Annotated in this window: 51 protein-coding genes and 2 pseudogenes; 19 read left to right on the top strand and 34 right to left on the bottom strand. The window is 66.0% G+C overall.

Annotated features, from left to right (window positions below; translation table 11 throughout):
- Positions 1-285, top strand: a pseudogene (locus M3A49_RS09720) (DDE transposase); the annotation flags it as partial.
- Between the two features lie 45 nt (positions 286-330).
- On the opposite strand, the gene M3A49_RS09725 reads toward M3A49_RS09720, so the two are convergent.
- Positions 331-1485 (bottom strand): anhydro-N-acetylmuramic acid kinase, encoded by a 1155-nt coding sequence (locus tag M3A49_RS09725; RefSeq protein ID WP_266228513.1) that lies wholly within the window; start codon positions 1483-1485, stop codon positions 331-333.
- Positions 1486-1844: 359 nt separating this feature from the next.
- On the opposite strand from M3A49_RS09725, the gene tyrS reads away from it, so the two are divergent.
- From tyrS to M3A49_RS09745, 4 genes are all read left to right on the top strand, one after another.
- Positions 1845-3110 carry a tyrosine--tRNA ligase gene (gene tyrS, locus M3A49_RS09730; RefSeq protein ID WP_266228514.1) on the top strand — a complete coding sequence of 422 codons (1266 nt, stop codon included), beginning with the start codon at positions 1845-1847 and terminating at the stop codon, positions 3108-3110.
- Positions 3107-3577 (top strand): D-aminoacyl-tRNA deacylase, encoded by a 471-nt coding sequence (gene dtd / locus M3A49_RS09735; protein ID WP_266228515.1) that lies wholly within the window; start codon positions 3107-3109, stop codon positions 3575-3577. Before tyrS ends, dtd begins: the two co-directional genes overlap by 4 nt.
- Before the next feature lie 31 nt (positions 3578-3608).
- Positions 3609-4292, top strand: a complete 684-nt coding sequence (locus tag M3A49_RS09740; RefSeq protein WP_254352443.1) for a histidine phosphatase family protein — start codon at positions 3609-3611, stop codon at positions 4290-4292.
- A gap of 320 nt (positions 4293-4612) precedes the next feature.
- Positions 4613-5764, top strand: coding sequence for a branched-chain amino acid ABC transporter substrate-binding protein (locus tag M3A49_RS09745; RefSeq protein WP_266228516.1), 1152 nt, complete (start codon positions 4613-4615; stop codon positions 5762-5764).
- A gap of 90 nt (positions 5765-5854) precedes the next feature.
- On the opposite strand, the gene M3A49_RS09750 is transcribed toward M3A49_RS09745, so the two are convergent.
- From M3A49_RS09750 to M3A49_RS09800, 11 genes are all read right to left on the bottom strand, one after another.
- On the bottom strand, positions 5855-6721 hold the full coding sequence (locus M3A49_RS09750; RefSeq protein WP_266228668.1) for an oxygenase MpaB family protein: 867 nt from the start codon (positions 6719-6721) through the stop codon (positions 5855-5857).
- A gap of 115 nt (positions 6722-6836) precedes the next feature.
- Positions 6837-7913, bottom strand: coding sequence for a Holliday junction branch migration DNA helicase RuvB (gene ruvB / locus M3A49_RS09755; RefSeq protein WP_254352441.1), 1077 nt, complete (start codon positions 7911-7913; stop codon positions 6837-6839).
- Between the two features lie 99 nt (positions 7914-8012).
- Positions 8013-8594: a Holliday junction branch migration protein RuvA gene (ruvA, locus tag M3A49_RS09760; RefSeq protein WP_266228517.1), complete on the bottom strand. Its 582-nt coding sequence runs from the start codon at positions 8592-8594 to the stop codon at positions 8013-8015.
- A gap of 107 nt (positions 8595-8701) precedes the next feature.
- Entirely contained in the window at positions 8702-9244 is a 543-nt protein-coding gene (ruvC, locus tag M3A49_RS09765) for a crossover junction endodeoxyribonuclease RuvC (protein WP_028201962.1), read from the bottom strand.
- A 189-nt stretch (positions 9245-9433) separates the two neighbouring features.
- Entirely contained in the window at positions 9434-11014 is a 1581-nt protein-coding gene (gene purH / locus M3A49_RS09770; protein ID WP_266228518.1) for a bifunctional phosphoribosylaminoimidazolecarboxamide formyltransferase/IMP cyclohydrolase, read from the bottom strand.
- Positions 11015-11084: 70 nt separating this feature from the next.
- On the bottom strand, positions 11085-11318 hold the full coding sequence (locus M3A49_RS09775; protein WP_028201964.1) for a Fis family transcriptional regulator: 234 nt from the start codon (positions 11316-11318) through the stop codon (positions 11085-11087).
- Positions 11315-12382, bottom strand: coding sequence for a tRNA dihydrouridine synthase DusB (gene dusB, locus M3A49_RS09780; protein WP_133182406.1), 1068 nt, complete (start codon positions 12380-12382; stop codon positions 11315-11317). The genes M3A49_RS09775 and dusB overlap by 4 nt, the downstream gene beginning before the upstream one ends.
- Before the next feature lie 252 nt (positions 12383-12634).
- The gene (locus tag M3A49_RS09785; protein WP_254352437.1) at positions 12635-13033 is read right to left on the bottom strand and encodes a type II toxin-antitoxin system VapC family toxin; all 399 of its coding nucleotides are present in this window, start codon (positions 13031-13033) and stop codon (positions 12635-12637) included.
- The gene (locus M3A49_RS09790; RefSeq protein ID WP_266228519.1) at positions 13030-13272 is read right to left on the bottom strand and encodes an antitoxin; all 243 of its coding nucleotides are present in this window, start codon (positions 13270-13272) and stop codon (positions 13030-13032) included. The genes M3A49_RS09785 and M3A49_RS09790 overlap by 4 nt, the downstream gene beginning before the upstream one ends.
- An 89-nt stretch (positions 13273-13361) precedes the next feature.
- Positions 13362-14651 (bottom strand): UbiH/UbiF/VisC/COQ6 family ubiquinone biosynthesis hydroxylase, encoded by a 1290-nt coding sequence (locus tag M3A49_RS09795; protein ID WP_266228520.1) that lies wholly within the window; start codon positions 14649-14651, stop codon positions 13362-13364.
- A 52-nt stretch (positions 14652-14703) separates the two neighbouring features.
- On the bottom strand, positions 14704-16110 hold the full coding sequence (locus M3A49_RS09800; protein ID WP_266228669.1) for an aminopeptidase P N-terminal domain-containing protein: 1407 nt from the start codon (positions 16108-16110) through the stop codon (positions 14704-14706).
- 271 nt (positions 16111-16381) lie between these two features.
- Here M3A49_RS09800 and M3A49_RS09805 point away from each other — a divergent pair, with 271 nt between their 5' ends.
- Positions 16382-16993: a glutathione S-transferase C-terminal domain-containing protein gene (locus M3A49_RS09805; RefSeq protein WP_028201968.1), complete on the top strand. Its 612-nt coding sequence runs from the start codon at positions 16382-16384 to the stop codon at positions 16991-16993.
- A 95-nt stretch (positions 16994-17088) separates the two neighbouring features.
- Here the strand turns inward: M3A49_RS09805 and M3A49_RS09810 are convergent, their stop codons facing one another.
- From M3A49_RS09810 to M3A49_RS09820, 3 genes are all read right to left on the bottom strand, one after another.
- Positions 17089-18696: an FMN-binding glutamate synthase family protein gene (locus M3A49_RS09810; RefSeq protein ID WP_254352434.1), complete on the bottom strand. Its 1608-nt coding sequence runs from the start codon at positions 18694-18696 to the stop codon at positions 17089-17091.
- Positions 18697-18943: 247 nt separating this feature from the next.
- Positions 18944-20140 (bottom strand): tRNA 2-thiouridine(34) synthase MnmA, encoded by a 1197-nt coding sequence (mnmA, locus tag M3A49_RS09815; protein WP_266228521.1) that lies wholly within the window; start codon positions 20138-20140, stop codon positions 18944-18946.
- Positions 20141-20152: 12 nt separating this feature from the next.
- Positions 20153-20659, bottom strand: a complete 507-nt coding sequence (locus tag M3A49_RS09820) for an NUDIX hydrolase (protein WP_266228522.1) — start codon at positions 20657-20659, stop codon at positions 20153-20155.
- Positions 20660-20953: 294 nt separating this feature from the next.
- Between M3A49_RS09820 and M3A49_RS09825 the strand changes: the two genes are divergently transcribed.
- The 3 genes from M3A49_RS09825 to M3A49_RS09835 are packed head-to-tail and all read left to right on the top strand — an operon-like array spanning position 20954 to position 23921.
- Positions 20954-22105 carry a Re/Si-specific NAD(P)(+) transhydrogenase subunit alpha gene (locus M3A49_RS09825; protein ID WP_254352431.1) on the top strand — a complete coding sequence of 384 codons (1152 nt, stop codon included), beginning with the start codon at positions 20954-20956 and terminating at the stop codon, positions 22103-22105.
- 17 nt (positions 22106-22122) lie between these two features.
- Complete coding sequence (locus tag M3A49_RS09830) at positions 22123-22452, top strand: NAD(P) transhydrogenase subunit alpha (protein WP_028201972.1); 330 nt, start codon at positions 22123-22125, stop codon at positions 22450-22452.
- Between the two features lie 14 nt (positions 22453-22466).
- Positions 22467-23921: an NAD(P)(+) transhydrogenase (Re/Si-specific) subunit beta gene (locus M3A49_RS09835; RefSeq protein ID WP_266228670.1), complete on the top strand. Its 1455-nt coding sequence runs from the start codon at positions 22467-22469 to the stop codon at positions 23919-23921.
- Between the two features lie 75 nt (positions 23922-23996).
- Here the strand turns inward: M3A49_RS09835 and M3A49_RS09840 are convergent.
- From M3A49_RS09840 to M3A49_RS09870, 7 genes and pseudogenes are all read right to left on the bottom strand, one after another.
- Positions 23997-24728 (bottom strand): annotated as a pseudogene (locus tag M3A49_RS09840) (helix-turn-helix transcriptional regulator); the annotation flags it as partial.
- Positions 24729-24766: 38 nt separating this feature from the next.
- Positions 24767-25156, bottom strand: coding sequence for a VOC family protein (locus tag M3A49_RS09845; protein WP_254335551.1), 390 nt, complete (start codon positions 25154-25156; stop codon positions 24767-24769).
- Positions 25157-25342: 186 nt separating this feature from the next.
- Positions 25343-26659 (bottom strand): THUMP domain-containing class I SAM-dependent RNA methyltransferase, encoded by a 1317-nt coding sequence (locus M3A49_RS09850; RefSeq protein WP_266228523.1) that lies wholly within the window; start codon positions 26657-26659, stop codon positions 25343-25345.
- A 235-nt stretch (positions 26660-26894) separates the two neighbouring features.
- Positions 26895-27599 (bottom strand): PqiC family protein, encoded by a 705-nt coding sequence (locus M3A49_RS09855; protein ID WP_266228524.1) that lies wholly within the window; start codon positions 27597-27599, stop codon positions 26895-26897.
- Positions 27596-29209 (bottom strand): intermembrane transport protein PqiB, encoded by a 1614-nt coding sequence (locus tag M3A49_RS09860; protein ID WP_266228525.1) that lies wholly within the window; start codon positions 29207-29209, stop codon positions 27596-27598. The genes M3A49_RS09855 and M3A49_RS09860 overlap by 4 nt, the downstream gene beginning before the upstream one ends.
- Complete coding sequence (locus M3A49_RS09865; RefSeq protein WP_266228526.1) at positions 29202-29864, bottom strand: paraquat-inducible protein A; 663 nt, start codon at positions 29862-29864, stop codon at positions 29202-29204. Before M3A49_RS09865 ends, M3A49_RS09860 begins: the two co-directional genes overlap by 8 nt.
- Positions 29861-30676, bottom strand: a complete 816-nt coding sequence (locus M3A49_RS09870; RefSeq protein ID WP_266228527.1) for a paraquat-inducible protein A — start codon at positions 30674-30676, stop codon at positions 29861-29863. The genes M3A49_RS09865 and M3A49_RS09870 overlap by 4 nt, the downstream gene beginning before the upstream one ends.
- 409 nt (positions 30677-31085) lie before the next feature.
- On the opposite strand from M3A49_RS09870, the gene M3A49_RS09875 reads away from it, so the two are divergent.
- Entirely contained in the window at positions 31086-31685 is a 600-nt protein-coding gene (locus M3A49_RS09875) for a YceI family protein (RefSeq protein WP_266228528.1), read from the top strand.
- A 42-nt stretch (positions 31686-31727) separates the two neighbouring features.
- A complete protein-coding gene (locus M3A49_RS09880; protein ID WP_266228671.1) occupies positions 31728-32297 on the top strand; it encodes a YceI family protein in 570 nt (189 codons plus the stop codon).
- Positions 32298-32384: 87 nt separating this feature from the next.
- Here M3A49_RS09880 and secF read toward each other — a convergent pair whose 3' ends face one another.
- The 5 genes from secF to queA all read right to left on the bottom strand — a co-directional run bounded on the left by secF (position 32385) and on the right by queA (position 38513).
- Positions 32385-33335 (bottom strand): protein translocase subunit SecF, encoded by a 951-nt coding sequence (gene secF, locus M3A49_RS09885; RefSeq protein WP_266228529.1) that lies wholly within the window; start codon positions 33333-33335, stop codon positions 32385-32387.
- A gap of 15 nt (positions 33336-33350) precedes the next feature.
- Positions 33351-35408 carry a protein translocase subunit SecD gene (gene secD, locus M3A49_RS09890; RefSeq protein ID WP_266228530.1) on the bottom strand — a complete coding sequence of 686 codons (2058 nt, stop codon included), beginning with the start codon at positions 35406-35408 and terminating at the stop codon, positions 33351-33353.
- Between the two features lie 167 nt (positions 35409-35575).
- A complete protein-coding gene (yajC, locus tag M3A49_RS09895) occupies positions 35576-35905 on the bottom strand; it encodes a preprotein translocase subunit YajC (RefSeq protein WP_028201984.1) in 330 nt (109 codons plus the stop codon).
- Between the two features lie 248 nt (positions 35906-36153).
- Complete coding sequence (tgt, locus tag M3A49_RS09900; protein ID WP_266228531.1) at positions 36154-37353, bottom strand: tRNA guanosine(34) transglycosylase Tgt; 1200 nt, start codon at positions 37351-37353, stop codon at positions 36154-36156.
- A 98-nt stretch (positions 37354-37451) separates the two neighbouring features.
- Positions 37452-38513: a tRNA preQ1(34) S-adenosylmethionine ribosyltransferase-isomerase QueA gene (queA, locus tag M3A49_RS09905; protein WP_266228532.1), complete on the bottom strand. Its 1062-nt coding sequence runs from the start codon at positions 38511-38513 to the stop codon at positions 37452-37454.
- Between the two features lie 315 nt (positions 38514-38828).
- Here queA and recG point away from each other — a divergent pair, with 315 nt between their 5' ends.
- The 6 genes from recG to ubiA all read left to right on the top strand — a co-directional run bounded on the left by recG (position 38829) and on the right by ubiA (position 45968).
- Positions 38829-41096, top strand: coding sequence for an ATP-dependent DNA helicase RecG (recG, locus tag M3A49_RS09910; RefSeq protein ID WP_323183130.1), 2268 nt, complete (start codon positions 38829-38831; stop codon positions 41094-41096).
- A gap of 150 nt (positions 41097-41246) precedes the next feature.
- Positions 41247-42206: a hydrogen peroxide-inducible genes activator gene (locus tag M3A49_RS09915; protein ID WP_028201988.1), complete on the top strand. Its 960-nt coding sequence runs from the start codon at positions 41247-41249 to the stop codon at positions 42204-42206.
- 386 nt (positions 42207-42592) lie between these two features.
- The gene (locus tag M3A49_RS09920; RefSeq protein ID WP_266228534.1) at positions 42593-44032 is read left to right on the top strand and encodes a catalase; all 1440 of its coding nucleotides are present in this window, start codon (positions 42593-42595) and stop codon (positions 44030-44032) included.
- A gap of 88 nt (positions 44033-44120) precedes the next feature.
- Positions 44121-44297 carry a hypothetical protein gene (locus tag M3A49_RS09925; RefSeq protein ID WP_266228535.1) on the top strand — a complete coding sequence of 59 codons (177 nt, stop codon included), beginning with the start codon at positions 44121-44123 and terminating at the stop codon, positions 44295-44297.
- 165 nt (positions 44298-44462) lie between these two features.
- On the top strand, positions 44463-44951 hold the full coding sequence (locus tag M3A49_RS09930; protein ID WP_266228536.1) for a Dps family protein: 489 nt from the start codon (positions 44463-44465) through the stop codon (positions 44949-44951).
- A 153-nt stretch (positions 44952-45104) separates the two neighbouring features.
- Positions 45105-45968, top strand: a complete 864-nt coding sequence (gene ubiA, locus M3A49_RS09935; RefSeq protein WP_266228537.1) for a 4-hydroxybenzoate octaprenyltransferase — start codon at positions 45105-45107, stop codon at positions 45966-45968.
- A 72-nt stretch (positions 45969-46040) separates the two neighbouring features.
- Here ubiA and proC read toward each other — a convergent pair whose 3' ends face one another.
- The 6 genes from proC to M3A49_RS09965 all read right to left on the bottom strand — a co-directional run bounded on the left by proC (position 46041) and on the right by M3A49_RS09965 (position 53203).
- Positions 46041-46856: a pyrroline-5-carboxylate reductase gene (proC, locus tag M3A49_RS09940; protein WP_266228538.1), complete on the bottom strand. Its 816-nt coding sequence runs from the start codon at positions 46854-46856 to the stop codon at positions 46041-46043.
- A gap of 22 nt (positions 46857-46878) precedes the next feature.
- Positions 46879-47577, bottom strand: coding sequence for a YggS family pyridoxal phosphate-dependent enzyme (locus M3A49_RS09945; protein WP_254352414.1), 699 nt, complete (start codon positions 47575-47577; stop codon positions 46879-46881).
- A gap of 178 nt (positions 47578-47755) precedes the next feature.
- Positions 47756-48985, bottom strand: coding sequence for a glycolate oxidase subunit GlcF (glcF, locus tag M3A49_RS09950; protein WP_266228539.1), 1230 nt, complete (start codon positions 48983-48985; stop codon positions 47756-47758).
- 18 nt (positions 48986-49003) lie between these two features.
- A complete protein-coding gene (glcE, locus tag M3A49_RS09955; protein WP_254352412.1) occupies positions 49004-50092 on the bottom strand; it encodes a glycolate oxidase subunit GlcE in 1089 nt (362 codons plus the stop codon).
- 141 nt (positions 50093-50233) lie between these two features.
- Positions 50234-51739, bottom strand: a complete 1506-nt coding sequence (locus M3A49_RS09960; protein ID WP_028201996.1) for an FAD-linked oxidase C-terminal domain-containing protein — start codon at positions 51737-51739, stop codon at positions 50234-50236.
- Between the two features lie 48 nt (positions 51740-51787).
- Entirely contained in the window at positions 51788-53203 is a 1416-nt protein-coding gene (locus M3A49_RS09965; protein WP_266228540.1) for an FAD-binding oxidoreductase, read from the bottom strand.
- Between the two features lie 192 nt (positions 53204-53395).
- Between M3A49_RS09965 and M3A49_RS09970 the strand changes: the two genes are divergently transcribed.
- Positions 53396-53977 carry a cob(I)yrinic acid a,c-diamide adenosyltransferase gene (locus M3A49_RS09970; RefSeq protein WP_266228541.1) on the top strand — a complete coding sequence of 194 codons (582 nt, stop codon included), beginning with the start codon at positions 53396-53398 and terminating at the stop codon, positions 53975-53977.
- A gap of 259 nt (positions 53978-54236) precedes the next feature.
- Positions 54237-55439, top strand: a complete 1203-nt coding sequence (gene hmpA / locus M3A49_RS09975) for an NO-inducible flavohemoprotein (protein WP_266228542.1) — start codon at positions 54237-54239, stop codon at positions 55437-55439.
- Positions 55440-55558: 119 nt separating this feature from the next.
- Here the strand turns inward: hmpA and M3A49_RS09980 are convergent, their stop codons facing one another.
- Positions 55559-56563 (bottom strand): GlxA family transcriptional regulator, encoded by a 1005-nt coding sequence (locus tag M3A49_RS09980; protein WP_266228543.1) that lies wholly within the window; start codon positions 56561-56563, stop codon positions 55559-55561.
- Positions 56564-56585: the final 22 nt, after the last annotated feature.

Raw genomic sequence — 56585 nt, forward strand, 5'->3', positions numbered from 1 at the left:
ATTGCCTACAACCTGATCCGGCTGGAGGTGGCGAAGGCCGCGCTTGAGGCCGGACGCGCCCCCGAGGACCTGAGCTTCATCCGCGCGTTTCACACGATTCAGTATGAGATGTCATGGGCAGCCGTGACCCGCTCGTACGGCAAACTTCCTGCGCTGCTCGTGCGCCTGCGCGAGCGGCTCAAGCAGCTTGCCAACGAAAAACGGCCCGGGCGCTCTTGCGCACGGGCCGTCAAGTCCAGACCTTTCCGCTACACCGTTCGGTACCTGAAACGGGACCTTAACTGAACGGCATTAGGGCTTCGGCCCCGTTTTTTATTGGTGCGCGCTCGCTCAGCGCGGATAAATCGCGCCCAGCACGCGCTCGCCGGCAGCCCCGGTCACCGTCGCGAGGTTGCCTGGCTCGCGTGCCACGCAGCGCATGGCGAGCCACGCGAAGGCAAGCGGCTCCACTTGATGGGGCGGAACGCCGAGCGCTTCGGTGGTCATGACCGGTACGCCCGCCACACCGCCCGTTTCGAGCGCCTTGTGCAGCGCCGCCATCAATGCGGCATTGCGCGCGCCGCCGCCGCAGACATATACGGCGCGGCAATCACTCGCGTGACGCTCGATCTCGCGCGCCACGCTCACCGCGGTCAGTGCGACTAGCGTGGCCTGCACGTCGGCGGGCGTGAGCGACTCGAAGCCCTTGAGCTTGTCGTCGAGCCACCCGGCGTTGAAAAGATCGCGGCCTGTGCTCTTGGGCGGCTGCTGCTCAAAGAACGGTTCGTCCAACAGGGCATTCAGTAGCGGCTGATGCAGATTGCCGCTCGTGGCGAACTTCCCGTTCTCGTCGTAGGGCTTGCCAAGGTGCCGTTCGGCCCACAGGTCGAGCAGGGCGTTGGCCGGGCCGCAGTCGAAGCCGCGCACGGCGCCCGTCGCCGAAAGCACTGTGATGTTGCTGATGCCACCGAGGTTGCAGACCACGCGCGTTTCTTCCTGCGAGCCGAACAGCGTCGCGTGGAACGCGGGCACGAGCGGCGCACCCTGGCCGCCCGAGGCGACGTCGCGGCTGCGAAAGTCGGCGATCACGTCGATATGCGTGAGTTCCGCAAGCAGCGCCGCGTTCTGGATCTGCACGGTGTAGCCCTTCTCCGGTCGATGCCGCACGGTTTGGCCGTGCGCGCCGATTGCGCGCACCTCGGCGGGGGGCACGTTGCTCCCGCGCAGCAACTCGTGGCAGCACACCGCATAGCGGGCAGCCAGCGCGTTGCCGGCGAGCGCTTCGCGCTCGATCTCGTTCTCGCCTGGCTGCTGCAACGAAAAGAGCGCTTCGCGCAGCCCCTGCGCGAAGCCGACGAACGCCTCGGCCAGCACCACTGGCCGCTGGCCCGCCTCGAAGCGCACGGCAATGCCGTCCACGCCATCCATGCTCGTGCCCGACATCAGGCCGAAATACACGCCGTCGGCGGCGTGTGCGCTCTCGTTTCGTGCGTCGCGTGGCGCCACGTTGTGCTCCTTGATCAATGCAATTCAGTGCCCTGCGAAGGAATTATCGGCGCAATGCCGTTCGAGCGTAAGCCGAAGGGCTGACTGTTGCGCATCGGCGCAACGTGGGTGATTCTGGCACCTGATTCCGGTTCAGGGTCTGCGCGCGTCAACTTTAAAGCGTATAGGCTCAATGCGGACGGCGCGTCGCTGCGTCGACGGGCTTACCGTGACCGAGGCCGCTGCGCAGCCTGACTTGACGAGCGACGCGAGCAAACGCCGCGCGCGCGACCCGTAACAGCTCCAAATCTCGGCCTGGCGAGTCGAATCACGTAAAATTGCGGCCTAGACCCAGACTTAATGACAGAACCGATCGAAGCATGAGCAACGAGTCCACCTCCAGCAACGGCGCCAGCACCGGCGCAAAAGACGCCTTTCCGGTCACCGACGAAGTCCGTCACGCGCTCGCCGTCACAAAGCGCGGCGTGGACGAACTGCTGATCGAAGAAGAATTCGAGCAGAAGCTCGCCCGCAGCGCGGCCACCGGCAAACCGCTGCGCATCAAGCTCGGCCTCGACCCGACCGCGCCCGACATCCACATCGGCCATACGGTCGTGCTCAACAAGATGCGCCAACTGCAGGATCTCGGCCACAACGTGATCTTCCTGATCGGCGACTTCACTTCGCTCATCGGCGACCCGTCTGGCCGCAACGCCACGCGCCCGCCGCTCACGCGCGAGCAGATCGAATCGAACGCGAAAACGTACTTCGATCAGGCCGCGCTCGTGCTCGACCGCGAAAAGACCGAAATTCGCTACAACAGCGAATGGTCGATGCCGCTCGGCGCCGACGGCATGATCAAGCTCGCGTCGCGTTACACGGTTGCGCGTATTCTCGAACGCGAGGACTTCACCAAGCGCTTCCAGAGCGGCGTGCCCATTTCGATCCACGAATTCCTGTATCCGCTCATGCAGGGCTACGATTCGGTCGCGCTCAATGCGGACCTCGAGCTCGGCGGCACGGACCAGAAGTTCAACCTGCTCGTTGGCCGCGAACTGCAAAAGCAGTACGGCCAGGAGCAGCAGTGCATTCTCACGATGCCGCTGCTCGAAGGCCTCGACGGCGTCGAGAAGATGTCGAAGTCGAAGAACAACTACATTGGCATCAGCGAGAAGCCGAACGACATGTTCGGCAAGCTCATGAGCATTTCCGACGTGCTGATGTGGCGTTACTTCACGCTGCTCTCGTTCCGGCAGATGGACGAAATCGAAGGATTCAAGCGCGAAATCGAAGCGGGCCGCAACCCGCGCGACTTCAAGGTGCTGCTCGCGCAGGAAATCGTCGCGCGCTTTCACTCGCAGGCCGACGCCGAACGCGCGCTCGAAGACTTCAACCATCGCGCCAAGGGCGGCGTGCCGGACGACATTGCGTCGATCACGCTCGCGGGCGCGCCCCTCGCCATCGGCCAGTTGCTCAAGCAGGCGGGGCTCGTGCCGTCCACGAGCGAAGCGCTACGCAACATCGAGCAGGGCGGCGTGAAGATCGACGGCGCCACCGTTTCCGACAAGGGCCTCAAGGTCGAAGCGGGCGAGTTCGTCGTGCAGGTGGGCAAGCGCCGCTTCGCGCGCGTGACGCTCACGGCATGATTGCGCTGATCCAGCGCGTGAGTCGCGCCGAGGTGCGCGTGGCGCACGGCGGCAGCGAGCGCGTGACCGGCGCGATAGGCCAGGGGCTGCTCGCGCTGGTTTGCGCGGAGCGCGGCGACACCGAGGCTAACGCCGACAAGCTGCTCGCGAAATTGCTCGGCTATCGCGTGTTCAGCGACGCGGCGGGCAAGATGAACCTGAGCGTGCAGAACATCGACGGCAACGGCGTCCCCGGCGGCCTGCTGCTCGTCTCGCAGTTCACGCTGGCGGCCGACACGAACAGCGGTCTGCGCCCGAGCTTCACGCCGGCCGCGCCGCCCGAAGAGGGGCGGCGTCTGTTCGATTATTTCGTCGCCGCCGCGCGCGAGAAGCACGCGACCGTCGAGACCGGCGAGTTCGGCGCCGACATGCAGGTGTCGCTCGTCAACGACGGCCCCGTCACGTTCTGGCTGCAAGTGCGCAACTGAACCATGCGCTTTTGACTATGCGCTTCTGACCATGAACACGCAGATTCTCTTTATCCGCCACGGCGAAACGGACTGGAACCGCATCAAGCGCATCCAGGGACATATCGACATTCCGCTCGCAGAAAGCGGCGTGGCGCAGGCGCAGCAACTCGGCGCGCGGCTCTCGAAGGAAGCGCAATCGGGCGCACGGCTCGATGCAATCTGGTCGAGCGATTTGTTGCGTGCGCAACAAACGGCGCAGCCCATCGCCGAAGCCCTGGGTCTGCCGGTGCAGCTCACCGAAGGCCTGCGCGAGCGCAACTATGGCGCGTTTCAGGGCCACGATAGTGACGAAATCGCCGATCGTTTTCCGGATGAGTACGCGCACTGGCAAACGCGCGATCCTGGCTTCGCTCCGCCCGAAGGCGAGTCGCAGCGCGAGTTCTACCACCGTGTGCTGCACGCGCTCGAGCCGATCCTGGCCATGCATCCGGGCGGCCGTATCGCGTGTGTCGCACACGGCGGGGTACTCGACTGCGTGTACCGTTTTGCGAACGGCCTCGCGCTCGACGCGCCGCGTGCGTGGCCGCTCCTCAACACGAGCGTAAACGTCGTCGATTTCGAACGCGGCGACTACGTGACGCAGGCGCGCGTCGTCGCATGGGGCGACGTGACACACTTGGGCGGCGTCAGCGCCGACGACGGTTTCAAGCGCACGCCCGAGGCGGGGCGCTAACCTGTCTTTTCAGGCAGCGCGGTGCCTGGCCGCGCTGTCCCCTTCTTCCTGCCTTTCCCCTGTCTGCGCCGCTCCCGTGCCTCGCCAACGTTGCGGCCTCATCGATTTCCTTTCCGCTTGCTTGCGGGTTCTTTCCAAAGCCAAACCACAAAGTTAAGCGTCCTGCTAACATTTGTCCGACCTTTGGGCGCTCTGGCCACCGGGCTCCACGCCCGGCCCTGCGTTGAAGAGGGACGCGCGCGCATGACAAGCGCGAGGCCGCGTGCCCAAGGGTGCGATACGAACGGGTATTCCCAGAAAAACACGCAGGAGAAAGTTCAATGACGTTCAAGCTTCACAAGCTGCTGCCGGTAAGCGCAGCGGTCATGGCGCTCGCAGCGCTGTCGGCTAGCAATACGGCGGCGGCCGACCAGGTCGTCAAGATCGGCCATGTCGGTCCGCTCACGGGCGGTTCGGCCCACCTCGGCAAGGACAACGAGAACGGCGCGCGCCTCGCCATCGAGGAAATCAACGCCAAGGGCCTGACGATCGACGGCCAGAAGATCACGCTCGCGCTCGACGCCCAGGACGACGCCGCCGACCCGCGCCAGGCCACCCAGGTCGCGCAGAAGCTGGTAGACGACAAGGTCGTGGCCGTGATCGGCCATCTGAACTCGGGCGCGTCGATTCCGGCATCGAAGATCTACAGCGACGCCGGGATCGTGCAGATCTCGCCGTCGTCGACCAATCCTTCGTACACGCAGCAGGGCTTCAAGACCACCTACCGCGTGGTCGCGACCGACGCCCAGCAAGGCCCCGCGCTCGCCGATTATGCGGCGAAGAGCCTGAACGTGAAGACCGTGGCCGTGGTCGACGACTCGACCGCCTATGGCCAGGGCCTCGCGAACGAGTTCGAGAAGACGGCGAAGTCGCTTGGCATGAAGGTGCTCTCGCACGACGCGACCAACGACAAGGCCGTCGATTTCCGCGCGATCCTCACGAAGATCAAGGGCGAGAACCCCGACGCCATCATGTACGGCGGCATGGACGCCACGGGCGGCCCGTTCGCGAAGCAGGCAAGGCAGCTCGGTCTGCGCGCGAAGGTGCTATCGGGCGACGGCGTTTGCACGGAAAGCCTCGCGGAACTCGCGGGCGCGGCGACGGACAATATCGTCTGCTCGCAGGCCGGCATGGCGGTTGAGCGTATGAACGGCGGCGCGGCGTTCGCGGCGAAGTACCAAAAGCGCTTCGGTCACCCGATCGAATTCGATGCGCCGTTCACGTACGACGCGGTGTACATCGTCGTCGACGCGATGAAGCGCGCGAACTCCACCGACCACGCGAAGGTCCTCGCGCAGATCCCGATCACGGACTACAAGGGCGTGATCGGCGAGACGACCTTCGATTCGAAAGGCGACCTCAAGCACGGCGTGATCTCGCTCTACAACTACAAGGCGGGCAAGAAGACGCTGCTCGACGTGGTGAAGATGTAAGCACGCGGGCGCGCGCAGTCGCATCGGCGCGTCGCACACGAAACGGCCAACCTGGCGCGAGCGGGTTGGCCGTTTTTTATTCCGCAGCGCTTACTTCGCGGGTCTTGCCGCAGCCCGCCGCCGCGCGCGTTTCGATACGCCGTTGACGAGCGCCCAGCGCAATACCGGCGCGACGGCAAGCATGCCGGGCCGCACCATGGCGCGGCGCGCGAAGGCGAATGAGTCGAAGCCTAGCATCTGCTGCGCGAAGGGCGGCAACAGGTCGATGCCCGCGTTCCTGATCAGCGCGCCGGCGGGGCGCATCCCCGGGCGCGGCGCCGGCGCTTCCATGAGCACGCGCACCACTTCGAATGTGCGGTCGCTCGCGACGAGTTCGGGCTGCATCGACTGCAGATATGCAGCGATTTCGGCGCGCGAGCGCGGCACACCCGTCGCGCCCAGCAGTTCGGCAATGCGCGCGACTTCGGCGTAGTACTGATCCTGCGCCTCACCGGGCAGCGCCGGATTCACGAAGCGCAAATAGGCGCCGAGAAAGCTCGTAACTTCGGCCACGTGCACCCAGGTCAGCAACGCAGGATCGCTCGCATGATAGGGGCGGCCATCGGGCGCAGCGCCCGTCACGGCGAGGTGGATCCGCCTGACGCGCTCAATCAGCGCCAGCGCGTCGGCGCGGCTGCCGTAAGTCGTGCCGGCGATGAACGTCGCCGTGCGTCGCAGCCGCCCGAGTATGTCGATGCGAAACGTCGAATGGTCCCACACACCGGCGAGCGCAAGCGGATGCAACGCCTGCAGCAGCAGCGCGCTGACGCCGCCCGCCATCATCGCGGCGAAATCGGCATGGACCTTCCAGCAAACGGCGTCGGGGCCGAAGAGCCCTGGGTCGCCCGGCGGATTCGAGTAATCGAGTCGCGGGCCGCTGCCTGTAGTGAGATGCGTGATGCTTTCGGCGAGCGTCATGCGCAGGCGGCGCGCGAGCTGACCGGCGAGGCCGGTCGGCTCAGGAGCGTTGGGAGGCAGGCCGGCGTGATCGGACATCGTGCTCTCGCTCGCGCTGCGTTGAGGCTCGCGCGCCTTACGACGCGTCGGGTTCCCAGTCGCCGCCCGTCGATGCGTCGTCCGGCACAGTGAGGCCGAAGTGGCGGTAGCTCAGTTGCGTGGCCACGCGGCCGCGCGGCGTGCGCTGCAGATAGCCCTGCTGGATCAGATACGGTTCGAGCACGTCCTCGATTGTGTCGCGTTCCTCGCCGATCGCGGCGGCAAGGTTGTCCACGCCCACCGGACCGCCGTCGAACTTGTGCAGGATGGCTTCGAGCAGCTTGCGGTCCATCAGGTCGAAGCCCACGGGGTCGACGTCGAGCATGCGCAGCGCGGCGTCGGCGACCTTCGCGGTGATCGCGCCGTCCGCCTTCACCTCCGCATAGTCGCGCACGCGGCGCAGCAGGCGGTTCGCGATACGCGGGGTGCCGCGCGAGCGGCGTGCGATTTCGACCGCGCCGTCAGGGTGGATCTGCGCGCCGAGCAGCGAAGCCGAGCGCTGCACGATGCGCGAGAGTTCGCCTGCGTTGTAGAACTCGAGGCGCGAGACGATGCCGAAGCGGTCGCGCAGCGGGTTCGTGAGCATGCCCGCGCGCGTGGTCGCGCCCACCAGTGTGAACGGCTGGAGGTCGAGCTTCACGCTGCGCGCGGCCGGCCCTTCGCCGATCATGATGTCGATCTGGTAGTCCTCGAGCGCCGGATACAGGATTTCCTCGACGACCGGCGAGAGCCGGTGAATTTCGTCGATGAAGAGCACGTCGTTGGCTTCGAGATTGGTGAGCAGCGCCGCGAGATCGCCCGCGCGCTCCAGCACGGGGCCCGACGTCTGCCGCAGATTGACCCCCATTTCGCGCGCGATGATGTGCGCGAGCGTGGTCTTGCCGAGGCCCGGCGGTCCGAACAACAGCACGTGGTCGAGCGGTTCGGAACGGCGCTTCGCAGCCTCGATGAAGATCTCGAGCTGGCCGCGTACCTTTTCCTGGCCGACATATTCGTCGAGCTGACGCGGGCGCAACGCGCGTTCGTACGCTTCCTCATGAGTCGAGGCGGGCGTGGCGGCGATCACGCGGTCGGCGCCGGCCTGGTTGGCGGCGAGTTTGTCGGTTTCGATCATCCAGCGATTGTACCGCGCAGACTATGCGACGTCGGGGCACTCACGAGCACCACGATGGCACCGCAACTAACAGCCCGCCTCCAGCGTGCGCGAAGGCGATCAGCCCTTGGAAAGCGCCTTGAGCGCGAGCTTGATGCCTTCCGAAACGCCGGTGCCGGCTGGCACGTTCTTGATCGCGGCGAGCGCTTCCTTCTCCGAATAGCCGAGCGCGAGCAGCGCGTTGAGGATGTCGTTCGCGTGGTCGGAGGGCGAAGCGGCGGCGGCCATCGCGCCGAGGTCCGCGCCGAGCTTGCCCTTGAGTTCGAGCAGAAGGCGCTCGGCCGTTTTCTTGCCGATGCCGGGCACGCGCGTGAGGCGCGCCGCATCCTGCTGCGTGACCGCTTGCGAGAGATCGTGCACGCTCATGCCCGAGAGCACGGCGAGCGCCATGCGCGCGCCGATGCCGCTGATCTTGAGCAACTCGCGAAACGTCGAGCGTTCCTCCTGCGTGCCGAAGCCGAAGAGCAAATGCGCGTCTTCGCGCACGATCATCTGCGTGAGCAACACGATTTTTTCGCCGGTGCCGGGCAGGTTGTAGAACGTGCTCATCGGCACGTCGACTTCGTAGCCGACGCCGTTGCAGTCGATGAGCAGGTGCGGCGGGTTCTTTTCCAGCAATACGCCGGCAATGCGACCGATCATGGCGGGTTCTGTGATGAGGGAAAGCTCAAGAGTGTAGCGGAGGGCAGGGCAGTCCGGAGCGTGCGTCCGGAACGTTGGCCACTCCGCCAGGCGCATCGGCCACGCATTCAGCCTATCAACCGTCCGCGGCGTACCCGCATGCCCTTCTTCGCGAGCGCAGGCGCGAGCCCGCCCAGCGTGGCAAGCGCGTCGCCGCCGTGGGCGTGGCAGATCGCCATGCCGAGCGCGTCGGCGGCGTCGGTGCCTGGTGTGCCGGTGAGGGCGAGCAGGCGCACGACCATCTGTTGCATCTGTTCCTTGGTCGCGCGTCCGTAGCCCACTACGGCTTGCTTGAGCTGCAGCGCGGTGTACTCGGCCACCGGCACGCCGCCCGAAACCAGCCCGCAGATGGCCGCGCCGCGCGCCTGGCCGAGCAGGAGGGTCGACTGCGGATTGACGTTGACGAAGACCTTTTCGATGGCGGCCTGGTCGGGCGCGTGCTGGCGGATCAGCGTGGAAACGCCCTCGAAGATGGTGCCGAGGCGCGTGGGCAGATCGGCATCGGCGGTGCGGATGACGCCGCTCGCGACGTACGTGAGCTGATGGCCGTGACGCTCGATCACGCCGAAGCCGGTGACGCGCAAGCCGGGGTCGATGCCGAGAATTCTCATGAAATGCGGGAAAGACGGATGTGCCTGCGATGGTACAACGAACGGCACAGATGCCGCGAGCCTTGAAGGCGCGAGCGAACAAGGTGCGCGGCTCAAAGAAAAAGCCCGCGAGACGCAAGTCCGGCGGGCTTTGCACAAGCGGCGCATCACGTGCAGGTCACGCGCCGCACGCAACCAGGGCGGCGAAGATCAGTGACGGAAGTGGCGGATGCCCGTCATCACCATCGCGATGTTGTGCTCGTCGGCGGCGGCGATCACTTCGTCGTCGCGCATCGAGCCGCCCGGCTGGATCACGCAGGTCGCGCCCGCGTTCACCACCACGTCGAGGCCGTCGCGGAACGGAAAGAACGCGTCCGAGGCGACTGCCGTGCCCGCGAGCTTGAGGCCCGAGTTTCCAGCCTTGATGCTGGCGATGCGCGCCGAGTCCACGCGGCTCATCTGGCCCGCGCCCACGCCCATCGTCATGCCGTTCGCGCAGAACACGATGGCGTTCGACTTCACGAACTTCGCGACGCGCCATGCGAACAGCAGGTCGTCCATTTCCTTCGGCGTGGGGTGGCGCTTCGTCACCACGCGCAGTTCGTGCGGCTGCACGTTCTTCGCGTCGAGCGATTGCACGAGCAGGCCGCCGCCCACGCGCTTGAGGTCGAACGCGTTATGGCCGTTGCCGAGCGTAGCGACGCCCGGCGCGATTTCGAGCAGACGCACGTTCTGCTTCGCGGCGAACACGGCCTTCGCGGCTTCCGAGAACGACGGCGCGATCAGCACTTCGACGAACTGCTTCGCCACGGCCTGAGCCGCGGCTTCGTCTACTTCGCGGTTGAACGCGATGATGCCGCCGAACGCCGAGGTCGGGTCGGTCTGGAACGCCTTCGAGTAGGCTTCGAGCGCGTTCGCGCCGATCGCCACGCCGCACGGATTCGCGTGCTTGATGATCACGCAGGCCGGGGCGTCGAACGTCTTCACGCATTCCCATGCCGCGTCCGAGTCGGCGATGTTGTTGTACGAGAGCTCCTTGCCCTGCAGTTGCGTGTAGTTCGCGAGCGCGCCGGCGGGCGTCGTGAGGTCGCGGTAGAACGCGGCGCTCTGGTGCGGGTTTTCGCCGTAGCGCAGGTCCTGGACCTTGTCGAACGCGAGGTTCAGCACGGCCGGGTAGGTGTTGCGCGACTTGTGCTCGAGCGCTTCGGTGAGGCTCGTGAGGTAGTTCGTGATCGCGCCGTCGTACTGCGCCGTGTGCGAGAACACCTTGGTCGCGAGGCGGAAGTTCGTGGCGTAGCTCACGGTGTTGCCGTTCGCGCGCATCTCCTCCAGCACCTTCGCGTAGTCGGCCGGGTCGACCACCACGGTCACGTCGCGATGGTTCTTCGCCGCCGAGCGCAGCATGGTCGGGCCGCCGATATCGATGTTCTCGATCGCGTCTTCGAGCGTGCACTCTTCCTTCGACACCGTCTGGACGAACGGGTAGAGATTCACGACCAGCAGGTCGATCGTCGGGATGTCGTGCTTTTCGAGCGCGGCCATGTGCTCGGGAAGGTCGCGGCGCGCGAGGATGCCGCCGTGCACCTTCGGGTGCAGCGTTTTCACGCGCCCATCGAGCATTTCCGGAAAGCCCGTGTAGTCGGCCACTTCGGTGACGGAAAGGCCCGCGTCCGCGAGCAGTTTCGCGGTGCCGCCGGTCGAGAGGATCTTGACGCCGAGGTCCGACAGCGACTTCGCGAAGTCGACGATGCCGGCCTTATCGGAAACGGAGATGAGCGCTTGCCTGATCATGATGGATAACGAGGTAGATTGCCGAGAGATCGAGGGGTCCGCGCCGAAGGTCCAGAAAAACGCAGCGGCGTTACAGCAGGCCGTGCTGCTGGAGCTTCTTGCGCAGCGTGTTGCGGTTGATGCCGAGAAACTCGGCGGCGAGCGACTGATTGCCGCCTGCCTGCTCGAGCACCACCTCGAGCATCGGTTTTTCGACGCACGCTATCACCATTTCGTAGACGTCGTGCGGATTGCTGCCGTCGAGGTCCTGGAAATAGATGCCAAGGCTCTCGCGGACGGATTGTTCGATGTTGTGCTTGCTCATGCTGCCAGTCGATCGGTTGATTCGTCGCTGCCGTCGCTGTCGTTGTTCTCGTCGTCGACGTAGACGAGGCGCTCGGAGCGCGCCTTCTGTTCGTCGAAGAACTGGTTGACGGCGACGAGCTGCTCGCGCGTGGTGTCCAGCGTATTCATGCGATGCCGGAACGTATTGGCGCCACAAAGGCCGCGAGTGTACCAGCCGATATGCTTGCGCGCAGTACGCACGCCCGTAAATTCCCCATAAAACGCGTAGTGGTCCTCCAGATGCTCGTTCATGATCGACTGGATTTCGTCCACGCGCGGCGGCGGCAGCAGCTCGCCGGTCGCCAGGAAATGCTCGATTTCGCGGAACAGCCACGGGCGCCCCTGCGCCGCGCGGCCGATCATGATGGCGTCGGCGCCCGTGAGCGCGAGGACTTCGCGCGCCTTTTGCGGCGACGTAATGTCGCCGTTCGCGACCACCGGAATGCGCGCGGCAGCTTTAACCGCGGCAATCGTTTCGTACTCCGCTTCACCGTGATAGAGATCGGCGCGCGTGCGGCCGTGCACGGTGAGCATGGCAATGCCGCTTTCCTCGGCAATGCGCGCAATGGTGAGCGCGTTGCGGTTGTCGCGGTCCCACCCCGTGCGGATCTTGAGCGTGACGGGTACGGCGTCGGGGCCCACGCCCACGGCGTCGACCACGGCCTTGACGATGCGCGCGACGAGCGGTTCGTTCTGCAGGAGCGCCGAGCCGGCCGCGACGTTGCAGACCTTCTTGGCCGGGCAGCCCATGTTGATGTCGATGATCTGCGCGCCGTTCGCGACGTTATAGCGCGCGGCTTCGGCCATCATTTCCGGATCGGCCCCGGCGATCTGCACGGAGATGGGTTCCACTTCGCCGGCGTGATTGGCGCGGCGCATGGTCTTTTCGCTCTTCCACAGCTGCGCGTTGGACGCGACCATTTCGGAGACCGCATAGCCCGCGCCGAGGCGCTTGCACAGCTGGCGGAACGGCCTGTCCGTGACGCCCGCCATGGGGGCGACGAACAGGTTATTACGCAAGGTGTGACGGCCGATAGTGAACATGACGCGCGGGCAACCGGTGCCGCGACCCGGATGGCATTCCGGCTGGCGCGGTGAACGGCGTGAATATGAAAAAGGGGAAACGCGTATTTTAGCGTAAGCGGGATGCGAGGTCGCGCAGCGCGGACCCTGGTCTTGTCTTGGACAGTATGTCAGGCAGGCGGCGGCGCCGTTGCAGCGAGATATGATTCGACCCCCGGCATGGCGAATCGTGGGTCGCCCCTGCCGCTGACCGTGATGACTCAGGTACCAACTTCAGGCATCAGCCTGCCAGTCTTCGACTTGCAACTGATCCACGCGTGCAAATTCGCGCACATTGTGTGTGACGAGCACCAAGCCACGAGCGCGCGCCTGTCCAGCGATCAGCGCGTCATACGGACCAATTGGCGTACCGGCGGCCGCAAGTTGTGCACGGAGTTCGCCGGCGTGCTGCGCGTCTTCCGCGTCGAATGGTACGACTTCGAATTGCAGCGCTTCGACGCGAGCGAGATTATCCGCCGCTCGCTGGCTTTTATAGGCGCCGTAGTAGAGTTCGTGCACGACGATCGAAGGGAGTCCGAAATCGCTCGGCAGGTATGCACGCAAGCGCCCCGTCACAGCCGGATCACCCTTGAGGATTGCGATGACGGCATTCGTGTCCAGCAGGTATTTCATTCGAACACGTCCAGGTCAGGCCGCGCTTGGTCTGCCGGTTGTGTGGTGGCGGCTGTCTCGAAGTCGGCATCGATCGGGCCGATCAGCGGAGTGAGCCAGGCCCAGTCCTGCGGTACCGGTTCGAGTATGACCGCCGCGCCGTGACGGCGTATGCGCACTTGCGCCGTCTCGAAGCGGAAGTCCTTGGGGAGCCTGACCGCCTGCGACCCGCCGTGCTTGAAAATCTTCGCGAGGTCCATTTGCGCCTCCGTTTGTATCTACAATTTGTATCTATTGTAGCGCGAATGGCAAAGGCGAATAGCCGAATCGAATTCGCTCGTCGACCGCCTCAACTCCGCTGCCCGAACATCATCTGCCGCGCGAGCGCCGTCTTCACGGGCGGTGCGAATTCGAGCGCCGTGAGCGCGAGCCCGCGCAGCGTGGCGAGCGGGCCGAAATCGACGGTGAACAGGCGTGCGAGCGTATCCGTCGCGCCGATCGTCATGCGCCGGTCGAACGCGCGGCGGCCCGCGAACTCGGCGAGCGCGCGCGGCGTGGCGCCGTGCTGCGCGAGCGAATCGGCGAGGGCGTGGGCGTCGCGCAGGCCGAGATTGAGGCCCTGGCCCGCCACCGGATGCAGTGTTTGGGCCGCATTGCCGACCGCCGCGATGCGGCCGTGGCCGGAAACAAGGGCGTCGAGCGCGTTCAGGCCGAGCGGAAAGGCCGCGCGGCCGTGAACGTGCGTGAAGCGGCCCATGCGCGCGCCGAACGTCATGCCGAGTTCGGCGAGGAAATCGGCGTCTGAAAGCTGCGCACGGCGCTCGGCCTGGGCAGGGAAGCAGCACCACACCAGCGCGTAATCGGCGCCGCGCACGCCGCCCATCGGCAGGAGCGCGATCGGGCCTTCGTTCGTGAAGCGCTCCCACGCGACGTGCGGCTGCGGGGCGGCAAGTGTCACCACGCCGACCAGCGCCGTTTGCCCGTAGTCGCGCGTGCGTTTGGTTTCAGCAGCCGGCGGTGCGGGCTTCGCGTCGTGTTGATCGGCCTCGTCGCTATCGGCTTGCGCCTCGCGTGGCGGCGGCGTGCGATACAGCCCGCCTTCGGCGTTCACGAGGATGCGCGTGCGCAGATGCCGCTCGACGCCCGCGCTCACGACCGGCAGCGTCACGCCGTCGTTCTCCACGACGGGATCGTGCGCCTGCGTGTGATGCAGCCAGTGCACCTGCATGCCGCGCACGGCCTGCGCGAGCGCCTGAACGATCGCGCCGTAGCGCGCCACGTAGCCGAGCGCGGGCAAGTCGTAGTCGTGGCGGTCGATCAGCGTGCGCCCGAAATGGCCGCGCTGCGAAACATGGATGCGCTCGATGGGCGTGGCGTCGTGCGGCCACGCGAGCGCTTCGAGCAGCGTGCGGCTGCCCTGCGAAACGGCGATGGCGCGAGGGTCGCCGGCGCTGTCCTCGGGTTCGCGCGCGTCGATCAGCCCAATCGAGAGCTCTTGCGTGGCACTGCGCCGCGCGAGCCAACCCGCGAGCGCGAGTCCCACCGGCCCCGCGCCGACGATTGTTACGTCGTGGTCGAAATGGGTATGCGCGTTCGCGCCGATGGGAGTGTCGTTCGCGCTGCCGGAAACTGCGTTCATGTCGTTTGCTTCGCTTCGTGTTGAAACTTCGCCTCTGCGTTTGCCGTCTGCATCACGCGCCGCGTTGCGCGTCCTGCATGAGCGCTTCGATTTCATCGGCGGCAACGGGCACGCCGCGCGTGATCAACTCGCAGCCCGTTTCGGTGACGATGGCGTCGTCCTCGATGCGGATGCCGATGTCCCAGTAGCGCTCAGGCACGTCCTCGGCCGCGCGGATGTAGAGGCCGGGCTCGATCGTGAGCGTCATGCCGGCGCGCAGCGTGCGCCACGGCGGCGGGGCGTCGGGCTTTTCGGCGCTTGCCGCAACGCCACGTTCACCGCGTTCACGATAATCGCCCGCGTCGTGCACATCCATGCCGAGCCAGTGCCCGGTGCGATGCATATAGAAGCGCGCGTAGGCGCGCTCGGCGATCACGTCGTCGACGCTCGCAAAGCGCTGCCGGTCGATGATGCCGGTATCGAGCAGCCCCTGCGCGAGCACGCGCACCGCGGCGTCGTGCGGCGCCTCGAAATTTACGCCGGCGCACGTGGCGTCGATAGCGGCCTGCTGCGCGGCGAGCACGATGTCGTAAAGCTCGCGTTGCGCGCTCGTGAAGCGGCCGCTCGCGGGGAACGTGCGGGTGATGTCCGAGGCATAGCCGTTCAACTCGCACGCCGCGTCGATCAGCACGAGGTCACCCTCGCGCGCCACCGCGTTACCCGCGGGGTAGTGCAGCACGCACGCGTTCGCGCCTGCCGCGACGATCGAGCCGTAGGCGGGCGCCTGCGCGCCGTGCTTGCGGAACGTGTAGAGCAATTCCGCCTCGATCTCGTATTCGCGCATGCCGGGCCGGCACGTCTGCATCGCGCGAACGTGGGCGAGCGCCGAGATCTTCGCGGCGCGGCGCATCGTGTCGAGTTCGTGCGCGTCCTTGAACACGCGCATGTCGTCGAGCAGCGGCAGCAGGTCGTACGCGGCGGCCGGCGCCGTGACGCCGCTGCGCCCCTGCGCGCGTACCGCGTCGATCCAGCGCTTCACCTGCGCGTCGAAGCGATCCGATGCCGCGAGCGCGTAGTGCAGCGCCGGACGGTTGGCGATGAGCTGCGGGATGCGCGCATCGAGTTCGTCGGCAGGAAACGCGGCGTCGAAGCCGAACGCTTCGCGCGCGGCGTCCGGGCCGAAGCGAAAGCCTTCCCACGTTTCGCGCTCGACGTTCTTCGCGCGGCAGAACAGGATGGCGGCGGGCTGATTCTCGCCCGCGTTCGCGTCGAGCACGAGCAGCGCCTCGGGCTCCGTGAAGCCGGTGAGGTAGTAGAAGTAGCTGTCGTGCCGATAGGGATAGTCCGCGTCGCGATTGCGCAGCGCTTCGGGCGCGGTTGGCACGAGCGCGACACCGCCGCCTTGCGCACGCAGCGCCGCAAGCACGCGTTCGCGGCGCGCGCGATAGAGCGCCGCGCCGCCGTCGGGGCCGCGCTGCATGTCGGCTGCGTCGGCCACGCTGGCCGCAGGTTGGGCTTCGCTCGAGGCGGCCGGGGCGCTTTGCTTGAGGGTCGAGTCCATCGTGAGATTGTAGCGCTGGCTACAAACGGACGCGCTGGCTCGCGGCGCTCCGACCCGTGTGCCGCTGTTGCCAGGTGTTGTCTCTCGCTGACATCATTTGTAGGAAAAATCCTGCACTGCAACAACCGGCGCGTCAGAAAAACGCGAATCCAACGTATACTTCGGCCGGATTCCAGAAAAGGCAGGTGGTATGAAACTCATCGGTTCGCTCGGCAGCCCGTATGTCCGCAAGGCGCGGATCACGCTCGCCGAAAAGAAAATCGACTACAAGCTGGTGCTCGAAAACGTGTGGGGCGAGGAAACGGCGATTCACGATTTCAACCCGCTCGGCAAGGTTCCGTGTCTCGTGATGGACGACGGCGAGGCCGTGTTCGACTCGCGCGTGATCTGCGAGTACGTCGACATGCTCTCGCCCGTGGCCAAGCTCATTCCACCCGCAGGACGTGAGCGTATCGAAGTGCGTTGCTGGGAGGCGCTCGCCGACGGCATGCTCGACGCCACCGTGTTGATCCGCCTCGAAGGCACGCAGCGCACGCCGGAGCAGCGCAACGAGGCGTGGGTGAAGCGCCAGGAGCGCAAGATTCACGAAAGTCTCACGGCGATGGCCAAGGGGCTCGACGGCAGCCCGTGGTGCGCGGGCAACCGCTACTCGATCGCGGATATCGCCGTAGGCTGCGCGCTCGGCTATCTCGACTTCCGCATGCCGGAGCTGAACTGGCGCGAGGCGCATCCGAATCTCGCGCGCCACTTCGAGAAGCTCTCGCAGCGTCAGTCGTTCGTCGACACGGTGCCGCAAGGCTGACGTCCAGTCGATCTGCAGCTCACGTGGCTTAAACAAAACGCCCGACGGCATCGCGTGCCGTCGGGCGTTTTCGTTCAAGTCGCGGATCGCCTTCCTCAGACGATCTTTTCCTCAGCCGGCGCGAACGAATCGCTGCGCGCAACCGGCCACCACTTCTCGTACAGCTGATAGCGATAGCGGCCTTCGAGCAGATCGCCGGGTTTCAGGTACTTGAGCAGTTCCGACATCAGCTTCACTTCATACGACGACACGCGCCGCACGATGTGATGCGCACGCAGATCCGAAGGGCTCGCGAGACCGGCGGCCTGAATCAGCTCCTGCAGCGCGTGCAGCGTGTTGTGATGGAAGTTGAAGACGCGCTCGCCCTTGTCCGGCACGTTCAGCGCGCGCTGGCGCACGGGGTCTTGCGTGGCGACGCCGGTGGGGCAGCGGTCCGAGTGGCACTTCTGCGCCTGGATGCAGCCCACGGCGAACATGAAGCCGCGCGCCGAATTCACCCAGTCTGCGCCGATTGCGAGCGTGCGCGCGATATCGAACGCGGTGATGATCTTGCCGCTCGCGCCGATCCTGATCTTGTCGCGCAGGCCGATGCCGACGAGCGTGTTGTGCACGAGAAGCAGCCCTTCCTGCAGCGGCGTGCCGATGTGATCGGTGAATTCGAGCGGCGCGGCTCCCGTGCCGCCTTCCGCGCCGTCCACGACGATGAAGTCGGGCAGGATGCCGGTTTCCAGCATCGCCTTGGCGATGCCGAAGAACTCCCACGGATGACCGATGCACAGCTTGAAGCCCGTGGGCTTGCCGCCCGAGAGCTTGCGCAGGCGCTCGACGAATTCGAGCAGGCCGCGCGGCGTGGAGAATTCTGAGTGGCGCGCCGGCGAGACGCAATCCTGGCCGACGGGAATGCCCCGCGTTTCGGCGATCTCGGGCGTGACCTTCGCCGCGAGCAGCATGCCGCCGTGGCCGGGCTTCGCGCCTTGCGAGAGCTTCACCTCGATCATCTTGACCTGCGGCTCGTTCGCGAGACGCTGGAATTTCTCGGCGCTGAAGGTGCCGTCGTCGTTGCGGCAGCCGAAGTAGCCCGAGGCGATCTCCCAGATGATGTCGCCGCCATTCTCGCGGTGATACTTCGACATCGAGCCTTCGCCGGTGTCGTGCGCGAAACCGCCTTTCTTCGCGCCCATGTTGAGCGCGCGGATGGCGTTCGCGGAGAGCGCGCCGAAGCTCATCGCCGAGATGTTGAAGATCGACATCGAGTACGGTTGCGCGCGGTTGGCGCCCACGAGCACGCGGAAGTCGCTGCCTGCGAGCTTGGTGGGCGCGAGCGAATGGCTGATCCACTCGTGGCCCACGGCCTTCACGTCGAGTTCGGTGCCATACGGACGGCTGTCCACCGCGTTCTTCGCGCGCTGGTAGACGAGGCTGCGCTGGGCGAGCGAGAACGGCTTTTCGTCGGTGTCGTCCTCGACGAAGTACTGGCGGATTTCGGGCCGCACGAACTCGAACAGAAAGCGCAGATGACCCCAGATCGGGTAGTTGCGCAGGATCGCGTGGCGTTCCTGGAACATGTCGTAGAGGCCGAGCGCGACGAGCAGCGCGGGCACGATCACGCAGTACCACGACAGGTGATGGAGCGCGGCCGCGGCGACACAGGCTGCAAGCAGCAGCACCGCGCCCCACATGGCGAGATAACGTCGGGAAAACATTGGGGGAACTCCTCGAACTTGATGTAATGCGCGCGCCTGCTCTCCTCTCGTAAAGGGGGCGGTGCGCGTCAGCCGCGCGGTTGCTGGGCGCGGCTTGCGGGAATGATGCCGCAAGTTCGTGAATCCGGCCGGGAAGCGGGCAAAGCCGGTTGAGCGGCGTTAGGCAGGCGTCGAAAGGCTGATAAAAAAACGCGGCGCCCTGGGCGCCGAGCGGTGTTTTCTTACGTTTTGCCTGACGCTGCTTGCGTCACGCGGTCGTCGCCGCAGCCGGCTTCTTGCGCGGTACGCGCTTCTTTTTCTTCGGCGCTTCGGGCGGCAGCACGGCGGGCACGTGTGGCGCGAGCGTCGTTACCGCCTCGATGATGCCGCCACCCAGGCACACGTCGCCGTCATAGAGTACCGCCGACTGGCCCGGCGTCACGGCCCATTGCGCGTCGGGAAAACGCAGCGTGAACTGGCCCGCGCCGAATTCGTCTGCGGTATGGAACGAGCAAGGCGCATCGGCCTGGCGATAGCGCGTTTTCGCGCCGCATGCGTGGTCTTGCGCCGGCGGCTCGCCCGCCACCCAGCTCACGTTGCCTGCGCGTAGCTCGTGCGCGAGCAGCCACGGATGATTGTGGCCCTGCACGACGTAGAGCGTGTTCGAGGCCATGTCCTTGCCCGCCACGAACCACGGATCGCCGCTGCCGTCCTTGCTGCCGCCAAGGCCAATGCCCTTGCGCTGCCCGAACGTATAGAACGCGAGGCCGATATGCTCGCCCACGACCTTGCCATCGGGCGTCATCATCGGGCCGGGTTTGGTCGGCAGATAGCGGTTGAGGAAGTCGCGGAACGGCCGCTCGCCAATGAAGCAGATTCCTGTGGAATCCTTCTTTTTTGCGTTTGGCAGGCCGATCTTCTCGGCGATCTCGCGCACCTTCGTCTTGGGGATTTCGCCGAGCGGGAACATCGTCTTCGACAGCTGCGCCTGGTTCAGGCGGTGCAGGAAGTACGACTGATCTTTCGTGTGGTCGAGCGCCTTCAGCAGTTCGAAACGTCCGTTGCTCTCGTTCTGGCGCACGCGCGCATAGTGGCCCGTGGCGATCGTCTCCGCGCCGAGCGACATGGCGTGGTCGAGAAAGGCCTTGAACTTGATCTCGGCGTTGCAGAGCACGTCCGGGTTCGGCGTGCGTCCCGCGGAGTACTCGCGCAGGAACTCCGCGAACACGCGGTCCTTGTATTCGGCGGCGAAGTTCACGGCCTCGACGTCGATGCCGATCAGGTCCGCGACCGACACCACGTCGATCCAGTCCTGGCGCGTCGAGCAGTACTCGCCGTCGTCGTCGTCTTCCCAGTTTTTCATGAAGAGACCGACAACGTCGAATCCCTGCTCCTTGAGCAGCCATGCGGTAACCGACGAATCGACGCCGCCCGACATGCCTACCACGACCTTACGTTTGCTCATTTCGTTGCTGCCTTAGTTCATCCTGGGTGCTGCCTTGGGCGCCGCTTTCGGCGCCGTCGCGTGCGTCTGGATGAAATCCAGCGGCACGCGCTTGCCAGCGAGGTAATCGTCGACACAGCGCATCACGAGCGGCGTGCGATGGCGCTCGCTCGCCGCGCGCAGCTCGTCCACGCTCATCCACACCGTGCGGACGATATCCGGATCGAGCGCGCGGTTTTCCGCCTCGGCTGTGACACTGCCGCAGTACGTGAAGCGCACGTACGTCGCACCGCTCTCGTCTGGCTTGCCGAAGTGCGTCATATACACGCCGACCAGCGCTTCCGGCGTGAACGCATGCGCGGTTTCCTCGAGCGTTTCGCGCACCACGGCCTCGTGCAGCGTCTCGCCCGCTTCCAGATGGCCGGCGGGCTGGTTCAGACGCAGTCCGGCGCTCGTGTGCTCCTCGACGAGCAGAAAACGCCCGTCGCGCTCGACGATCGCGGCCACGGTGACGTGGGGTGCCCAGGTTTCCTCATTCATGGGCCGGTATTTTACCGGGACGGCGCGAACGCTGCCCGGGGCCGGATCGGACTCCCCAGGGGTGCGGCCCGGCTCGCCTGGCACTGCCGACCGTCCGGTCGGACGGCAGAGCGTGTTGTGTGCATCGCACAAAAACGGGCAATTCCCGCTACAAAGCCGCCGCTGCTTTCGGTTAAAGTGGTGCCGTCGTTTGCCGTTGCAATGGATGCCGGCGCTTGAACGCCGTTTGTCGGCCTCCCTTCGCTCGATTCGAGCCAGAACAGCTAGAACAAGAAGGTCGAGGAGGAAACAACGATGCATATCGGAGTGCCTGCAGAGACGCGGGCGAACGAAACCCGCGTGGCCGCGACGCCGGAGACAGTCAAGAAGTACGTCGCCCAGGGCCACACGGTCACGATCCAGGCGGGCGCCGGCGTCGGCGCGAGCTATCCCGACGAGGCCTACACGGCCGTGGGTGCGCAGGTCGCGGATGCGGCCACGGCCTTCGGCGCGGACCTCGTGCTCAAGGTCCAGTCGCCCACCGTCAGCGAATTGCCGTTCATGAAGCGCGGCGCGGTGCTGGTCGGCATGCTCGATCCCTTTAATGCGGAGAATGCGGCAAAGCTGGCCGAAGCGGGCGTGACCGCCTTCTCGCTCGAAGCCGCGCCGCGCACCACGCGCGCGCAGAGCCTCGACGTGCTTTCGTCGCAGGCCAACATCGCCGGGTACAAGGCGGTGCTCGTGGCCTCGAACCTCTATCCACGCTTCATGCCGATGCTCATGACCGCCGCCGGCACGGTAAAGGCCGCGCGCGTGCTGATTCTCGGCGCGGGCGTGGCGGGCCTGCAGGCCATCGCCACGGCGCGGCGCCTGGGCGCGGTGATCGAAGCCTCGGATGTACGCCCCGCCGTGAAGGAGCAGATCGAGTCGCTCGGCGGCAAATTCCTCGATGTGCCCTACGAAACCGATGAGGAACGCGAAGCGGCCGTCGGCGTGGGCGGCTATGCCCGGCCCATGCCGCCATCGTGGCTGGCGCGCCAGTCGGCGCTGGTGCACGAGCGCGCGAAGCAGGCGGACATCGTCATCTCGACCGCGCTGATTCCCGGCCGCGACGCGCCGACGCTGCTGCCATCGGAAACCGTGCAGGCGATGAAGCCAGGCTCGGTGGTCATCGACCTCGCGGCAGGACGCGGTCCTGTCGCGGACGAGGCAAGCGGGCGACGCGGCGGCAACTGCCCGCTCACGGAGGCTGACAAGGTGGTGATGCACCACGGCGTGCAGATCTGCGGCTACACGAACCTCGCCTCGATGGTCGCCGCCGACGCTTCTGCGCTCTACGCGCGTAACCTGCTCGACTTCCTGAAGCTCATTGTCACGAAGGAAGGCGCGCTCAACATCGATCTCGCGGACGACATCGTCGCGGCCACGCTCATCGCACGTGACGGCCAGGTCACGCGCAAGGCATGACGAGGAGGAGACCAACAATGGAAGTCATCAACCATACCGTCATCAACCTGATCATCTTCGTGCTGGCCGTGTACGTCGGCTATCACGTGGTCTGGAACGTCACGCCTGCGCTGCATACGCCGCTCATGGCCGTGACCAATGCGATCTCGGCGATCGTGATCGTCGGCGCGATGCTCGCCACGGGCCTGACTGTGGGCGGACCGGGCAAATTCTTCGGCACGTTCGCCGTGCTGCTCGCAGCCGTGAACGTGTTCGGCGGGTTCCTCGTCACGCGGCGAATGCTGGAAATGTTCCGCAAGAAGGAGCCGAAAAAGCTCTCCGCCCCTGGCAGCAAGGAGGGCGCATGATGGGGCTGAACTTCGTGAGTATGGACGTCGTTACGCTGCTTTATCTGGTGGCGTCGGTCTGCTTCATCCAGGCGCTCAAGGGGCTGTCGAATCCGAAGAGCGCGCGCGCCGGCAACGTGTTCGGCATGGTCGGTATGGCCATCGCCATTCTCACGACCCTTGCCCTGATCGTGAAGGAGTCCGCACAGTTCGGCTCGAATCTCGGGCTTGGACTTGCGCTGCTGTTCGCGGCGCTCGTGGTGGGCGGCGGCCTTGGGGCCTATGTCGCCGCGCGCGTCGAGATGACGAAGATGCCCGAACTCGTCGCGGCCATGCACTCGCTGATCGGTCTTGCGGCGGTGTGCATTGCGTATGCGGTCGTCTCCGAACCGGCAGCGTTCGGGCTGGTTGCAGAGGACGCGCCGTATCCGGGCTTCCTGCCGTATGGCAACCGCATCGAGCTGTTCATCGGCACGTTCGTGGGCGCGATCACGTTCTCAGGTTCCGTGATCGCGTTCGGCAAGCTCTCCGGGAAGTACAAGTTCAGGCTCTTTCAGGGCGCGCCGGTGGTCTATCCGGGCCAGCATCTGATCAACCTGTTCCTCGCGCTCGGCATGATCGGCTTCGGCATCCTGTTCTTCCTCACGCAGTCGTGGCTGCCGTTCATCATCATGACGCTGATCGCGTTCGCGCTGGGCGTGCTCATCATCATCCCGATCGGCGGCGCGGACATGCCGGTGGTCGTCTCGATGCTGAACTCGTACTCGGGCTGGGCGGCAGCGGGCATCGGCTTCTCGCTGAACAACGCCATGCTGATCATCGCAGGGTCGCTGGTGGGTTCCTCGGGCGCGATTCTGTCGTACATCATGTGCCACGCGATGAACCGCTCGTTCTTCAACGTGCTGCTGGGCGGCTTCGGCGGCGAAGCGGGCGCGGCGGCGGCGGGTGGGGCGCAGGAGCAGCGTCCGGTGAAGTCGGGTTCGGCTGACGATGCTGCGTTCATGCTCGGCAACGCCGAAAGTGTCGTGATCGTGCCGGGTTATGGTCTCGCCGTGGCGCGTGCGCAGCATGCGTTGAAGGAACTCACCGACAAGCTCGTCGAAAAGGGCGTGGACGTGCGCTACGCGATCCACCCGGTGGCGGGCCGCATGCCGGGCCATATGAACGTGCTGCTTGCGGAAGCCGAGGTGCCCTACGACATGGTGTTCGAGATGGAGGACATCAACAACGAGTTCGGCCAGACCGACGTGGTGCTGGTGCTCGGCGCGAACGATGTGGTGAATCCGGCGGCGAAGAACGATCCGAAGTCGCCGATCGCGGGCATGCCGATCATCGAGGCGTACAAGGCGCGCACGATCATCGTGAACAAGCGCTCGATGGCGGCGGGCTACGCGGGCCTCGACAACGAACTCTTCTACATGGATAAAACCATGATGGTGTTCGGCGACGCGAAGAAGGTGATCGAGGAGATGGTGAAAGCGGTGGAGTAAGCGCTGCTCGCATCAAACCCACGCGAAAGGCGCGCAGCGATGCGCGCCTTTTTCAATTGCGGCCGTGTTGACCGCTCACAACGAAGGCGCATTCACGCGGCGCAGATAGTCGGCCAGGCGCCGCCCGCTCACATCGGGAAACTGCTCGAGCACTTCCACGTTCTCCATGCGCGCGATGTTGAAGTTGCGGAAGTCCTCGCGCATTTCGCACCAGGCGCCCACGGTCCATTGCGCGCCCCAGTACACGAGCCCAAGCGGCCAGATGCGCCGCTGCGTATGCGCGCCGATGCGGTCGCAGTACGCGAAGCGCACGACGAGCCGCGTGTCGACGGCGCGATGCAGCGCGTCGAGCTTGTCCGAGAACGCGTGATCCATGTGATACGCCGGTGCGAACACGGCAAGCCGTTCCAGCACGGCACGCTTTTCCGCCGGCATCGCGGCGGCGATTTTCGCGAGCGCACCGCGTGCGCCGCTTGCGAGCGCCGCGCCGCCCCACGATTCGGCCATGCGGGCACCCACGGCGAGCGCGGTGAGTTCGTCGGCGGTGAAGGTGAGCGGCGGCAGACTCGCCGTGCGCGCGAGCCGGTAGCCAATGCCCGCCTCGCCCTCGATCGGCACACCCGAGAGCTGCAGGTCGCGCACGTCGCGATAGACCGTGCGCGGCGAGACTTCGAGCCAGCCGGCCAGTTGCTGGGCGGTGGTGAGACGCCGGCCGCGCAGCAGTTCGGCGATGCGAAAAAGGCGGTCGGCGCGGCGGGTCATGGCAGGGCGGTCGCGTAGGCGGGCGCGGTGACTGGGATAAGCACCGATGATAGCGCCGGGCGGGCGCGGCGCCCGCCTGAGGCTTAACCGAGCTTCGGCGCGTGCAGACCGACGCGGTTGCCTTCGGTATCGATGAAGAAGCCGATATAGCCGTAGTTGTTCGGCAACTCCACGGCGGGCCCTTGCTGCTTGCCGCCGGCTTTTTGCACGCGGTCGAGCACGGCCGTGACCGATGGCTGCGCGTTCAGATATACGAGCACGCCCTTCGGGTCGGGCTTGGCGTCGTGCGGATTGAACACAATGCAGCCGCCGGTTTCAGTTTCGGTGTGAGCGAACAGCGCCATCGGCACGCCGCCGACTACTTCGCGCTGCAGCGCGGTGTCGAAGGCGGTTTCGTAAAAGCGGGCGGCACGCTCCAGGTCGTGCGCGGGAATTTCGAACCACGAGATCACACGGGACAGATCGGTAGACACGGTGCAGCTCCTCGAAGACAACGGCGGACGGTAATGGCGGCAGCCGGGCGGCGGCAGCCTCGCCGGATGGCGTAGAAGCAGTGTGCCAGGGGGCTGCTGACAGCGTGTTGTCAGTAGGTTTGACGCGTCGTGCCGCGCACTTAAGCGGCGGGTGGGAGCGTCACCCGCCGTGCGCGTTTGCCAATGTCAGCTGGCGTCGTCGTTGCCGGCGGCGGGATTCGCGCCGCCGCTGGCCGGACGCTGGCGCACGCTGCCCGCGATCAGGTCGAAGCGGAACAGGCGGCATTCGAGCGCGCCGTTGTAGAGCGGCGTCTTGGCGGCTTCGCGCAGGCGCAGCTGGCCCGGCAGCTTGCGGTCCGAGGTGAGGACGAATGCTCGCCAGCCCGTGAAGCGCTGCTTGAGCGCGTCGCCGAGCGCCTGGAAGAACTCGGCGTCGGGCGCCTCGTCCTTGGCGCGGCGAAAGCCTTCGTCATCGTCGCCGCGCAGCTCGCGCGCCGTCGGGCGCGCCTCGCCGCGCGCATTGCGGCCGCGCACCTCGATACGCTCGCCGTACGGCGGATTCGCCACGAGAATGCCGGGCGCAGCCGAGGGCGGCGTCATGTTGCGCGCGTCGAGCTGCTTGAGCGTCACGCTGCCGAAGCCCGCGCGCTTGAAATTCGCGCGCGCCTTTTCCAGCATGACGTCGGAGATGTCACTGCCGTAAATCAGCAGGTCGCCGGTCTTGCTTTGCGCGAGATTGCGCGCCGTGTTCGCCTCGCTCTTGAGGTGCCGCCACGCGGCCATGTCGGCCTGCTTGAGCGACTCGAAGCCGAAGCGGCGATCGAGCCCCGGCGCGATGTCGAGCGCGACTTGCGCGGCTTCCGCGAGGAAGGTGCCGCTGCCGCACATCGGGTCATAGAGCGGCGTGCCGGGCGTCCAGCCCGTGAGGCGCAGGATGCCCGCGGCGAGGTTCTCGCGCAGCGGGGCGGCGCCCTTGTCCAGACGCCAGCCGCGCTTGAAGAGCGGCTCGCCCGAGGTGTCGAGATAGAGCGTGCATTCGTTCGCCGTGAGGAAGGCGAAGACGCGCACGTCGGGATAGGCGGTATCGACGCTCGGACGCGCACCGGCCTTGTCGCGCATGCGGTCACAGATCGCGTCCTTCACGCGCAGCGTGGCGAACTCGAGGCTGCGCAGCGGCGACTTGATCGCGGTGATGTCGATGCGGATCGTCTCGTTCGCCGAGAACCACTTCTCCCACTGCTGCTCGCGCGCGAGCGCATAGATGTCCTGTTCGCTGCGATACGGGCGCTGGGCGATTTTCAGGAGCACGCGGCTCGCGATGCGCGAATGCAGGTTGGCGGCGATGCCGCCGGCCCAGTTGCCGCGGAAATGCACGCCGCCGGGCACCTCGGCGCCGACCTGGAGTGCGCCGGGCGGCAGGCGCCGTTGCGCGGTTTCGGCCAGTTCGGCGGCGAGCGCGGCTTCGAGGCCGCGCGGGCAGGGGGCAAAGAAATCGAAAGACATGAAGGAGGATGGGACGCTGCGGGGAAGGCGCTATTGTACGCGGGTTGCGGGAGCGGCCAGGCGTGCATGCCGCCGGCTCCCCTGGAGCGCGCTCGATGCCCGCATTGGGCCGCCATTTGCCTCGTCCCTGGCGCCTCCTCCGAAAGCGCCGCTGGCGGGCGTTATTGGCTCCGGATCGCCCTCGGGCGTGGAAATCAGGTACGCCGCAGGACCGCGCCAGCAGAAATCCGCCGCCTCAGCCGCCAGCGGCCGCCATCTGCGGACAGGCGGGGCCCGGCGCCGGCTTCGCGCGCGCGCCGGCCTTCGCGCCGTTCGCCGCCACGCTTACGCGCGGCGCGGCCGCGAGCGCGCGCACGCCGCTCGCGATCGACTGCGAGAGCGCCTCGACCGCCTGCCGGTGGCCGATGACGAGCGCGTCGTAGCCGTCGCCCACCTTCTCGTTGAGCACGCTGCGGCAGGTCAGGACCGTTTGCGTGTCGAGCGCGCGCACGCTCCACACGGCGTCGATGAGCGCATGCGAGCCCGGCCACGATTCGAAGCGCTGCACGTTCACGCTCACGCGATACACGGGCACGCCCTCGGGATGCGGCGAGCCGTATACGTCGATGGTGCCGAGCTGCTGCGTGAGGTCGCCTGAGAGCGCCCGGCGGATCTCGTCGCCGGGCATTGAGGACCAGCGCTCCTGCTCGAGTATGCGCACCTGGTTCGCGTCGGTTTGCACGACGAACTGAGCCTTCGCCACCTGCGGCGGCACATCGACCGGCGCCAGCTCGATCAGCCACTGGGCGTTGCCCGCGCTCGGCGCGGCGGCCGTGCGAGCCGGGTCGTCGCTCGGGCTGAGCGTGTAGAACCGGCTGGCGGGCGAACTGCAGCCCGCCAGCGCGGCTGCAATGACCAGCGCGCCGAGCGTGGCAAGGGCGGGGACGCGTCGGAACGTCATGGCTTGTCTCCAGATTTGCCGCGCAGCAGCGATTCGGGATGGCGCTCCAGATAATCGGAGAGCGCGTTGAGCGATTGCAGCGTACGCGTGAGTTCCTGCATCGCCTGGTGCACGTCGGACTGCAGCGGCGAATCCTGCTGCAGCGTGGACTGTGCGGCGCTGAAGGTCTTCTGCGCTTCGTCGAGCGTGCCTTGCAGCTGCGGCAGGATCTGGTCGTTCACCTTGCCGAACAGCTGGTTCGCGTTCTTGAGCGACTCGTTCAGGTTGTTGCCGATCTTGTCGAACGGAATCTGATCGAGCTTCTTCGCAATGTCCGCGACCTGCAGCTGCAGTTCTTCGAGCGAGTTCGGCACCGTGGGCAGCTCGAGCGGGTCGTGGTTGAAATCGACCGCCGCGGGGCCCGCCTTCGGGAAGATGTCGAGCGCGACATAAAGCTGCCCGGTGATCAGGTTGCCGGTGCGCAACTGACCGCGCAGCCCGCGTGCGACGAGCCGCTTGATCAGCTCCTGGCTTTGCGGCGTATGCGGCGCGGGCGCTTCGCCGCGGATGCGGCGCGACAGGCGCAGCGGGTAGAGGTCGATCGTCACGGGCATCGTGAAGTTGTGCTGTTTCGGGTCGTACTCGATGCCGATGTCGGTCACCTGGCCGAGCACGATGCCGCGGAAGTCGACCGGCGCGCCGACCGAAAGGCCGCGCAACGACTGGTTGAAGTACATGACCACGCGTTGCGGCGCGCCGTCCGGCTCGCGCATCGCTTCGCTCTCGTCGGAGGCGAGCGCGAACGTGGCGGTGTCGGGCGCTTGCGGGCCCATGGACTGCCCGGCCGGGGCCTGGAACGCGAGGCCGCCCACGACGATCGTGGCGAGAGACTGTGTGTTGACCTTGATGCCGTTCGAATCGAGCTGCACATTCACGCCGCTCGCGTGCCACCAGCGCGTATTGGTGCCCACGTACTGGTCGAAGGGCGCGCTCACGAATACCTGGACCGTCACGCCGGTGCCGTCCTTGTCGAGCGAATAGCCCGTCACCTGGCCTACCTGGATGCGTCGATAGAAGATCGGCGTGCCGATGTCGAGCGAGCCGAGCGTCGCACTGTGCAGGGTATAGCGATGGCCCTTCTCGTCGATGGTCACGGCAGGCGGCGCTTCCAGCCCGACGAAGTCGCTTTGCGATTCCTGCGAGCGGCCGGCGTCCGCGCCGATATACGAGCCCGAGAGCAGCGTGGTGAGGCCCGAGACGCCGCTTGCGCCCACGCGCGGGCGCACGACCCAGAAGCGGCTGTCCTTCACGGCGAAGCGTTCGGCGTCCTTGGTGAGCTCGACCGTGACGATCACATGCGAAAGGTTGGGCGAGAGCTTGATCGCGCGCACCGAGCCGATGTCCACGTCCTTGTATTTGACCTTGGTCTTGCCGGGCTCGAGCCCTTCGGCGCTCACGAAGCTGATCGTGATGGTCGGGCCGCGCGTGGCGACCGACTTCACGACGAGCGCCACGCCGATCAGCGCCGCGACGATCGGCACGATCCAGACGAGCGAGGGCAGCCAGCGCCGCGGCTTGACGATCTCCGGCTCCGGCAGATTGGGCGGGGTCGGTCCTTTCGGACTATTCATGGGGTTGATCCTGAGAGTGTTGCGCAGGTTTGTGTTTGTCTTCGTCCACCGGATCCCAGATCAAGCGTGGATCGAACTGCATCGAGGCGATCATCGTCAGGATCACGACCGAGCCGAACGCAATCGCGCCGGGGCCCGCCGTGATGACCGCAAGCGACTGGAAGCGTACCAGCGCCACCGTTAGCGTGACAACGAACACGTCGAGCATCGACCAGCGCCCGATGAATTCGACGAGCCGGAACAGCTTCGTGCGTTCCACGGGCCGCCATGTCGAGCCGCGCTGCGAGGTGAACGCGAGCAGCGCGAGCACCGAAAGCTTGAGCATGGGCACGAGAATGCTCGCGATAAAGACGATCACGGCAAGCGGCCAGTCGCCCGAGGTCCAGAAGTAGACCACGCCGCTCATGATGGTGTCGTCCTCGTCGCCGACGAGCGATGCCGTATGCATGACAGGCAGCAGGTTCGCGGGGATGTAGAGCAGCGCCGCGGCAACGAGGAGCGCCCACGTGCGCATGATGCTGTCCGGGTGGCGCTCGTGCACGGGCGAGCCGCAGCGTGCGCAACGGACGTGGCCATGCGCGCGCACGTGCGGCTGCACGTGCCCGCAGGCGTGGCAGGAGACGTAGCCGGCGTCGGCGGCGGTCTGGTATTTCATCGGGGCCCCTTGGGGAGCGGGCCGCCGCGCGGCGGCGCCGGGTCTTGCGCGCGTGCACCGGGCTCGCGGATTTCGGGCTCGGAGAGCGGGTGGGCCGCAGCCGGTGACGGCGCGGCGGGCGAAGGCGGCGCGTGCGGTCCGCCCGGGCCGGCGTCACCCGCGAGACCGCCCGGACCCGCGCCGCCCTCGCGCGCCGCACGTGCGGCGTCGCGCAGCCCGTCGGCGATGTCCCAGAGCGTGCGCGCATCGAACGTGACGACCACGGTGAACATCAGCGTGAGCGCGCCGAAGGCGAAGAGCGCGGTTTCGGGAATCACGCGCGCGAGGCTCACCATTTTCACGATGGTGATGAGCACGCCCAGCATGAAGACCTCGAGCATGCCCCAGGGCCGCACGAACTGGATGGCGCGCAGCACGTAATTGAAGCCCGGTGGAATGAAGCCGCGCCGCACCGGCAGTAGGACGTAGAGCAGCGCCACCATCTCCGTGAGCGGAAAGAGGATGGTTGCGCAGAAGACGATCACCGCGATGATCTCCATGTCCTCGTGCCACAGCACCACGAGGGCGCCGAACAGGCTCGACTCCGTAGTGATACCGTTCGCATCGAGCTCGATGATCGGGAACGACTGGGCGATGATGAAGGTGACGAGCGCCGCGACCGTGATGGCGCAGATGCGGTCGAGCCGGGACGCGGCGCTGCTGTAGAGCGTGGCGCCGCAGCGCGAGCAACGCGCTGTCTGGCGGCCGAGCAGCCGCGGTCTGCGGTAGAGCGCGTCGCAATCGTGACACGCGATCAGTTTGTCCTGGGCCATGCGGGCAGGTGACGCAAAACGACGTGAACGAGGGACGCGCTACGGCGGCACACAGTCTGGAAGGTGCCGACAGCGCTTCGCGCCATGTTACCAAACGCGCCCGGCGGCGTGCCGCAACGAGCCGCGGACCCCCGACGGGGTGGCTGCCGGGGCTGCTGCGGGGTCAAGCGCGGGGTAAGCCGCAGGTTAGCCGGTCACGCGGCGCTCGCATGGGCGGCGAACGGGCTGCGAGTGTGCCACGTTTGCGCCGTGAGCGTGCGCGAGCGCGAGCGGGGACCCGGCCCTTATCTGTAGATGTTTGCTGTCACCCAATCTGGATTATCTTTCGGGCATGGAGCATGCATGGCTGCGCAAGGTGGCCGCTGCCCATCCACGAAGCCAATGACTACGCAATCAAAGCGAGACGATCATGGAAGCCTTGTCGAGGTGGATTCGTTCTTATCGGTGGCGCCCGGCGGTCGGGGCCGCGGCCGTGTGGGCCGGCGCCGCCGCGGCGCTGCTCGCGGGCGGTGCCGTCCATGCGCAGCTCGACGCGGCGAAGAGCACGATCGTCGCCGTCTCGCGCCAGATGAACGTGCCGGTCCAGGGCAGCTTCACGAAGTTCGACGCGCAGATCACCTTCGATCCGGCCAAACCCGCGAGCGGCAGCGCGAAGATCACGGTCGACACGGCGAGCTATGATCTCGGAGACCCGACCTACAACGATTCGGTGCACGGGCCCGAATGGTTCGACGCGAAGACGTTCCCGCAGGCAACGTTCGTCTCGACGGGCATCGCGCCGACCGGAACGAACCAGTACAGCGTGAGCGGCAAACTGACGATCAAGGGGCATACGCAGAACGTGGCCGTGCCCGTCGTGCTCACGCAGGAGGGCGCAACACAGACCTTCGACGGCACGCTGCCGATTCACCGGCTCGCCTTCGACATCGGCACCGGCGAGTGGAAGGACACGTCGATCGTCGCCGACGCAGTGCTCATCAAATTTCATATCGTCGTCGCGCACAAGTAGATCGACGACTCCGAGGAGGCGCTTTTGAACAAGCTCGTATGGATGGCCGCAGGGGGCGCCGTGTCGCTCGCCGCCCTGGCGACGCAAGCCGCGCACGCCGCTGATACTTACCAGCTCGATCCGAACCACACGTTTCCGAGCTTCGAGTCCGACCACTTCGGCGGTCTATCCACGTGGCGCGGCAAGTTCACGAAGACGACGGGCACGGTCACGCTGGACCGCGCGGCGAAGACGGGCACCGTGGACGTGACGATCGATCCGGCGTCGATCCAGACCGGCAATCCGCAGCTCGACCAGCACCTCGTGGGCGACGACTTTCTCGATGTCGCGAAGTACCCCACGGCCACCTACAAGGGCACGCGCATCGTCTTCAATGGAGACACACCCAGGGAGGTGATCGGCGATTTCACGCTGCACGGCGTGACGCGGCCGCTCAAGCTCGAGATCGAGTCGTTCAAGTGCATGCAGCACCCGGTGCTCAAACGCGAGGTGTGCGGCGTGGAGGCCGAGGCCGCATTCAACCGCGACGACTTCGGCATGGACTCGGGCAAGAAGTACGGCTTCAAGATGAAGACCACGCTGCATATCCAGGCCGAAGGGATCAAGCAGTAGGGAAGGGCGGCAGCGCGGCGAAGGCCGTTGCGTAGGCACGAAAAAAAAGCCGGTTCGCGAGAACCGGCTTTTTTGCTGGTGCGCCGCTTAAACCTGCGCGCCCGCGTTCGGATCGTTCGGATCGATCTTTTCCTTCTTGTCCTTGATGAGGTCTTCGCGCTTCACGCCGAGCCACATGGCGAGCGCCGCCGCGACGAACACCGACGAGTAGATGCCGAAGAGAATACCCACCGTCAGCGCCAGCGCGAAGTAGTGCAGCGTCGGGCCGCCGAAGAAGAACATCGAGAGCACCATCATCTGCGTACAGCCGTGCGTGATGATGGTTCGCGACATCGTGCTGGTAATGGCGTGGTTGATGACTTCGGTCACGCTCATCTTGCGCTCGCGCCGGAAGGTCTCGCGAATCCGGTCGAAGATAACGACCGATTCGTTCACCGAGTAGCCGAGCACGGCGAGCACCGCCGCGAGCACCGAGAGCGAGAACTCCCACTGGAAGAACGCGAAGAAGCCCAGAATGATCACGATGTCGTGCAGGTTCGCGATCACGCCGGCCACGGCGTACTTCCATTCGAAGCGGAACGACAGGTAGATGACGATGCCCGCCACCACGCAGGCGAGCGCGAGCAGGCCGTCTGTTGCGAGTTCCTTGCCGACCTGCGGGCCGACGAACTCCACGCGCTGCAATTGCACCTGCGGCTCGGCCGCCTTGAGCGTGGACATCACCTGGTCGCTCTGCTGCGCGGAGCTCAGGCCCTGCTTGAGCGGCAGGCGGATCAGCACGTCGCGCGAGGTGCCGAAGTTCTGCACCTGGGCGTCGCCGTAGCCGATCTTCGTGAGCGAGTCGCGCAGCGGCTCGAGCGGGACCGCCTGCGGATACTGCACTTCGATGACCGTGCCGCCCGTGAATTCGATCGACAGGTGCAGGCCGCGGTGGAAGAGGAAAAACACCGCCGCGATGAAGGTCAGGAGCGAGATCGCGTTGAAGATCAACGCGTGCTTCATGAACGGGATGTCTTTGCGGATGCGGAAAAATTCCATGGTCTTGACTCCGTATCAGCGGGACGAGCCGGTGTTGTTGCCAGAGCCGCCGGTGCCGCCCTGGGCATCGCGGCGGCGCACGACCGGTTTGGCGCGCGCAGCACCTTTGGCGCCGGCCTTGACCGGCTCACGCTTCGTGGCAGTCGCGGCAACCGCGCGGCCCGTGTCGGTGCCAGCATCGGCACCGGCGAGCGCGGGCGTGCCTTCATCCGGTTCCGGACGCCACACCTGACCCACCGCGAGCGACTTGAGCTTCTTCTTGCCGCCGTACCAGAGGTTCACGAGACCGCGCGAGAAGAACACGGCCGAGAACATCGACGTGAGAATGCCGATACAGTGCACGATTGCAAAGCCGCGCACCGGGCCCGAGCCGAACGCGAGCAGCGCGAGACCGGCGATGAGCGTGGTCACGTTCGAGTCGAGAATCGTCGCCCAGGCGTGTGCGTAGCCGTTCTGGATGGCCAGCTGCGGCGGCGCGCCGCGGCGCAGTTCTTCGCGCACGCGCTCGTTGATCAGCACGTTCGCGTCGATCGCCATACCTAGCGCCAGCGCAATCGCCGCGATACCCGGCAGCGTGAGCGTGGCCTGCAGCATGGAGAGCACGGCCACGAGCAGCAGCAGGTTCACCGAAAGGCCGATCATGGAGATCGCGCCGAACAGCATGTAGTAGGCGATCATGAACACGGCGATGGCGGCGAAGCCGTAGATCACCGAGTCGAAGCCCTTGCGGATGTTGTCCGCGCCAAGGCTCGGGCCAACCGTGCGTTCCTCGATGATGTCCATCGGCGCGGCGAGCGACCCTGCGCGCAGCAGCAGCGCGAGGTCGGCGGCGGCCTGCGGCGTCGGCTGGCCCGTGATCTGGAAGCGGTCGCCCAGTTCCGACTGGATGGTCGCCACCGTCAGCACTTCGCCCTTGCCCTTTTCGAACAGCACCATCGCCATCGGCTTGCCGATGTTGTCGCGCGAGACGGCGCGCACCGCGCGGCCGCCCGCCGAGTCGAGGCGGATATTGACCGACGGACGCTGATGCTCGTCGAAGCCCGCCGACGCGTCGATGATGCGGTCGCCGGTGAAGATCACCTGCTTGCGCAGCAGCACCGGCGCGGCATTGCCTTGCGTGAAGAGCTCGTCGCCCGGGGGCACCGGCGCGTTCACGTCCGGATGCAGGCCCATCGGGTCCGCGAGGCGCGCTTCGAGCGTCGCCGTGCGGCCGATGATGTCCTTCGCCTTGGCGGTGTCCTGCACGCCCGGCAGCTCGACCACGATACGGTCGTCGCCTTGCTGCTGGATCACGGGCTCGGCCACGCCAAGCTCGTTCACGCGGTTGTGCAGCGTCTGGATGTTCTGCTTGAGCGCGGCTTGCTGAACCGCCGTCTTCACGGCCGGCGTGAACGTGCCGACGAGCTGCACGCCGCCTTCGGGGTTGTTCTGCGAGGCCCACTGCAGTTCGGTGATGCCGCCCGAACCCGCGAGGACCTTGCGTGCCTGATCGGCCGTATCGGCGTCGGCGAAATTGGCGACCACCGACTGATTCACGCGGTTCACGCCGCCGTCGCGGATGTTCTTTTCGCGCAGGAGCGTGCGTACGTCCGAAGTGTCGGAGTCGAGCTTCTTGTTGAGCGCGCCGTTCATGTCGACCTGGAGCAGGAAGTGCACGCCGCCGCGCAGGTCGAGGCCGAGGTACATCGGCAGCGCGTGCAGCGACGTGAGCCAGCGCGGCGAGGCGCTCTGCAGGTTCAGGGCGACGATGTACTGCGGGTCGTTCAGGTCGGCGTTCAGCGCCTTGTTGAGCGCGTCTTTCAGGCGCAGCTGCGTGTCCGTGTCGGCGACGCGCACGCGGATATTCGCGTTCATCGACGAGTTGTCGAACGTGACCTCGGTCGCACGGATATTGTTCGCGGCGACCGCGGCCTCGACCTGGGCAAGCGTGCCCGAGTCGAGCTTGACGGTGGCTTTACCGCTCGACACCTGGACCGCGGGCGCTTCGCCGAAGAAATTGGGCAATGTGTACGCGAAGCCGATGACGAGCGCCACCAGCATCACGACATATTTCCAGAGGGGATAACGGTTCATTGGTTGACCCAACGGGGGAGGGGGATGGCCTTAAGCGCTGCGTGCGCGTCCGGCGTTGCCTTCGGGGCGTACCTGCATTGACGTTTGCTGGTCAGTGGCTGCGAGGGCGGGCCGGGCGCGCGAGGCCGTTGGTTCGGAGGCAACGGCCTCGGTGATTCCGTGAAGCTTTACAGCGACTTGATCGTGCCCTTCGGCAGGATGGTCGAGACCGACGACTTCTGCACGGTGATTTCCGTGCCATCAGCGATTTCGACGCCCACGTAGGCTTCGCTGACCTTGGTCACCTTGCCGACGATGCCGCCGCTCGTGATCACTTCGTCGCCCTTGGCCATGGCCGAGAGCATGTTGCGATGTTCCTTCTGGCGCTTCATCTGCGGACGGATCATGATGAAGTACAGCACGGCGAACATCAGAATGAGCGGCAGGAAGCTCATGAGGCTCGATTCGGCACCACCTGCTGCACTGCCTTGCGCGAAGGCATTGGAAATGAACGACACGTTGGTCTCTCCGTTTTTTACGATCAAAAAGCGAGCCGGTTATTCTACCACCGGCATTCATCGCGACGATGACGCAACATTGGCTTTGCGATCAAGTGCTTATCCCGGATCCCGCCCCGACGCGACACGCGTTCGTGTGAAAACCGGGGCGGCTCGGGCAGACCGCATGCCTTGCCCGCGTCATTGTTGCGAAAGGTAATTGTAATGTTTCGCGGCCGGCACGTGACGCGCCGTCGTGAGACGCCCTCTCAGTCCACGCCGCGTGCGCGCTGCCCGGCGAAGCGCTGGCGGAACGCCGCGAACGTCTTCGTCTCGATTGCCGCGCGCATCTCGCTCATCAGCTCCAGGTAGTAGTGCAGATTATGGATCGTGTTGAGCTGCGCGCCGAGGATCTCGCCCACGCGGTGCAGGTGGTGCAGATAGCCGCGCGTGAAGTTGCGGCAGGTGTAGCAGCCGCATTGTTCGTCGAGCGGGCGCAGCGAGTTGCGGTGCACGGCATTGCGGATCTTGATGTCGCCAAAGCGCGTGAAGATCCAGCCGTTGCGCGCGTTGCGCGTGGGCATCACGCAGTCGAACATGTCGACGCCCGAGGCCACGCCCGCCACCAGGTCTTCCGGCGTGCCCACGCCCATCAGGTAGTGCGGCTTGTCGGCCGGCAGCTTCGGCGCGATGTGCTCCAGCACGCGCATCATGTCTTCCTTCGGTTCACCCACCGAAAGACCGCCGATCGCGTAGCCGTGGAACGGCATCTGCGAGAGGCCGGCGAGCGATTCGTCGCGCAGGTCCTCGAACATGCCGCCTTGCACGATGCCGAACAGCGCATTCGGGTTGCCGAGGCGGTTGAACTCGTCGATCGAGCGCTGCGCCCAGCGCATCGACATGCGCATCGAATCCGCGGCTTCCTTGTGCGTGGTGGGCACGCCGTTGGTCGCATAGGGCGTGCACTCGTCGAATTGCATGACGATGTCCGAGTTCAGCACCTTCTGGATCTGCATCGACACTTCGGGCGAGAGGAACAGCTTGTCGCCGTTCACGGGCGAGGCGAAGCGCACGCCGTCTTCCGAGATCTTGCGCAGATCGCCGAGCGAGAACACCTGGAAGCCGCCCGAATCCGTGAGGATCGGCCGGTTCCAGCCCATAAAGCGATGCAGGCCGCCGTGCGCCTCGATCGTTTCCAGGCCCGGGCGCAGCCAGAGGTGGAAGGTGTTGCCGAGGATGATCTGCGCCTTCATCTCCTCGAGCTCGCGCGGCTGCGTGGCCTTCACGGTGCCGTAGGTGCCCACGGGCATGAAGATCGGCGTTTCGACCACACCGTGATTGAGCGTGACGCGGCCACGGCGGGCGAGGCCGTCGGTGCCGAGCAGTTCGAACGTGAGGCCGTTCTGGGGGCGTTTGCCCAGGTATGCGCCGTGTTCGGCGCGTGCGTTGTTTTGATGACCGTCGGTCATGCGGTTGACTCCTGTGCAACCGGAGAACAGTCCGGCGCAAATGGTGAAACGCCGCCGCGCGGCTTTCGTGTCGCGCGACGGCTTGGGGAACTTGCGTATTACTTGTTCAGCGCGTCGTCAGTGCGAGTCAAAAGCATCGCGTCGCCGTAACTGAAGAAGCGATACCGCTCGGCAATCGCGTGACGGTACGCCGCGCGTATCGTTTCGATGCCCGCGAACGCCGAAACGAGCATCAGCAGCGTGGATTTCGGCAGGTGGAAATTGGTGACGAGGCGATCGACAACGCGGAATTGATAGCCCGGAGTGATGAAAATATCCGTCTCGGCCTGCGTGGGCGCGAGCGTGCGGTTCTCGTTCGCGGCGTCGCGCGCAGCGGCTTCGAGCGCGCGCATCGAGGTCGTGCCCACCGCGATCACCCGGCCGCCGCGTGCACGCGTGGCCGCGATCTTGTCGACGAGCGATTGCGGCAGTTCGTACCACTCGCTATGCATCTTGTGCTCGGCGATGTTCTCCACGCGCACCGGCTGGAACGTGCCCGCGCCCACGTGCAGCGTGAGCGTGGCGCGCGCGACGCCTTGCGCGTCGAGTTGCGCGAGCAGGGCGTCGTCGAAGTGCAGGCCCGCAGTGGGCGCGGCCACCGCGCCCGGATTCTGCGCGAACACCGTTTGATAGCGCGTTTCGTCGCTCGCGTCGGCGTCGTGCGTGATGTAGGGCGGCAGCGGCAGACGGCCGTGCTGCTCGATCAGCGTGAGGCAGTCGTCGGGAAAGTGCAGCGTGTAGAACTGATCGACGCGCTCGCCCACCGTCACGTCGAACGCATCGGCGAGGCGCAGCACCGTGCCGGGCCCCGGGCTCTTGCTCGCGCGGATCTGCGCGAGCGCCGTGCGCGCGCCGGTCAGGCGCTCCACGAGCACCTCGATCTTGCCGCCGCTGGCCTTCTGGCCGAAGAAACGCGCCTTCAGCACCTTGGTATCGTTGAAGACCAGCAAGTCGCCCGGCGCGATGCACGCGGGCAGGTCGGAAAAGCGTCGGTCGGTGAAACGCGCGGGTTGTGTCGTGTTATCGACCTCGAGCAGACGGCTCGCGCTGCGCTCGGGCAGGGCGGTCTGCGCAATCAGTTCCTCGGGGAGGTCGAAATCGAAATCGGAAAGCTTGAACATGCGGCCTGAAGTAACGGAAATGCGCCGGAGGCCCGGCGCGCGGCGGCTTTGCGAAGCCGAACCGTCAAGCGGTTGCGCCCCAAAAAGCGGCTGCAATGGCTGTTCGTGCGTGACGAACCACCCAGTTGCATAGGACCGGTTAAGGGCTAAAGCCCTAACTCCGGATCGACACGGCTATGATTGCGGGACGTGCGCGATAGCGATGCGCGCGGCGTGCCCGATGGCAGAAGCCGTCGCGCTGCACGCGCCGCGCCATGCCGGAAAGCCGATATTGTACTTGCGAAGCTGCCCATGCCCCCATCCGTTAGCCGATTGATGTCCGAACCCGATTCCGCGAGCGAGGCGCCCGATGACGCGCGCACGCCCGAGGACGGCGCGCGCAAGCGGCAAGCGGAGGCGACGCAAGGGGCCGCACCGCCCGCGCGCAAACGCGCCGCGAAGAAGTCTGCTGACCCGGCCGCAGAAGAAGCCTTGGAAAAATCCGCGGCCAAAGACAAGCCCAAGCTCACCAAAACCGCCGACCGCCTCGCCAAACTCGGTCTGCGCAGCGACATCGATCTCGTGTTGCATCTGCCAATGCGCTACGAGGACGAAACCACGCTCACGCCCATCGGCGAACTGCTGCCGGGCGGCATCGCGCAAACCGAAGGCGTGGTGTTCGACAACGAGATCGCCTACCGTCCGCGCCGCCAGCTCCTCGTGAAGCTCGAGGACCACAACGGCGACCAGCTTCATCTGCGCTTCCTGAACTTCTACGGCTCGCAGGTCACGCAGATGGCGATCGGCAAGCGCCTGCGCGTGCGCGGCGACGTACGCGGCGGCTTCTTCGGCATGGAGATGGTGCATCCGGCTGTGAAGGTCGTGGAGGGCGACGCGCCGCTGCCGCAGGCGCTCACGCCGGTGTATCCGTCCACGGCGGGCGTGAGCCAGGCGTATCTGCGCAAGGCGATCGACAACGCGCTTTCGCGTGCGCATCTGCCCGAACTGCTGCCCGATGCGGTCGCGCACGAGTTCATGGAGCCGCTGAATCTCCCGCCGTTGATGGACGCCGTGAAGACGCTGCACCACCCGCCCGTGAACGCCGACGAGCATGAGCTGATCGACGGCACGCATCCCGCATGGACGCGCATCAAGTTCGAGGAACTGCTCGCGCAGCAACTGTCGCTCAAGCGCGCGCACGAAGAGCGCCGCACGCGCGCCGCGCCCGCGATGGCGCGTCACGTCGCGGGGCGCAAGAGCGAGGAGACGCTGCTCGCGCGTCTGCGCGGCGCGCTGCCGTTCACGCTTACCGGCGCGCAGGAGCGCGTGGTGGCGGAGATCGCGCACGATCTCGAACAGCCGCACCCCATGCAGCGTCTGCTGCAAGGCGACGTGGGCAGCGGCAAGACCGTGGTCGCGGCGCTCGCGGCTGCGCAGGCGATCGACGCGGGCTACCAGGCCGCGCTCATGGCGCCCACCGAAATCCTCGCGGAACAGCACGCGCGCAAGCTGCGCGGCTGGCTCGAACCGCTCGGCGTGCAGGTGGCGTGGCTCGCGGGCAGTCTCAAGGCAAAGGAAAAGCGCGCGGCGCTCGAAGCCGCGGCGCTCGGCACGGCGCAACTCGTGATCGGCACGCACGCGATCATTCAGGAGGCCGTGGAATTCGCGCGGCTCGGCCTCGTGATCGTCGACGAGCAGCATCGCTTCGGCGTCGAGCAGCGGCTCGCGCTGCGCGCCAAGGCGCAGAACGCGAAGGCGCCTGGCGAGACGCATCGCGAGTTCCAGCCGCATCAACTGATGATGTCGGCCACGCCGATTCCGCGCACGCTCGCCATGACCTACTACGCGGACCTCGACGTCTCCACCATCGACGAGCTGCCGCCCGGCCGCACGCCGATCCTCACGAAGCTCATTGCCGACGCGCGCCGCGAGGAAGTGATCGCGCGCGTACGCGCGGCGGCGCTCACGGGTCGTCAGGTGTACTGGGTATGTCCGCTTATCGAGGAGAGCGAGACGTTGCAGCTGCAAACGGCCGTCGAGACTTACGAAACACTCGTGGCCGCGCTGCCGGAACTGACCGTGGGCCTCGTGCACGGCCGCCTGGCTTCCACGGACAAGGCCGCCGTCATGGATGCGTTTTCACGCAATGAAGTGCAGCTGCTCGTGGCGACGACGGTCATCGAAGTGGGCGTGGACGTGCCCAATGCCTCGCTGATGGTGATCGAGCATGCCGAGCGCTTCGGCCTCGCGCAATTGCACCAGTTGCGCGGGCGCGTGGGGCGGGGCAGCGCCGCTTCGGTGTGCGTGCTGCTCTATACCGGGCCGTTGTCGCTCACGGGCCGCGCACGCCTGCAAACCATGCGCGAGACCACCGACGGCTTCGAGATCGCGCGCAAGGACCTCGAAATCCGCGGCCCCGGCGAATTCCTGGGCGCGCGTCAATCTGGCGCGGCGATGCTGCGCTTCGCGAACCTCGAGACCGACGCCTGGCTCATCGAGCCCGCGCGCGGCGCAGCCGATCGTCTGCTGCACGAGTTTCCGCTCGTCGTCACGCAGCACCTCAACCGTTGGCTCGGCGCCCGCGAGCAATACCTCAAAGCGTAAATAGTCCATTGCGCGGAACCTGCGCGCGCCCGCGCCGTCTGACCCTTTTGCGCTGATCACGCCCCGCATAGGGGTGTTGATTATTGGCGAATCTCCGCCATAGGTGTATAACTACAAGCTATTGATTCACCTTTTTTGATTGGTCCCCGAATGACGCTCACTGAATTGAAATACATTGTCGCGGTAGCTCGAGAGCGCCACTTCGGACGGGCCGCGGAAGCCTGCTTCGTGAGCCAGCCGACCCTTTCGGTCGCCATCAAGAAGCTCGAAGACGAACTGAACGTGCAGATCTTCGAGCGCGGCACGAGCGAGGTGAGCGTGACGCCCATCGGCGAGCAGATCGTCACGCAAGCGCAGCGTGTGCTCGAACAGACGCTCGCGATCAAGGAAATCGCCAAGCAGGGTAAGGACCCGCTCGTCGGGCCGCTGCGCCTGGGCGTGATCTACACGATCGGGCCCTATCTCCTGCCCACGCTTGTCAAGCAGATGATCAAGCGTGTGCCGCAAATGCCGCTCATGCTGCAGGAGAACTACACGCTCAAGCTCATCGAGCTGCTCAAGCAGGGCGAGATCGACGTGGCGATCATGGCGCTGCCGTTCCCCGAAACCGGCCTCACGCTGCGGCCCCTCTACGACGAACCGTTCGTCGTGGCGCTGCCGTCGGGCCATGCGTGGGAACAGCGCCCGAAGATCGACCCGGACGACCTCAAGCAGGAAACCATGCTGCTGCTCGGTAGCGGTCATTGCTTCCGCGACCACGTGCTGGGCGTGTGCCCGGAACTGATGCGCTTCTCGCAAAACGCCGACGGCATCCAGAAGACGTTCGAAGGCTCGTCGCTGGAGACCATTCGTCATATGGTCGCGAGCGGCGTAGGCATTACCGTGCTGCCGCGCATGTCGGTGACCGAGGTGAAGCCGCACGCGGGCGGCGTCGATTCCGGGCTGCTTTCCTACGTGCCGTTCGACGAACCCGTGCCGGACCGCCGCGTGGTGCTCGCGTGGCGCAAGAGCTTCACGCGCATGCCTGCGATCGAGGCGGTCGTCGACGCCATTCACGCCTGCGAGCTGCCCGGCGTGAGGAAGATCGAGGCGCCTGCCGAGGCGGCCTGACGTACATCGCGCCGTGCGCTGTTGGGCTGCGCGGCGCGTTTCCCTCTCCAGCGCGGCATTCGCCCGCGCCGCCATTCCCCAGCCTTGCGTTTCTTGCGACCCCAATAACCTGCGCCTATTCGATAGATTAGATAAATCAAATTACATATATCGATAGTCGTTGATAGAGTTTCCTCTAACCGATCCCAACCGGAAACCCTGGAGGAAGCGATGCAAACCACCCACCCGAACACTCCCAGCACCTCGGCACGCGCCCATTCTGGCCTGCGCACCGTGTGGTTCTCGCTGCTCGTTGACCGCGCGCTGTCCGCCTGACGGCCTCGCGCTGTCCCGGCGCAAATTTCACCGAATTCCAGACACACACGCACGCAAGGAAGGATTCCAGCATGACCGACCGTACTCTCACCTCGGCAGCCGGCGCACCCGTCGTCGATAACCAGAACTCGCTCACCGCCGGTCCGCGCGGCCCCGTGATGCTGCAGGACGTGTGGCTGCTCGAAAAGCTCGCGCACTTCGACCGCGAAGTGATTCCCGAGCGCCGCGTGCACGCGAAGGGCTCGGGCGCTTTCGGCACGCTCAAGGTCACGCACGACATCTCGCGCTACACGAAGGCAAAGGTGTTCGGCGAAGTCGGCAAGGAAACGCCGCTCTTCATCCGCTTCTCGACCGTGGCGGGCGAGCGCGGCGCGGCCGACGCCGAGCGCGACGTGCGCGGCTTCTCGATCAAGTTCTACACGGAAGAGGGCAACTGGGACATCGTCGGCAACAACACGCCGGTGTTCTTCATTCGCGATCCGCTCAAGTTCCCGGACTTCATCCACACGCAAAAGCGCGATCCGCGCACCAACATGCGCAACAACGTGGCCGCGTGGGACTTCTGGTCGCGTCATCCGGAGTCGCTGCATCAGGTGACGATCCTCATGAGCGATCGCGGCATTCCGAAGAACTATCGCCAGCAGCACGGTTTCGGCTCGCACACGTTCTCGTTCATCAACGCGAACAACGAGCGTTTCTACGTGAAGTTCCACTTCAAGTCGGCGCAGGGCGTGGAGAACTACAGCGACGCCGAAGCGGCGCAGGTGATTGCCCAGGACCGCGAATCGGCGCAGCGCGATCTCTTCAACGAGATCGAGAAGGGCAATTTCCCGAAGTGGCATTTCCGCATTCAGGTGATGCCCGAGGCCGATGCCGCGAAGGTGCCGTACAACCCGTTCGACATCACGAAGGTGTGGCCGCACAAGGACTATCCGCTGATCGACGTCGGCACGATGGAGCTGAACCGCAATCCGCAGAACTATTTCGCCGATGTCGAGCAGGCCGCTTTCACGCCGGCGAACGTGGTGCCGGGCATCGGCTTCTCGCCGGATCGCTTGTTGCAGGGGCGTTTGTTCTCATATGGCGACACGCAGCGCTATCGCCTCGGTGTGAACCATCACCAGATTCCGGTGAACGCGCCGCGCTGCCCGCTCCACTCGTTCCATCGCGACGGCGCAATGCGCACCGACGGCAACCTGGGCGGCAACGTGAACTACGAACCGAGCCGTTTCGGCGACTTCGCGCAGCGTGCGCAGGCCGGCGAGCCGCCGCTCGCGGCCGGCGCGGTCGATCACTACGATCACCGCGAAGACGACGACTACTACAGCCAGCCGGGCGCGCTGTTCCGGTTGTTCGATGCGGGCCAGCGCGAGCGGCTTTTCGCGAACATCGCGCGGCATATCAACGGCGTGCCGGCGGAGATCGTGGAGCGTCAGATCGAGCACTTCCGCCGCGCCGATCCGGTGTATGCGCAAGGCGTGATCGACGCGATCGCGAAGCTGGCGAAGTAAGGACGCGGGCGCGGTTTGTTGTCACAACGCTGGGACAGCGGGCCGCGCCTGAAGCAGGACTTCGAGGAAACACCACAGGAGCACGATCATGACCCGAACGATGACGATGACCCTCAAGACCATGGGACGCGGCGAGGCCGCCACGATGGCGCGCACGCGCGCAGAAGGTACGCAGCTGGTGCGTCGCGTGGTGGGCTTCGCGATCGTGGCGAGCGGTTTCGTAGCGATCGCCACGCAAGCCTTCGCACATCTGGCAGGACACTGAACGAGCCGGGCACGTTGCTGGACAGTAGGGCCGGATGAGCCGGGTTTCTGATATTTCCAGGCTACACTGACGACCGATCGAGCGTTCGCGCGCGGCTGTTGAAATGCGCGCGGCGCAACCGGTTCGTCAAGCACGCGTAGTCTCACTGCTACACAAGGAGTCGTCATGGCCAAAAAAGCAACCGTACAGCACGTGAATATCGGCATCAGCGACAAGGATCGCAAGAAGATCGCGGAGGGTCTCTCGCACCTGCTCGCGGACACCTACACGCTGTATCTGAAGACGCACAACTTCCACTGGAACGTCACGGGGCCGATGTTCAACACGCTCCACCTGATGTTCGAAGGGCAGTACAACGAACTCGCACTGGCCGTGGACGCCATCGCCGAACGTATTCGTGCGCTGGGCGTGCATGCGCCGGGCAGCTACAAGGAATTCGCGAAGCTCTCGTCGATTCCCGAAGCGGACGGCGTGCCGGCCGCGGAAGACATGATCCGCCAGCTGGTGGAAGGCCAGGAAGCCGTGGTGCGCACCGCGCGCGCGATCTTCCCGTCGACGGAAGCGGCCAACGACGAACCGACCGCCGACCTGCTCACGCAACGCATGCAGACGCACGAAAAGACCGCGTGGATGCTGCGCTCGCTGCTGGCTTGATGCCGATACCTGCGCGCTGCACCCGAAGCACGAGCAGCACGATGAAAGGCCCGCTGGATGTCCGGCGGGCCTGTGTCTTTGCGCGGGTGCGGCTCGCGGCGACGGCGCGCTGCCCTGGCCTACAATAGCGGCATCGCTTTTCCCGCCCCGATCATGTTCGCCCGACTCCCGCTCTATTTGCGGCTCGTCCGCATGGACAAGCCGATCGGCAGCCTGCTGCTGCTGTGGCCGACGCTCAACGCGCTGTGGATCGCCTCGGACGGCCATCCGCCCCTCTCGCTGTTGATCATTTTCACGGTCGGCACCGTGCTGATGCGCTCTGCGGGCTGCGCGATCAACGACTACGCCGACCGCGACTTCGACCGCCACGTGAAGCGCACGGCCGAACGCCCCATCACATCGGGCCGCATTCGCGCGTGGGAAGCGGTGGCGATTGCCGCGGGCCTCGCGCTCGTCTCGTTCCTGCTGATCCTGCCGCTCAATGCGCTGACGAAGCAGCTTTCGGTCGTGGCGCTGTTCGTGGCAGCGTCGTATCCGTTCACCAAGCGCTTTTTCGCGATTCCGCAGGCGTATCTGGGCATTGCGTTCGGCTTTGGCATTCCCATGGCATTCGCCGCCGTGCAGGATCACGTGCCGGCGCTCGCGTGGATCATGCTGGCGGCGAACGTGTTCTGGTCCGTGGCCTACGACACCGAATACGCGATGGTCGATCGCGACGACGACATCAAGATCGGCATTCGCACCTCGGCGCTCACGTTCGGGCGCTTTGACGTGCTCGCGATCATGCTCTGCTATGCGGTCACGCTCGGCATTTACGTGTGGGTGGGCGTGACGCTGGGCTTCGGCTGGCTCTACTGGCTCGGCTGGGCGGCCGCCGTGGGCTGCGCCATTTACCACTACACGCTCATCAGGAACCGCGAGCGCATGCCGTGCTTCGCCGCGTTCCGCCACAACAACTGGCTGGGCGGCGTGCTGTTCGTTGGGATTGCGGCCCACTACGCCGTCGCGGGACTCTGAGGCCCGATCGATTAAAAAAAGCGCCGGGTGCATGACACACCCGGCGCTTTTTCTATCTGGACTGCGGTGCGCTTACTGCTTGCCGAATTCTTCGCCCATTTCCTTCGCGCGTGCATCGGCCGCGAGTGCGCCCTTGACGATGGCGGCCTTCACGCCCGAAGCGTCGAACGACGCCAGTGCGGCCGCGGTCGTGCCGCCCTTCGAGGTCACGCGCTCGCGCAGTACGGCGGGCGGCTCGTCCGATTGCAGCGCGAGTTGCGCCGCGCCCGCGAACGTGGCGATGGCGAGCGCGCGGCCTTGCTGCTCGTCCATGCCGAGCTGGCGCGCCGCTTCTTCGAGCGCTTCGATGAAGTAGAACACGTAGGCCGGGCCGCTGCCCGAGATGCCCGTGACCGCGTCGATCTTCGCTTCGTCGTCGAACCAGACCGTTTGGCCGACTGCGCCGAGCACATCCGACGCGAGCTGTCGGCCCGCGGCGTCCACGCCGCTGCTCGCGACGAGGCCAGTTGCGCCCATGCCGATCAGCGCGGGCGTGTTCGGCATCGTGCGCACGACGCGCGCGTGGCCGTTCAGCCAGCGCGAGAGATCGTCGATGCGAATGCCGGCCATGATGCTGATGACGACCTGATGGGCGCCCAGGTGCGGGGCGATGCCTTCGGCCACGGCCTTGGCGATTTGCGGCTTCACTGCGATCAGAACTGCGTCATACGAAGCGAGCGCGGCGTCCGCGACGGCGCCGGTGCGCACGCCGAACTGCTCGGCGCTGCGCTTGCGGGCGTCCTCGTTCGGATCGATCGCGTAGAGGTTGTCGGCGGGAACGCCCTTGCGGATCAGGCCGCCGATGAGCGCGGCGGCCATGTTGCCGCCGCCGATGAAGGCAATTTTCATGGTGATGGAATCGTTCAATGAATCAGTGAGAGTAGTCACGCGCGCCGAAAATCGCGGTGCCCACGCGCACGATCGTCGCGCCTTCGAGCACCGCGGCTTCGAGGTCGGCCGACATGCCCATGGAGAGCGTGTCGAGCGCGAGGCCTTCCGCGCGTAGCGCTTCGAACAGCTCGCGCAGCTGGCGGTGCGGCGCGCGTTGCGCCTCGAGCGAAGTTTCGGGCTCGGGAATCGACATGAGCCCGCGCAGGCGCAGGTTGGGCAGGGCGGCGATCTGGCGCGCGACCTGCTGCGCTTCTTGCGGGGTGACGCCGCTCTTGCTGGCCTCGCCGCTCACGTTGACCTGCAGACAGACGTTGAGCGGCGCCATGCCGGCGGGACGTTGCGCCGAAAGGCGTTCGGCAATCTTCAGACGATCGACCGAATGGACCCAGTCGAAACGCTCGGCCACGGGGCGTGTCTTGTTCGATTGGAGCGGCCCGATGAAATGCCATTCGATGCTCGCGCGCAAGTCGGCGAGCGCCTCGATCTTGTCCACGGATTCCTGCACATAGTTCTCGCCGAACGCGCGCTGGCCGGCAGCGTGAGCGGCGCGCACGTCCTGTGCAGGAAATGTTTTCGAAACCGCGAGCAGCTCCACGCTTTGCGGGTCGCGGCCGGCGTTGCGGGCGGCGGCCGCGATGCGCTCGCGGACAGCTTCGAGATTGTGGGAGAGATCGGTCATCGGGCTTGAAGGCCGGCGCATGAAATGGCGCTCGCCGCCTTTTTGGATCCAAAACGAACAGAACGACGGCCATTATACGGACTGCGCACGGCGCGAAACACTGGCCAGAAAGGCGATACCGAATGGCCGACTGTTGGCGCGCCGTGCGTCTCGTTACGCTGGTGCCGTTCCCGATGGCTCAATTCGTCGCCAGCATATGTTCGACCAGCTCAATCCAGTGCGTGACCGGAATCGCCGTGCCGCTTTGCAGGTGCGTGATGCAGCCTATGTTGGCGGAGACGATCAATTGCGGCTCCAGCGCCTGCAGCCGGTCCACTTTCTGGTTGCGCAGCGTATAGGAAAGGCGCGGCTGCATGATCGAATAGGTGCCCGCGGAGCCGCAGCAAAGATGGCTGTCGGCGGGCAGCCGCACGTCGAGTCCGAGCGCGGTGAGCAGCCTTTCCACGCCGCCGCGCAACTGCTGGCCATGCTGCAGCGTGCAGGGAGGATGCCACGCTACCGTCTTGATGCTACGGCGCCTCGTGTTTGCCACGAGCTGTTCCTCGAATGCGGGCAGCAGTTCCGAAAGATCGCGCGTGAGCTCGACCACGCGGCGCGCTTTTTCCACATAGGCCGGATCGTCGCGCAGCAGGTGTGCATATTCCTTCACCGTCGCGCCGCAGCCCGAGGCGTTCATCACGATCGCTTCCGCACCTTGCTCGATGTAGGGCCACCAGGCGTCGATATTCGCGCGCACGTCGTCGAGCGCGTCGTCGGCGTAGCCCATGTGCAGGCGGATCGCGCCGCAGCAGCCCGACTGCGGCGTGACGATCGTTTCGATGCCGAGCGCGTCCAGCACGCGCGCGGTCGCGATGTTGATGTTGGGCATCATCGAGGGCTGCACGCAGCCTTGCAGCATCAGCATCTTGCGCGCGTGCTTGGCCGTTGGCCACGCGAGCGAACGCTGGCGCACGGGCACCTTGTCGCGCAGGCGCTTGGGCAGCAGCGGCCGCACCTGCTGGCCGAGGCGCATGGCCGGCGTGAAGAGGGCGCGGCGCGGCAGCAGGCCCGCGAGCAGGCGGCGCATGACGCGCTGGCGCAGCGGGCGCTTCACCATCTGTTCGGCATGCTTGCGGCCCACTTCCACGAGGCGCCCATACTGCACGCCGGAAGGGCAGGTGGTCTCGCAACTGCGGCACGTGAGGCAGCGGTCGAGGTGCGTGAGCGTGCTCTTTGTGACCGGCGCGCCTTCCACCATCTGCTTCATGAGATAGATGCGCCCGCGCGGGCCGTCCAGTTCGTCGCCGAGCAACTGATAGGTCGGGCAGGTCGCGGTACAGAAGCCGCAATGCACGCACTTGCGCAGGATCGCGTCGGCTTCGTCGCCGTCGGGGGTGTTGCGTATGAAGTCCGCGAGGTTCGTCTGCATCGCCGCGTGTGGGTGTCGTCAGAAGTCGGAATACAGCCGGCCGCGATTGAAGATGCGGGCCGGGTCGAAGGCGGCCTTCAGGCCGCGATGGATCTTCATGAGCGGCGCGGGCAAAGGCGTGAAGACGCCCGCGCTGCGGTCGTAGTCGCGCCCCGTGCGGAACATCGTCGCGTGTCCGCCGGCTTGCTTCGCGCTGATACGCACCGTTTGCGCGTCGGTTTCCGTGATCCACCAGCGCTGCGCGCCGCCCCATTCCATGAGTTGCGCGCCCGGCAGTTGCAGGGGTTCCGCGATCGAGGGCAGCGCGAGCCGCCACAGCGCCGCGTTGGGCGCAATCGACGCGAAGAACGGATCGGTCTGCTCGCGCAGGCCTGCCCAGAACCGTTCGGCCTCCACGGCGTCCACCACTTCGCCGCCCAGGCTCGCGCGGGCTGTCTTCACCGCGGCTTCCGCGCCCGCGAGGCGTACCGCGAGCGTGCCGTTGCGCCAGGCGCTCGCCGTCATCGGCAGCGGGCGGCCGCCCCATTCGTTGAGCTTGCGCACGGCGTCGGTGCCGTTCATGTCGAATTTGAGCGTGGTTTCCGCTTGCGGCACCGGCAGCACCTTCACCGAAAGCTCCAGCAGCAGACCGAGCGTGCCGAGCGAGCCCGCCATGAGCCGCGAAACGTCGTAGCCTGCCACGTTCTTCACGACCTGGCCGCCGAAATGCAGCACCTCGCCGTGGCCGTTCATGAGCACCGCGCCCAGCACGAAGTCGCGCGGTGCGCCCGCGCTCGCCCGCCGCGGCCCCGCAATGCCTGCGGCAATGCAGCCGCCCAGGGTGGCCTGGGCGCCGAAGTGCGGCGGCTCGAACGCGAGCATCTGGCCGTGGGCCGCGAGCGCTGTTTCGATTTCCGCAAGCGGTGTGCCGGCGCGCGCCGTGATCACCAGTTCGGCCGGGTCGTACGCGATGATGCCGCGGTGTGCGCGCGTGTCGAGAATCTCGCCTTCGAGCGACTGGCCGTACCAGTCCTTGGTGCCCCCGCCGCGAATGCGCAGCGCCCGCCCATCGGCGCTCGCCGCCCGGATGCGTTCGGACCAGTCCGAGACGATATCGTCCTCTTCCATGTCGTGATGGTCGCGCTCGTTCGTTATATGGTTCGTTCGATTGTACTGAGCGAACCTCGCCTGACAACCCGGAGCGGACCCTCATTCGGGTCACGCGATATGCATAGACGGCGCGGTGCCGGGTGCGTGTTTGCGCGTCTGTCAGAAGCGCGGCAACTCGGGGTGCGGCAGCAGATTCCCGCGCACATGCATGCGCCCATACTCGGCGCAGCGCGCCCGCGTGGGGATGCCCTTGTCGGGGTTGAGCAGCCTGGCCGGGTCGAACGCGTGTTTCACCGCATGAAACGCGTCGCGCTCCTGCGGCGAGAATTGCACGCACATCGAATTGATCTTCTCGATGCCCACGCCGTGCTCGCCCGTCACGGTGCCACCCAGTTCGACGCAGGTCTCGAGAATGTCCGAGCCGAAGGCCTCTGCGCGGTGCCATTCGTCGAGGTCGTTGCCGTTGAAGAGAATGAGCGGGTGCATGTTGCCGTCGCCGGCATGGAAGACGTTGATGCAGCGCAGTCCATACTGCTTTTCCATTTCGTGGATGCGCGCGAGCAGCGGCCCGATCGCGCGGCGCGGCACGGTGCCGTCCATGCAGTAGTAGTCGGGCGAGATGCGGCCCGCCGCCGGAAACGCATTCTTGCGGCCCGACCAGAAGCGCAGGCGCTCTTCCTCGGTGCGCGAGATCTGGATGCGCGTGGCGCCGTGCTCGCGCAGCACCGTGGTCGTGCGCGCGATCTCGTCGGCGACTTCCTCTGGCGTGCCGTCGGCTTCGCACAGCAGGATCGCGGCGGCGTCGAGGTCGTAGCCGGCGTTCACGAACTCCTCCACGGCGCGCGTGGCCGGCTTGTCCATCATTTCCAGGCCCGCCGGAATGATGCCCGAGGCGATGATGCCCGCCACGGCGTCGCCGCCTTTCACGACGTCGTCGAAGCTCGCCATGATGACCTGCGCGGTTTGCGGGCGCGGAATCAGCTTGACGGTCACTTCGGTCACGATCGCGAACATGCCTTCGCTGCCGATCATCACCGCGAGCAGGTCGAGGCCCGGTGCATCGGGCGCGAGCGAGCCGAATTCGACGATCTCGCCGTCCATCGTCACGGCGCGCACGCGCAGCACGTTGTGCACCGTGAGGCCGTACTTGAGGCAGTGGACGCCGCCCGAATTCTCCGAAACGTTGCCGCCTATCGTGCAGGCGATCTGCGACGAAGGGTCGGGCGCGTAGTAAAGGCCGAAGGGCGCCGCCGCTTCAGAAACGGCCAGATTGCGCACGCCGGGCTGCACGGTGGCCGTGCGCGCGTACGGATCGACTTCGAGAATGCGCTTGAAGCGTGCGAGCGAAAGCACGATGCCGTGCCGGATCGGCATGGCGCCGCCCGAGAGGCCGGTGCCCGCGCCGCGCGGCACGACCGGCACGTCGAGGCGCCGGCAGATCTGCACGATGCGTTGCACCTGCGACTCGGTCTCCGGCAGCGCCACGGCGAGCGGCAGCCGCCGGTAGGCGGCAAGGCCGTCGCACTCGTAGGCGACGGTGTCCTCCTCGCGATGCAGCAGGCAATGCGCCGGCAGTACGGCCATCAACGCCTGGACTACCTCGCGCTGGCGTTGCGCGAGCGCTTCCGGGCTCAGCTCGGGCAAGTTCGCCTCGGGTGCGTTCATCTCTCCTCCCGTCTGTTGCGCTTGAGTGCGCTTCTCAGCGCTTGTCGGTTACGCCGCCCAGCTGAAGATCTTGCCCGGATTCATCAGGTTGTGCGGATCGAGTGCGTGCTTGATCGCGCGCATCGTGTCGACGGTGTCCGCGCCGTGCTCTTCGACGAGGAAATCCATCTTGTGCAGGCCCACGCCGTGTTCGCCCGTGCAGGTGCCGTCCATCGCGATCGCACGCTGCACGATACGGCGATTCAGGCGCTCGGCCTCGTCGATTTCCTCGGGCTTGTCCGGGTCGATCAGGATCGCAACGTGGAAGTTGCCGTCGCCCACGTGGCCGACGATCGGGCAGGGCAGCGGCGAGGCCTTGAGATCGGCTTCCGTCTCGATCACGCATTCGGCGAGGCGCGAGATCGGCACGCACACGTCGGTCGTCACGGCGCGGCAGCCGGGCTTGAGCTGCAGCATCGCGAAGTAGGCGTTGTGGCGCGCGTTCCACAGGCGGCTGCGGTCCTCGGGGCGCGTGGCCCACTCGAAGCCTTCGCCGCCGTGCTGCGCGGCAAGCTCCTGCACGAGCTGCGCCTGCTCCGCGACGCCCGCCTCGGTGCCGTGAAATTCGAAGAAGAGCGTGTGCTTTTCGCGCAGCGTGAGGTTCGAATGCTTGTTGATCGCGCGCACCGCGAGCGAGTCGACGAATTCCACGCGCGCGATCGGCACGCCAATCTGGATCGTCTCGATCACCGTGCGCACGGCCTCGGCCATCGAGGGGAACGCGCACACCGCCGCCGAGACTGCCTCGGGCTGGGGGTAGAGCCGCACCGTGATTTCGGTGATCACGCCGAGCGTGCCTTCCGAGCCGACGAAAAGGCGCGTGAGGTCGTAGCCCGCCGCCGACTTGCGCGCGCGCGTGCCGGTTTTGACCACGCGGCCGTCGGCGAGGACGGCGGTGAGACCGAGCACGTTCTCGCGCATCGTGCCGTAGCGCACGGCGTTGGTGCCCGAAGCGCGCGTGGCCGTCATGCCGCCGATGCTCGCATCGGCGCCCGGGTCGATCGGGAAGAACAGACCCGTGTCGCGCAGCGCTTCATTGAGCTGCTTGCGCGAGATGCCAGGCTCGACGGTCACGGTGAGATCTTCGGCGTTGATCGAGAGCACGCGGTTCATCTGCGAGAGGTCGATCGACACGCCGCCCTGCACGGCCAGCAAGTGACCTTCGAGGGACGAGCCGTTGCCGTAGGGAATGATCGGCACGCCATGGCGGGCGCACAGCTTGACGATGGTCTGGATATCCTCGGTGCTCTGCGCGAACACCACGGCGTCGGGCAGTTGCGGGTCGAAGGGCGATTCGTCGCGGCCGTGGTGGGCGCGTACGGCTTCGGAGGTGGAGACGCGTTCGCCCAACGCGCTGCGCAGTTGATCGAGGAGTTCGGTGGGGAACGGGCGGCGGGCGAGGGCCGGCGGCGCGGGGTGATTCACGCGGGTGTCTCCTTCGTATGGGTATGACTGCTGGCTCGGACCATTTTACGCTGAACGTCCGCGCCGCAAAGCCGCGCTCCTTATGCTGCGGTGCACGAAACCTATAATGGCCGGCAGGCGCAGGCGCCTCACACCGCGCCGGGTGCGCATGATGCGCGACTTGCGCGAATTTTCAACTCCGGAGAGCACAACATGGGCAATCGCCTGAGCAAGATTGCAACACGCACCGGCGACGACGGCTCGACCGGACTCGGCGACGGCAGCCGCGTGCGCAAGGACGACGCGCGCATCGCTGCGATCGGCGAAGTCGACGAGCTGAACTCGCAGATCGGCGTGTTGCTGTGCGAAACGCTCCCCGACGACGTGCGCGAGGCGCTCGTCGCAATCCAGCATGACCTGTTCGATCTGGGCGGCGAGCTGTGCATACCGGGCCACACGCTCGTGTCCGACGAACACCTCGCGCGGCTCGATGGCTGGCTCGAGCACTACAACGCCACGCTGCCGCCGCTCAAGGAATTCATCCTGCCAGGCGGCGCGCGGGCGGCGGCGCTCGCGCATGTGTGCCGCACCGTATGCCGGCGCGCCGAGCGCGCGGTCGTCGCACTGGGCGCCACGGCGAACTCGGGCCCGCCGCTCGCCGATACGCCGCGCCGCTACGTCAACCGTCTCTCCGACCTGCTGTTCGTGCTCGCGCGCGTGCTCAACCGGGCCGCGGGCGGCAGCGACGTGCTCTGGAGGCACGACCGGGGCGCGGGCAAGGGCGAGGGCGCGTAGGGAAAAAGGGCGCGAGCGTGCACCGTCCGACCGGCTTAGTGTGAGCTCGCACGTAGCGTCCAACAACCCGCGCCGTCGACGTCCGAAAAAGATTGTTTCCTGCACCGCAAAAGCCCCCCCGAAGCTCGCTCCACGGCCACCCGCCGCACGTTCACGGCCGGCGCAATCAGGAAATTGCTGGGGTGCGACAAAATGCCCAGGTCGGGCTGTCGCATTAAAGATGTATCTTGTGTGCATCTTTACCACGGAGAAGCCGTAAATGACTGCGCTCACCGCCGACCAGATGGCCCGCGTGAAGGCCACTGCGCCCGTTTTCGCCGAGCACGGCGCCACGATCACCAAGCATTTCTACAAGCGGATGTTCGCCGCGCACCCCGAGCTCAAGAACATCTTCAACCAGACGCATCAGCAAAGCGGCAGCCAGCCCGAAACGCTCGCCCGCGCGGTGTACGCCTATGCGGCGAACGTCGACAATCTGGGCGCGCTCGGCGGTGCGGTCACGCACATCGCGCACAAGCACGCGAGCCTGAACATCCGCCCGGAGCACTATCCGATCGTCGGCCGCCATCTGCTCGGCGCAGTCGTCGACGTGCTCGGCGACGCCGTGGACCAGCCCACGCTCGACGCCTGGGCCGTGGCCTACGAACAACTCGCGAACATCATGATCGGCACCGAGGCGAAGCTGTACGAGGGCGCTTCGTGGAGCGGCTTCCGTCCGTTCAAGGTGATGCGCAAGCAAGTCGAAAGCGACGAGATCACCTCGTTCTATCTTGCGCCGGCCGACGGTGCGCCCGCTGGCGGTTTCGAGCCGGGCCAGTACGTGAGCGTGACGCGCTTCGTCGACAAGCTCGGCGTGGACCAGCCGCGTCAGTACAGCCTCTCGGACGCGCCCCACGGCAAGTGGCTGCGCATCTCGGTGAAGCGGGAGACTGGCCGCGGCGAAGCGCAGCCGGGCCACGTGTCGAACATCATGCACGACGGCGTGGAAGAAGGCGCGGTGGTGCACGTGAGCGCGCCGATGGGCGAGTTCACGCTCGACCGCAAGAAGACTTCGCCAGTCGTGCTGATGAGCGGCGGCGTGGGCATCACGCCGATGAAGTCGATGCTCTCCACGCTGATCGCCGAGCGCAGCGAGCGCAAGGTGACCTTCGTGCACGCATGCCGTAACGCGAAGGTGCACGCCTTCCGCGACTTTCTGCGTCACGCGGTGTCCGAGTACCCGAACGTCAAGCGCGCGGTGTTCTACGAAGAAGTCGGCGCAAACGACCGCCAGGACACGGACTACGACTTCGAAGGGCGCATCGATATCGGCCGCATCGAAGCGGATGTGCTGCTGCCCGACGCCGACTACTACCTGTGCGGCCCCGTGGCGTTCATGCGCGAACAGCGCGAGGCGCTGATTGCCCGCGGCGTCGATGCTTCGCGCATCCACACGGAGATCTTCGGCTCCGGCATGCTGTAACGTTGCACACCCGGCACGCTGAAATTACACGCTGAGTACGCCGAATAAAAAAGACGCCGCGCGAAAGCGCGGCGTTTTGCGTATGCAGCCGTAAAACATGCATCGAATTGCGACTGGCATCACTCGCCCGAAGCCCGCCGGTTCACGGCGCGATACCCCGACGGCGAAATCGACAGCCTGCGCCGGAAGATCCGTGCGAGGCGCTCGCCGCGCGGCACGCCGCAGCGTTGCGCGATCTCGTCGATGGGAAGATTGGTTTGCGCGAGCAGAAGGCAACTGGCATCGAGCCGGGCGCGCAGCAGATATTCAGACGGCGTGAGGCCCGTTTGCGTCTTGAAGTGGCGCAGAAAGTTTCGCATGCTCATCTGCGCGACGCGCGCCGCATCGGCCACCGAGATCGGCTGATGGTAGTTCTCGCGCAGCCAGTGCGCGGCCGAGTTGATCTTGCCGTTCGCGCTGTCGGCCTCGCCGTCGTCGAGCATGGGGCCAAGCCGCTCCCACGAGCCCGGCATCGAGTCTTCGGATACGCGCTGCGCAAGCGCCACGCCGTGATTGCGCTTGACCACCTTGAGCGCGGCGACGAGCGCCTCGGAAGGCGTCACGACCGAAGCGCCGGCGTTGCGCGCTTCCAGCGCCCGGCGTAGCCGCTGCGCCGAACTTGCCGTATTGCCGCCCGTGCGCAGGAAGGGCACATCGGCGGCGGCGAGTACCGCGCGTCCCTCGCCGAGGGCGCGGATGATGCGCACTTTCGGTGCGAGCATCTGCAGCCGCGTGATGAGCCGCGCGTTCGCGCGCGCCTCCATCGCACCAGGGCCGCCGGCGATAAACAGTGTGTCGAAGCCGCTGCGCAGCGGGCCATGCAGGCTCTCGGACCATATCCGCAGGCCGCAGCCGCTGGCTACGTTGCCGCCAGGCTCGGAAAGCATGACGATCGAATAAGCAGGAAGCGTGTCGGCGCAGGCATCGTTCGCGAGACGAAACACATCGGCGAGCAAGGTCACGTCCCCGAGCGGGAAGCCCTCGAAAACCAGGATGCCTATGCGTTTGGCCACGGGTCCGAACTTCAAGTGAGCGCCGCGCGGCTGGAAAGCGGCTTGCCGGCAGACCACCCTATCGATGTACATGGCCGGTTCCTCGCGCAGAAAG

The sequence above is a fragment of the Paraburkholderia sp. CNPSo 3076 genome, assembly GCF_026343935.1.
GTDB lineage: Bacteria > Pseudomonadota > Gammaproteobacteria > Burkholderiales > Burkholderiaceae > Paraburkholderia > Paraburkholderia nodosa.

Bases quoted from the DNA above. Each gene is read 5' to 3' on its own strand.
- tyrS (WP_266228514.1), top strand. From the start codon at position 1,845: ATGAGCAACGAGTCCACCTCCAGCAACGGCGCCAGCACCGGCGCAAAA.
- dtd (WP_266228515.1), top strand. From the start codon at position 3,107: ATGATTGCGCTGATCCAGCGCGTGAGTCGCGCCGAGGTGCGCGTGGCG.
- M3A49_RS09740 (WP_254352443.1), top strand. From the start codon at position 3,609: ATGAACACGCAGATTCTCTTTATCCGCCACGGCGAAACGGACTGGAAC.
- M3A49_RS09745 (WP_266228516.1), top strand. From the start codon at position 4,613: ATGACGTTCAAGCTTCACAAGCTGCTGCCGGTAAGCGCAGCGGTCATG.
- M3A49_RS09750 (WP_266228668.1), bottom strand. From the start codon at position 6,721: ATGACGCTCGCCGAAAGCATCACGCATCTCACTACAGGCAGCGGCCCG.
- ruvB (WP_254352441.1), bottom strand. From the start codon at position 7,913: ATGATCGAAACCGACAAACTCGCCGCCAACCAGGCCGGCGCCGACCGC.
- ruvA (WP_266228517.1), bottom strand. From the start codon at position 8,594: ATGATCGGTCGCATTGCCGGCGTATTGCTGGAAAAGAACCCGCCGCAC.
- ruvC (WP_028201962.1), bottom strand. From the start codon at position 9,244: ATGAGAATTCTCGGCATCGACCCCGGCTTGCGCGTCACCGGCTTCGGC.
- purH (WP_266228518.1), bottom strand. From the start codon at position 11,014: ATGATCAGGCAAGCGCTCATCTCCGTTTCCGATAAGGCCGGCATCGTC.
- M3A49_RS09775 (WP_028201964.1), bottom strand. From the start codon at position 11,318: ATGAGCAAGCACAACATCGAACAATCCGTCCGCGAGAGCCTTGGCATC.
- dusB (WP_133182406.1), bottom strand. From the start codon at position 12,382: ATGTTCACTATCGGCCGTCACACCTTGCGTAATAACCTGTTCGTCGCC.
- M3A49_RS09785 (WP_254352437.1), bottom strand. From the start codon at position 13,033: ATGAAATACCTGCTGGACACGAATGCCGTCATCGCAATCCTCAAGGGT.
- M3A49_RS09790 (WP_266228519.1), bottom strand. From the start codon at position 13,272: ATGGACCTCGCGAAGATTTTCAAGCACGGCGGGTCGCAGGCGGTCAGG.
- M3A49_RS09795 (WP_266228520.1), bottom strand. From the start codon at position 14,651: ATGAACGCAGTTTCCGGCAGCGCGAACGACACTCCCATCGGCGCGAAC.
- M3A49_RS09800 (WP_266228669.1), bottom strand. From the start codon at position 16,110: ATGCAGCGCGGCCCCGACGGCGGCGCGGCGCTCTATCGCGCGCGCCGC.
- M3A49_RS09805 (WP_028201968.1), top strand. From the start codon at position 16,382: ATGAAACTCATCGGTTCGCTCGGCAGCCCGTATGTCCGCAAGGCGCGG.
- M3A49_RS09810 (WP_254352434.1), bottom strand. From the start codon at position 18,696: ATGTTTTCCCGACGTTATCTCGCCATGTGGGGCGCGGTGCTGCTGCTT.
- mnmA (WP_266228521.1), bottom strand. From the start codon at position 20,140: ATGAGCAAACGTAAGGTCGTGGTAGGCATGTCGGGCGGCGTCGATTCG.
- M3A49_RS09820 (WP_266228522.1), bottom strand. From the start codon at position 20,659: ATGAATGAGGAAACCTGGGCACCCCACGTCACCGTGGCCGCGATCGTC.
- M3A49_RS09825 (WP_254352431.1), top strand. From the start codon at position 20,954: ATGCATATCGGAGTGCCTGCAGAGACGCGGGCGAACGAAACCCGCGTG.
- M3A49_RS09830 (WP_028201972.1), top strand. From the start codon at position 22,123: ATGGAAGTCATCAACCATACCGTCATCAACCTGATCATCTTCGTGCTG.
- M3A49_RS09850 (WP_266228523.1), bottom strand. From the start codon at position 26,659: ATGTCTTTCGATTTCTTTGCCCCCTGCCCGCGCGGCCTCGAAGCCGCG.
- M3A49_RS09855 (WP_266228524.1), bottom strand. From the start codon at position 27,599: ATGACGTTCCGACGCGTCCCCGCCCTTGCCACGCTCGGCGCGCTGGTC.
- M3A49_RS09860 (WP_266228525.1), bottom strand. From the start codon at position 29,209: ATGAATAGTCCGAAAGGACCGACCCCGCCCAATCTGCCGGAGCCGGAG.
- M3A49_RS09865 (WP_266228526.1), bottom strand. From the start codon at position 29,864: ATGAAATACCAGACCGCCGCCGACGCCGGCTACGTCTCCTGCCACGCC.
- M3A49_RS09870 (WP_266228527.1), bottom strand. From the start codon at position 30,676: ATGGCCCAGGACAAACTGATCGCGTGTCACGATTGCGACGCGCTCTAC.
- M3A49_RS09875 (WP_266228528.1), top strand. From the start codon at position 31,086: ATGGAAGCCTTGTCGAGGTGGATTCGTTCTTATCGGTGGCGCCCGGCG.
- M3A49_RS09880 (WP_266228671.1), top strand. From the start codon at position 31,728: ATGGCCGCAGGGGGCGCCGTGTCGCTCGCCGCCCTGGCGACGCAAGCC.
- secF (WP_266228529.1), bottom strand. From the start codon at position 33,335: ATGGAATTTTTCCGCATCCGCAAAGACATCCCGTTCATGAAGCACGCG.
- secD (WP_266228530.1), bottom strand. From the start codon at position 35,408: ATGAACCGTTATCCCCTCTGGAAATATGTCGTGATGCTGGTGGCGCTC.
- tgt (WP_266228531.1), bottom strand. From the start codon at position 37,353: ATGACCGACGGTCATCAAAACAACGCACGCGCCGAACACGGCGCATAC.
- queA (WP_266228532.1), bottom strand. From the start codon at position 38,513: ATGTTCAAGCTTTCCGATTTCGATTTCGACCTCCCCGAGGAACTGATT.
- recG (WP_323183130.1), top strand. From the start codon at position 38,829: ATGTCCGAACCCGATTCCGCGAGCGAGGCGCCCGATGACGCGCGCACG.
- M3A49_RS09915 (WP_028201988.1), top strand. From the start codon at position 41,247: ATGACGCTCACTGAATTGAAATACATTGTCGCGGTAGCTCGAGAGCGC.
- M3A49_RS09920 (WP_266228534.1), top strand. From the start codon at position 42,593: ATGACCGACCGTACTCTCACCTCGGCAGCCGGCGCACCCGTCGTCGAT.
- M3A49_RS09925 (WP_266228535.1), top strand. From the start codon at position 44,121: ATGACCCGAACGATGACGATGACCCTCAAGACCATGGGACGCGGCGAG.
- M3A49_RS09930 (WP_266228536.1), top strand. From the start codon at position 44,463: ATGGCCAAAAAAGCAACCGTACAGCACGTGAATATCGGCATCAGCGAC.
- ubiA (WP_266228537.1), top strand. From the start codon at position 45,105: ATGTTCGCCCGACTCCCGCTCTATTTGCGGCTCGTCCGCATGGACAAG.
- proC (WP_266228538.1), bottom strand. From the start codon at position 46,856: ATGAAAATTGCCTTCATCGGCGGCGGCAACATGGCCGCCGCGCTCATC.
- M3A49_RS09945 (WP_254352414.1), bottom strand. From the start codon at position 47,577: ATGACCGATCTCTCCCACAATCTCGAAGCTGTCCGCGAGCGCATCGCG.
- glcF (WP_266228539.1), bottom strand. From the start codon at position 48,985: ATGCAGACGAACCTCGCGGACTTCATACGCAACACCCCCGACGGCGAC.
- glcE (WP_254352412.1), bottom strand. From the start codon at position 50,092: ATGGAAGAGGACGATATCGTCTCGGACTGGTCCGAACGCATCCGGGCG.
- M3A49_RS09960 (WP_028201996.1), bottom strand. From the start codon at position 51,739: ATGAACGCACCCGAGGCGAACTTGCCCGAGCTGAGCCCGGAAGCGCTC.
- M3A49_RS09970 (WP_266228541.1), top strand. From the start codon at position 53,396: ATGGGCAATCGCCTGAGCAAGATTGCAACACGCACCGGCGACGACGGC.
- hmpA (WP_266228542.1), top strand. From the start codon at position 54,237: ATGACTGCGCTCACCGCCGACCAGATGGCCCGCGTGAAGGCCACTGCG.
- M3A49_RS09980 (WP_266228543.1), bottom strand. From the start codon at position 56,563: ATGTACATCGATAGGGTGGTCTGCCGGCAAGCCGCTTTCCAGCCGCGC.